Source organism: Paracidovorax oryzae ATCC 19882, from assembly GCF_000687165.1.
In the GTDB taxonomy this organism is placed as follows: Bacteria; Pseudomonadota; Gammaproteobacteria; order Burkholderiales; family Burkholderiaceae_C; genus Paracidovorax; species Paracidovorax oryzae.
In genome coordinates this window covers 227,240-284,910 of the sequence record NZ_JMKU01000001.1, presented here as the reverse complement: position 1 = coordinate 284,910, position 57,671 = coordinate 227,240, and the positions used below count along the sequence as shown (strand labels likewise).

Below are 57,671 nucleotides of genomic sequence, written 5' to 3'. Positions count from 1 at the left end.
CTCAAGGGCCTCGGCCGCTGGGGCTGGATCGCGGCCTTCGTCTATTGCGCATGCGCGGCGCTGCGGCTCGCCCGCTTCAACGTCAACACCGGCGTGGTGGACAAGCGGTACTTCCAGGGGCTGCCGTCCCCGGCGGCTGCGGCCCTGGTGGCGGGTTTCATCTGGCTGATGACGGAGCTGGGCGTGCAGCGCGGGGCGGATACCTGGGTGGCCTGGAACCACATTTGCTGGCTGATGTTCGGCGTCACCCTGTACGCCGGCCTCACCATGGTGACCAACGTGCCTTTCTACAGCTTCAAGGACATCCAGATGAAGCGCAGCGTGCCATTCGCCACCATCGTGCTGATCGCGCTGGGCATCGCGGTGGTGAACATCCATCCGCCCACGGTGCTTTTCGGCGTCTTCGTGCTCTACGGACTGAGCGGCTACGGCGTCTATGCCTGGCGCAAGGCCAAGGGACAGCACAGCAGCGTCATCAGCATCTCCACGGACGAGCCCGACGAACGCGGCCTGCACAAGTGACGCGGCCCGGCGGCCTGCCGGGCTTGTGCTACATTGCCCGTGGAGTGCCCCCTTCCCGCGTCAAGGCACCGCAAGGCATACCGACGAAGGCCCGCATGCACATGGCAGCGGGCCTTTTTCTTGCGGGCCTCACGCTTGGCGGGCGGGGTGCCGGCCCACCAACGACAAGGAGCACACGATGTCCGACAAACTCATCATCTTCGATACCACCCTGCGCGACGGCGAGCAGTCTCCCGGCGCCTCGATGACCCGCGACGAGAAACTGCGCATCGCCCGCCAGCTCGAGCGCCTCAAGGTGGACGTGATCGAGGCCGGCTTCGCCGCCAGCTCGAACGGGGATTTCGAGGCGGTGCAGGCCATCGCACAGGCCATCAAGGATTCGACGGTGTGCTCGCTGTCCCGCGCGAACGACCGCGACATCGCCCGCGCGGCGGAGGCACTGAAGGATGCTCAGCGCGCGCGCATCCACACCTTCATCGCCACCAGCCCGCTGCACATGGAAAAGAAGCTCCGCATGACGCCGGAGCAGGTGCTGGAGCAGGCGAAGCAGTCCGTGCGCTTCGCGCGCAATCTCGTGGCCGACATCGAATTCAGCCCGGAAGACGGCTACCGCAGCGAGCCCGACTTCCTCTGCCGCGTGCTGGAGGCCGTGATCGCCGAAGGCGCCACGACGATCAACGTCCCCGACACGGTGGGCTATGCCATTCCCGAGCTCTACGGCAACTTCATCAAGAACCTGCGCGAACGCATCCCCAACAGCGACAAGGCCGTGTGGTCGGTGCATTGCCACAACGACCTCGGCATGGCGGTGGCCAACTCCCTGGCCGGCGTGAAGATCGGCGGTGCGCGCCAGGTCGAATGCACCATCAACGGCCTGGGCGAGCGTGCGGGCAACTGCTCGCTGGAGGAGATCGTCATGGCCGTGAAGACGCGGCGCGACTACTTCGGCCTGGAGCTGGGCATCGATACGCAGCACATCGTGGCTGCCAGCCGCATGGTGAGCCAGACCACGGGCTTCGTCGTGCAGCCGAACAAGGCCGTGGTGGGCGCCAACGCCTTCGCCCATGCCAGCGGCATCCACCAGGACGGCGTGCTCAAGGCCCGCGATACCTACGAGATCATGCGGGCCGAGGACGTGGGCTGGACCGCCAACAAGATCGTGCTGGGCAAGCTGAGCGGGCGCAATGCGTTCAAGCAGCGGCTGCAGGACCTGGGCGTGCAGCTGGAGAGCGAGGCGGACGTGAACGCCGCCTTCCTGCGCTTCAAGGAACTCGCGGACCGCAAGAGCGAGATCTTCGATGAGGACATCCTCGCACTCGTCAGCGGTGACGCCACGGCCGGCGCCGGCGAACGCTACGGCTTCGTATCGCTGTCGCAGCGCAGCGAGACCGGCGAGCGGCCCCATGCCGCGGTGGTCTTTACCGTGGACGGCAAGGAAGTGCATGGCGCGTCGGAGGGCAACGGCCCGGTCGATGCATCGCTCAAGGCCATCGAGTCGCACGTGAACAGCGGCGCCGAGATGGTGCTGTACTCGGTGAACGCGATCAGCGGCTCCACGGAGAGCCAGGGCGAGGTGACGGTGCGCCTGCAGGACAGCGGGCGGGTCGTCAACGGGGTGGGCGCCGACCCCGACATCGTCGTCGCGTCAGCCAAAGCGTACCTGAGCGCGTTGAACAAATTACAAAGCAAAGCCGAGCGCGTGGCTGCGCAAGGCTGAAACTGGAATTTATAATTCAGCCACTTCATTGAGAAGGTCGCGCAAGATATTGATCTTGCGCGACTTTTTTTGCTCACATACACTGTCATACAATTTTTTGCCGCTTGGAGCATCTGATGCAAGAACGCTGCCGCATCGTCCCCCGGCTCATCCATGCGCTGGCCTTTTGCGCATTGAGCCTTGCACTGGCCGTTCCCGGAGCGCACGCGGCCGAGCGCAAGAAAGCGGGAGCGAAGAAGCCGGCCGCCACGGCCACCGCCAAGCAACAGCGCACGGCATCGCGGTCCACCAAGGCCGTTCCCCGCAAGGCCGTGACGCGGGTCAAGGCCACGCGCTCCGTTGCCAGCAGCGCCCGGCTCGCCCCCCGCTTGGCTGCCGTGGTGCCGGAACGCCAGTCCTTCGGCCAGGTCGCCGGCCTGCATTCGGTGGCCGATCCCCTCGACCTGAAGTCCAGCGTGGCGCTGGTGATCGACCAGGACACGCAGGAGGTGCTGCTCAGCAAGAACGACCACGCGGTGCTGCCGATCGCGTCGCTCACCAAGCTCATGACGGGCCTGCTGATCTCCGAGGCCAAGCTGCCCATGGATGAGCCGATCACGATCACCCAGGACGACGTCGATACCGAGAAGTTCAGCAGCTCCCGCCTGGCCGTGGGCACCACGCTCACCCGCGGGGAAATGCTGCACCTGGCCCTGATGTCCAGCGAGAACCGCGCCGCCCATGCGCTGGGCCGCACGTTCCCCGGCGGACTGGAGGCTTTCGTGGCCCGCATGAATGCCAAGGCCCGCCTGATCGGCATGACCGAGACCCGTTACGTGGAGCCCACGGGCCTGTCCAGCCACAACCAGTCGAGCGCTCGCGATCTCGCCACGCTGGTGAACGTCGCCCATTCCGATCCGCTGCTGCGCGAACTCACCACGTCGCCGGGCTACGAGGTGGCGGTGGGCCGCCGCACGCTGCACTTCAACAACACCAATCGCCTGGTGAAGAGCCCCTCGTGGGAGATCGGCCTGCAGAAGACGGGGTACATCTCCGAGGCGGGCCGCTGCCTCGTGATGCAGGCCCACATCGCGGGCCGCAAGCTCATCATGGTGTTCCTGGATTCCGCCGGCAAGTTCAGCCGCCTGGGCGATGCCGAGCGCGTGCGCCACTGGGTGGAGAAGCTGCCGTCGCTGGGTTCCGCCAGCACGCTGCATGCCTCGGGCGGCACGACGAGCGCGAAGCTGGACTGATCGAACCCACGGGATTCCGCGTCGCACGGCGGGAATCCTTGCATCCCGGGCCATGCGCTGAACGGCGCATGGCCTTTTTTCATGGGCCTCTACCGGTGGGGCGAGCCCGCGTCCTTCTGGGCCCGGCCGCGGTCATAGCCCAGTGCGGCGGAGATCTCGTCCGCGGTGGCCTGCAGCTTGGGCAGCCAGTTCTCGTCCAGGCGGTCGGCCGGGGCCGAAATCGACAGGCCTGCGACGAGCTGGCCCTGGTCGTCGAATACACCGGCCGCCATGCAGCGCACGCCCAACTCCAGCTCCTCGTTGTCGCGGGCGATGCCGTACTGCCGGGCCTGGCCCAGTTCACGTTCCAGCGCCGGCAGCTGGGTGATGCTGTTGCGCGTATGGCCTGCCAGCCCGGTGCGCACGGCATAAGCTCGCACGCGTTGCGGATCGTCCACCGCCAGGAACAGCTTGCCGGTGGATGTCAGGTGCAGGGGCGCGCGGCCGCCGATGGCGCGGACCACCTGCATGCCGGAGCGCTCGCTGTAGGCCCGCTCGACATACACGATTTCGTCGCCCTGGCGCATGCTCAGGTTGACGGGTTGCTGGGTCAGCTTGTGCAGGCTGCGCATGGGCAGGAGGGCGGCGTCCCGTACGCTCAGCCGGGCCTTGACGAGGTTGCCCAGTTCCAGCAGCCGCATGCCGAGCCGGTAGCTGCCGGATTCGGGCCGGTCCACGAAGCGGCCCAGGGTGAGGTCGTTGAGAATGCGGTGCGCGGTGGAGGGATGCAGCCCCGTCTTCTCGCTGATTTCCTTCAGGGGAATGGCTTCCTCCCGGGAGGCGAGCACGTCGATGAGGGTGAACATGCGCTCCAGCACCTGTACGCTGGGTTTGGAGGAGGCGCCTGCGTCGTCTTTTTTCATGGTTCTCGGCCAAGGCAATGTCCGGGAATTTTATCTTATGAAAAACCCGGCCGTGAGCCGGAGGCTCAGCCGCCGCGCCGCCACTCGCCGTGCACCCGCAGTTCGTGCGGGTGGAAGCGCGACTTGTAGTTCATCTTGGCGCTCTCGGCGATCCAGTACCCCAGATAGACGTGCGCCAGGCCGAGGGTGCGGGCCTGCTCGATCTGCCAGAGCACGTTGAAAGTGCCGTAGCTGCAGTCCGGATCGGGGTCGTAGAAGGTATAGACAGCTGAAAGGCCGTCGTCCAGCACGTCGAGGATGGACACCATGCGCAGCGTGCCGGTTTCTCCCTCGGGCGCCGGATCCCGGAACTCCACCAGACGCGAATTCACGCGGCTCTGCAGCAGGAATTGCGTGTACTGGTCGATGCTGTCCTGGTCCATGCCGCCGCCGGAATGGCGGGCGCTCTGGTAGTGGAGATAGAGCTGGTAGTGTTCCGGCTCGTAACACAGCCGCAGCACGCGGGTCTGCAGGCCGCTGTGCTGCTTCCAGGCGCGGCGCTGGCTGCGGTCAGGCCGGAATTCGCCCGCCAGCACGCGCAGCGGCGTGCAGGCCTGGCAGCCGTCGCAATAGGGGCGGTAGGTGAACATGCCGCTGCGGCGGAATCCGCGCGCCACCAGGTCGGAATACACATCGCTCTGGATCAGGTGGCTGGGCGTGGCGACCTGGGACCGGGCCTGCCGGTCCGGCAGGTAGCTGCACGGGTAGGGCGCCGTCGCGTAGAACTGCAGGGTCTGCAGCGGGAGGTCGTTGAGTTGCGTCATTGCGGGCCGGGCGAAGAGGGCAGCAATGCGTCCCAGTATAAGGAATCGAACCGCCAGGTGATCGGTGCCAGGGCGGTGGCGGCCTCTACGTTGCGCAGGAAACGCTCGCGCGGGATTTCCCGCGCGCCGAGCGATGCGAGGTGGGCGGTGTTCTGCTGGCAGTCGATCCATTCCGCCCCGTGGTGGCGGCACAGGCAGACGAGTGCCGCCAGGGCGATCTTCGAGGCATCGGTGGCATGGGCGAACATGGACTCGCCGAAGACTGCCCGGCCGATGCCGATGCAGTAGAGGCCTCCCACCAGCCGGCCATCCTGCCAGGTCTCGATGCTGTGGGCGTGGCCTGCGCGGTGGAACTCCTCGTAAGCGGCGATCATGTCCGGCACGATCCAGGTGCCGTGCTGCCCGCCGCGCGGCGTCTGCGCGCAGGCGCGGATCACGTCGGGGAAGCTGTGATCCACGCGGATCTCGCAGCCGGGTGTCGTGCGGAAGTGCTGCAGGGTGCGCCGCAGCGACCGGTGCAGGCGGAACGACTCCACCGCGAGGACCATGCGCGGGTCCGGGCTCCACCAGAGGATGGGCTGCCCCGCGCTGAACCAGGGGAAGATGCCCTGGGCATAGGCCTGGAGGAGGTGCGCGGTGTCGAGCGCCCCCCCGGCCGCGAGCAGGCCGGGGGCCGGATCCCCTGGACCCCAGGCGTGCGCCGCGGGCGGGAAGGGGGCATCGGGTTCGAGCCAGGCGAGCGGAGTGGACGGTGGCATGCGTGCAGATGGGCGGGCAGGGTGGCTGGGTGCCATTGTGCGCCCCTGAAAGGCCATGCGCGCCGCGTGCTGCGGGGGGCGAGGCGGCAACCGGCGCGCAAACCGGAAGCGGAAAATAAAAAGGCCACCCCTGGGGGTGGCCTTTGATGTGGCTCCTCGACCTGGGCTCGAACCAGGGACCTACGGATTAACAGTCCGGCGCTCTACCGACTGAGCTATCGAGGAATGACTTTTCGAATGTAAGCGGGCCTTGTCCGGTTGCAGTGCCCGCTGCAAAAACTTCTTGGCTCCTCGACCTGGGCTCGAACCAGGGACCTACGGATTAACAGTCCGGCGCTCTACCGACTGAGCTATCGAGGAACAAGACTTAGATTATATACACAAAAAACAGCCCGATCGGAAAACTCGCATGCCCGCGGCAAAAGTTCACTCGGGGCGACACCAGAGCCACACCAGCACGCAGGCCATGCAGGCCGATGCACCGATGGCCACCCACCGCGGCGCGGTGCTGACCACGAGCACGACGCCGCACAGTGCCATCATGGCCGTGGCGCTCCATTTCGCGCGGCGGCTCACGCGGCCGCCATCGGCCCAGTTGCGCAGCATGGAGCCGAAAAGCGGATGCCGCCACAGCCAGGCATGCAGCCGCGGCGAACTGCGTGCGGCCGCCCAGCCGGCCATGAGGACGAACACCGTGGTCGGCAGGCCGGGCACGAAGATGCCGATGATGCCCAGGCCCAGGCTGAGTGCGGCGAACGCCAGCAGCAGCCAGCGCACGGGCGCCGGCAGCGGCGCATGGGCGGGAGGCGGGGGCAGTGGATCCGTGGGCGGTGCGGGCATGGGGCGATTGTGCCTTCCGGTGCGCAGGGGCGATATGCTGCGTGCCCCTGGACCGGCGGCGATCCGCGCCGCCGGCCGTCTCACGTGCTTTTTCTTTCTACATGGCCATCCACGACATCCTCAAGATGGGCGACGAGCGTCTTCTGCGCGTCGCCCGGCCCGTCGCCGAATTCGGCACGCCTTCGTTGCTGCAGCTGGTGCAGGACATGCGCGAAACCATGCGCGCCGTGAACGGCGCAGGACTGGCCGCTCCGCAGATCGGTGTGGATCTGCAGCTGGTGATCTTCGGCTCGAACGAGCGCAACCCGCGCTACCCCGACCGGCCGCTGGTGCCGCCCACGGTGCTGGTGAACCCGCGGATCACGCCGCTGGGCGACGAGGAGGAAGAGGACTGGGAAGGGTGCCTGTCCGTGCCGGGGCTGCGGGGCGTGGTGCCGCGCTGGTCGCGCATCCGCTATGAAGGATTCGACGAGCACGGCGCGCTGATCGACCGCACGGTGGAGGGCTTCCATGCCCGGGTGGTGCAGCACGAGTGCGACCACCTGGTGGGCAAGCTCTACCCGATGCGCATCCGCGATTTCTCGCGCTTCGGCTATGCGGACGTGTTGTTCCCGGACATCGCGGAGCACGAGGACGACTGACGCGCTGCGTCGCCTTCCCGGCTGCCGGGCCGGGCCTCAGCCCGACAGCGCTTCCAGCAGTTCGGTCTCGATCTGGATCTGCCGCGCGTTGTGCTGCAGTTCCGGGCCCTGGATGAGGAAGGTGTCTTCCACGCGCTCGCCCAGCGTGCTGACCTTGGCGAGCTGCACGTTGAGGTGGTGGCGCGAGAGGACGCGCGCGACCAGGTAGAGCAGGCCGGCACGGTCGCTGGCGGAGATGTGCAGGATCCAGCGCTGGGCCTTTTCGTCCGGCCGCAGGGCGACGCGCGGCGTGATGGGAAAACTCTTGACCCGGCGCGAGACGCGCTTGCGGCCGGGTTCGGGCAGTGCTCCACCTTCCTCGATGGTGCGCGCGAGTTCGCTCTCGACCATGTGGGTGAGTTCGCGGTAGTGGCCGGCCTGCTCCGGCGCGACGATCTGGAAGGTGTCGAGCGCATGGCCGTTGTTGGCGGTGTGCACGCGCGCGTCCAGGATGCTGAATCCTGCGCGGTCGAAGTAGCCGCAGATGCGCGCGAAGAGATCCGGCTGGTCGGGGGCGTAAACGGCCACCTGCAGGCCTTCGCCGGCCAGGGACTGCCGGGCGCGGACGACCGAGCGTTCCGCGCCCACGTGGCGGGCCATGTGGCGTGCATGCCAGGCGATGTCGGCGGCCTCGTGCCGCATGAAGTAGCCGACGTCCAGCGTGTCCCAGAGCTTCTTGTGGCCCTCGAAGGGCTGGGCGTTGAGCGCGAGCAGGACCAGGGCTTCGCGCTTGCGGGCCTCGACCTCGGCGGCGGCGTCGGGCGCCCGCCCGCCCAGCGTGCGCAGCGTGGCGCGGTAGAGGTCTTCCAGCAGCTTGCCTTTCCAGGCGTTCCAGACCTTCGGGCTGGTGCCGCGGATGTCCGCGACGGTGAGCAGGTACAGGGCGGTGAGGCGCCGCTCGCTGCCCACGCGCCGGGCGAATGCGGCGATGACGTCGGGGTCGGTGAGGTCCTGCTTCTGCGCCACCTGGCTCATGGCGAGGTGCTCGGCCACCAGGAATTCGACCAGCGCGGCGTCTTCCGCGCTCACGCCGTGCTGGCGGCAGAAGTGGCGCACTTCCTCGGCGCCGATGCGTGAGTGATCGCCACCGCGGCCCTTGCCGATATCGTGGAAGAGGGCCGCGAGGTACAGCAGCCAGGGCTTGTCCCATCCGCCGGCGAGCTGCGAGCAGAAGGGGTATTCGTGCGCATGCTCGGGCATGAAGAAGCGGCGCACGTTGCGCAGCACCATGAGGATGTGCTGGTCCACGGTATAGACGTGGAACAGGTCGTGCTGCATCTGCCCGACGATGCGCCGGAAGGGCCAGAGGTAGCGGCCCAGCACCGAGGTCTGGTTCATGAGCCGCATGGCATGGGTGATGCCCACGGGCTGCTGGAGGATGCGCAGGAACTGCTGCCGGTTGACGGGGTCGCGGCGGAAGGCTGCGTCCATGACGCCGCGGGCGTTGTAGAGCGCGCGCAGCGTGCGCACCGACAGGTCCTTCAGGCCTTCCTCGGTCTCGTAGAGCAGGAAGGTTTCCAGGATGGCGTGCGGGTCGCGGTGGTAGAGGTCGTCGCTGGCGACCTCGATGAGACCTGACTTGTCGTAGAAGCGCTCGTTGATGGGCCGCAGTTCGTGGGAGGGCGGAGACAGCCGCTCCTCGATGTTGAGCAGCAGGATCTGGCTGAGCTGCGAGACCGCCTTGGCCGCCCAGTAATAGCGGCGCATGAGGCTTTCGCTCGCCCGCAGGCGCTGGCGCTGCCCTTCGGCGGCGGCCTGGTTGCGGTAGCCGAAGGATTCGGCCACGGCGGTCTGCAGGTCGAAGACGAGCCGGTCTTCGTGCCGGCCGGCGATGGCATGCAGGTGTGCGCGGATGAGGAACAGCAGGGCTTCGTTGCGCTCGATCTGACGCACCTCGAAGGCGGTGGCGAGGCCGTGGGCGGCCAGTTCCTTCCAGTTGCGGCCCAGGCCGCTGGCGCGGGCCACCCAGAGCACGGTCTGCAGGTCGCGCAGGCCGCCGGGCGACTCCTTGCAGTTGGGCTCCAGCGCGTAGGGCGTGTTCTCGTACTTGTTGTGCCGCTGCCGCATTTCCAGGGTCTTGGCGACCAGGAAGGCCTCCGGGTCCATCTGCGCGTCGTAGCGCTCCTGGAAATCCGCCACCAGGGCGGCGCTGCCGATGATGCGGCGGGCCTCCAGCAGCGAGGTCTGCACGGTCACGTCGGCGGCGGCCTCGGTCAGGCACTCGGCCACGGTGCGCACGCTGGAGCCGATTTCCAGGCCAGCGTCCCAGCAGCTGCCGATGAAGGCCTCGATGGCGGGGCGCAACGGGCCTTCGCAGTCGGCTTCGCTGCCGTCGGGCAGCAGCACGAGCACGTCCACGTCGGAATAGGGGAACAGCTGGGCGCGGCCGTAGCCGCCCACGGCGAGCAGCGCCAGGCTGTCCGGCAGGCCGGCCCGCTGCCACAGGGTGCGCAGCAGCCGGTCGGCAAGGGCGGAGAGCTTGCCGAGCAGGGCGCGCACGCTGCGGGTGGACGCCCCCCTGGACTGCAGGCTGGCCAGCAGGGTGGCCTTGTCCTGCCGGTAGGCGTCGCGCAGGGGCTGGAGTTCCGAAAGCGTGGGCGGCATGGCGTGCGGGGAAGAAGGCGATGGGGGCGTCGGGACGCGGTCGGCAGGCATGGCCGCACCGCAAGCAAGAACCATGCTGCGCCTGTGCGCGCCGGCGCAGCCGTCAGGTTTTCACGGCCGTGACGAACGGCGGCAGCGGAGGCGAGCCGGCCGACAGCGTGAGGACCTCGTAGCCCGTCTCGGTCACGAGCACCGTGTGCTCCCACTGGGCGGAGAGGCTGTGGTCCTTGGTGACGATGGTCCAGCCGTCGTTGCCGTGCTCCTTGACCTCGCGGCGGCCGGCGTTGAGCATGGGCTCGATGGTGAAGGTCATGCCCGGCACCAGTTCCTCGAGTGTGCCGGGGCGGCCGTAGTGCAGCACCTGGGGCTCTTCGTGGAATTTCTTGCCGATGCCGTGGCCGCAGAATTCGCGCACTACCGACAGGCCGTGGCCTTCGGCGAACTTCTGGATGGCGTGGCCGATGTCGCCCAGGTGCGCCCCCGGCTTCACCTGCAGGATGCCCAGCCACATCGCCTCGAAGGTGAGCTGGCACAGGCGCTTCGCGGCGATGGAGACGTCGCCGATCAGGTACATGCGGCTGTTGTCGCCGTACCAGCCGTCCTTGGTGATGACGGTGACATCCACATTCATGATGTCGCCCTTCTTGAGGGGCTTGTCGTTCGGTATCCCGTGGCAGACCACGTGGTTGAGCGAGGTGCAGAGCGACTTGGGGTAGGGCGGGTAGCCCGGCGGCTGGTAGCCGATGGTGGCCGAGATGGTGCCCTGCGCGGCCATGCATTCGGCGGCGAGCCGGTCCACGTCGTTCGTGGTCATGCCGGGACGGATGTGGGGCGTGATGTAGTCCAGCACTTCCGAAGCCAGGCGGCAGGCTTCGCGCATGCCGGCGATTTCCTCGGCGGACTTGATGGTGATGCTCATGCCGGGATTATCCCATCGGGGGCCGTCCGGTGCCTCCGCGGGTGCGATGGCAGTGGCCGCCGGCCGAAGCTGCGGGCCCGGTAAAATGGCGGGCTCCGCCGAACGCGCCGCGACGCCCCGGAGGCAGGCCCCATTCAGCGGCCCGCCCGCCGGCCGCGGCCTCCTGCTCCGAGCCCCATCCTTTCCCGCAACAGGCCGCCAAAGTGACCCTGCACCTTACCTCGTTCGAAGGCAGCAACGCCCTCAGCCCCTTCCGCGTCCAGCAGCTCCTGCCCCGCCTGCAGGCCATCCACGACCGCATCGAGGCAGTCGCAGCCCGTTTCGTGCACCTGGTGGCCACCGATGCCGAGCCGACGCCGGCCGACCGCGAGCGCCTGGCGGCCCTGCTCACCTATGGCGACCCCTATGCCGGCCCGGACGCCGGCCCCGCCATCGTGGTCGCGCCGCGCATCGGCACCGTGTCGCCGTGGGCCTCGAAGGCCACCGACATCGTGCGCAACTGCGGCCTGCACGTGCGCCGCGTGGAGCGGGTGACCGAATACCGGCTGTCGCTGCGCACGGGCCTGCTGGGCGGCGTGCCCACGCTGACCGACGCGCAGAAGCAGGCCGTGGCCGCGCTGCTGCACGACCGCATGACGGAATCGGTGCTGTGGGACCGGGCCGGGGCGGCCGACCTGTTCACCGAACTGCCTGCGGTGCCCATGGAATTCGTGGACGTGCTGGGCGGCGGGCGCGCCGCGCTGGAGGGGGCGAATACCCGCTGGGGCCTGGCCCTGGCGGACGACGAGATCGACTACCTCGTCAATGCCTTCACGTCGCTGCGCCGCAATCCCACCGATGTCGAACTGATGATGTTCGCGCAGGCCAACAGCGAGCACTGCCGCCACAAGATCTTCAACGCGCGCTTCACCATCGACGGCCAGGAACAGGACAAGAGCCTGTTCGCGATGATCCGCAACACCCACCAGCTGGCGCCGCAGCACACCATCGTCGCGTACTCGGACAACGCCTCCATCATGGAAGGCAGCGCCGTCGAGCGCTTCATCGCGCCGGCCGCCACCGGGCGCGCGGCGCAGGACGTGCTCGCCTACCGCAAGAGCGACGCCACGCACCACGTGCTCATGAAGGTGGAGACCCACAACCACCCGACGGCGATCTCTCCGTTCCCCGGCGCCTCCACGGGCGCGGGCGGCGAGATCCGCGACGAGGGTGCCACGGGCCGCGGCTCCAGGCCCAAGGCCGGCCTCACCGGCTTCACGGTCTCGAAACTCTGGGGCGGCTGGAGCGACGAGGCCGGCGGCAAGCCCGAGCACATCGCGAGCCCGCTGCAGATCATGGTCGAGGGCCCGCTGGGCGGAGCGGCCTTCAACAACGAGTTCGGCCGGCCGAACCTGCTGGGCTACTTCCGTGAGTACGAGCAGGATGTGGCCGGCGTGCGCCGCGGCTACCACAAGCCCATCATGATCGCGGGCGGCCTGGGCGTGATCGACGCGGGCCTCACCACGAAGATCGAGTTCCCGGCCGGCACGCTGCTGATCCAGCTGGGCGGCCCGGGCATGCGCATCGGCATGGGCGGCGGCGCGGCCAGTTCCATGGCCACGGGCACCAACGCGGCCGAACTCGACTTTGATTCGGTGCAGCGCGGCAATCCCGAGATCGAGCGGCGCGCACAGGAGGTCATCAACCATTGCTGGGCGCAGGGCGCGCAGAACCCGATCCTGGCGATCCATGACGTGGGCGCGGGCGGGCTGTCGAACGCGTTCCCCGAACTGACCAACGACGCCGGCCGCGGCGCGCGCTTCGACCTGCGGGCGGTGCAGCTGGAGGAATCCGGCCTGGCGCCCAAGGAGATCTGGTCCAACGAGAGCCAGGAGCGCTACGTGCTGGCGATCGCACCCGAATCGCTGGAGACCTTCCGTGCGTTCTGCGAACGCGAGCGCTGCCCGTTCGCCGTGATCGGCACGGCCACGGGCGAGCGCCAGCTGGTGCTGGAAGACACGTCGGTGGAGGCGGGCGACCAGAAATTCCCCGTGGACATGCCCATGGACGTGCTGCTCGGCAAGCCGCCGAAGATGCACCGCGACGTGAAGACGGTGCGCCGCGAGGCCGCGCCGATCGAGCTCACCGGCGTGCCGCTGCAGCAGGCCGTGATCGACGTGCTGGCGCACCCCACGGTGGCTTCCAAGCGCTTCCTGATCACCATCGGCGACCGCACGGTGGGCGGGCTGTCGCACCGCGACCAGATGGTGGGCCCCTGGCAGGTGCCGGTGGCCGACTGCGCCGTGACGCTGGCCGACTACCGCGGCTTCGCGGGCGAGGCGATGTCGATGGGCGAGCGCACGCCGCTGGCCGGGATCGACGCACCGGCCTCGGGCCGCATGGCCGTGGCCGAGGCGATCACCAACCTGCTGGCCGCACCGATCGAGCTGCCGCGCGTGAAGCTGTCGGCCAACTGGATGGCAGCCTGCGGCGAGCCTGGCGAGGACGCCGACCTGTACGCCACCGTGAAGGCCGTGGGCATGGAGCTGTGCCCGCAGCTGGGCATCAGCATTCCGGTGGGCAAGGATTCGCTGTCCATGCGAACGCAGTGGAAGGATGAGAGCGGCGCCGCCCGGAAGGTCACCTCGCCGGTGAGCCTGATCGTGAGCGCATTCGCCACGCTGCCTGACGTGCGGGGCACGCTGACGCCGCAGCTCGACGCACGGGAAGAAGACACCACGCTGGTGCTGGTGGACCTGGGCCGTGGCCGTTGCCGCATGGGCGGCAGCATCCTGGCGCAGGTGCTGGGCCAGGAGGGCGGCGAGGTGCCCGACCTGGACGACGCGCAGGACCTTGTGAAGCTGGTGGATGCCGTGAACGCGCTGCGCGCGCAGGGCCGCATCCTGGCCTACCACGACCGCAGCGACGGCGGCCTGCTGGCCGCGGTGGCCGAGATGGCCTTCGCAGGGCACGTGGGCGTGGCGCTGAACGTCGACCTGCTGGTGACGGAAGGCGACGGGATCGCCGACAGCCGCATGGAAACGGGCGATGCCAAGAACTGGGCGCAGCAGGTGAGCGCGCGGCGCGAGGAACTGACGCTCAAGGCGCTGTTCAACGAAGAGCTGGGCGTGGTGCTGCAGGTGCGCACCGCCGAGCGCAACGAGGTGATGCAGACCCTGCGCGAGCACGGCCTCTCGAAGTTCAGCCACTTCGTCGGGAAGACGCGTCCCGCGGCGTCCGCCATGGACGTGGGCAAGGGCGAGCTGCAGGTCTGGCGCGACGTGAAGGCGGTGTTCAGCGCATCGCTGTCCGACCTGCACCAGGTGTGGGATGCCGTGAGCTGGAAGATCTGCCAGCAGCGCGACAACCCGGCCTGCGCGGATGCGGAGCATGCGGCGGCGGGCGCTCCGCAGGATCCGGGCCTGCACGTGGCGCTGACGTTCGATCCCGCCGACGACGTGGCGGCGCCGTTCCTGAACCTCGCCAGGCCCAAGGTCGCGATCCTGCGCGAGCAGGGGGTGAACTCGCACATCGAGATGGCCTATGCCTTCAACGAGGCGGGCTTCGATGCCTACGATGTGCACATGACCGACCTGCAGTCGGGCCGCGCGAAGCTGGCCGAGTTCAAGGGCGTGGTGGCCTGCGGTGGCTTCAGCTACGGCGACACCCTGGGCGCCGGGATCGGCTGGGCGCGCTCGATCACGTTCAACCCGGTGCTGGCGGAACAGTTCCAGGGCTTCTTCGGCCGCGCCGATACGTTTGGCCTGGGGGTGTGCAACGGCTGCCAGATGTTCGCCGAACTGGCCGACATCATTCCGGGCGCCGGGGCCTGGCCGCGCTTCACCACCAACCAGAGCGAGCGCTTCGAGGCCCGCCTGTCGCTGGTGGAAGTGCTGGAGTCGCCCAGCCTCTTCTTCGCGGGCATGGCCGGCAGCCGGCTGCCGATCGCCGTGGCGCACGGCGAGGGCTATGCGAACTTCGCGCGCCGCGGCAATGCCGCCCAGGCGATCGCGGCGATGCGCTTCGTGGACCACCAGGGTGCCGCGACCGAGCAGTATCCGTTCAACCCCAACGGCAGCGCGGGCGGCCTCACGGCGGTGACCACGGCGGACGGCCGCTTCACGGCCATGATGCCCCACCCCGAGCGCGTGTTCCGCAACATTCAGATGAGCTGGACCAGCGGCGACCGCAGCGCGCTGAGCCCGTGGATGCGCATCTGGCGCAACGCGCGCAAGTGGGTGGGGTGAGGCTGCAGGCTCTGGTGGCCTGGCGGAGGCCACTGGCGTTTTGTCTTGCATGCACTGCGCCAGTTGGCTTCGCGGCGGAGGCGCAGGATGCGATGCTGTCCCGCTCCTTCGCCCACGCGAAAATCCAGAAAATCGCCATCGAACGCCCTGCGGCCCAGGCGCGATTCGCTCCGGAAGTGGATTGCCGCGGCCTGGTGCTGGATGCCAGGCGGGTGAAATTTTTCCTGCAGCATGCCGCCCTCACGGACAGCGGCTCGTACCGGCGCAATGCCATCCTGGACGATTGCTCGGCGGATGCCACAGTGGTCTTTTCGGATGGCCGGACCGTGACGGTATCCATCGACAGCGGAACGGGATGGGGCGCGGTGAGCCGTGGGCAGCGGTCGCGGTTCCTGGCCTGCGAGGCGTGCGTGGATATCCTGCAGCCGGACTTTCCCTTCGATCCGGAGCGCAGGCCTTCTGACGCGGAGCGTTAGCTGCCGCTACGGCGCGGCCGGAGACGGGGGCGTTGTTCCTGCCCGCTCAGTCCTGCTCGGGAGTGACGAGCAGGTTCCAGCGGTGCACGAAGGCGAAGGCCTCGGCGGGTGGCAGCGGGCGGCTCAGGTAATAGCCCTGCACCTGATCGCAGCCCAGTTCCATGAGCTGGTCGAACACTTCGGCGGTTTCCACGCCCTCGGCCAGGAGGCGGTAGCCCAGGGTGTGGCCGAGCTGGACCATGCCGCGCACGACATCGAGGGCGCGGGCATCGGTGCCGATGGGCCGGATGAGGGCCTGGTCGAGCTTGAGCACCTCGGCAGAGAGGTCGTACAGGCAGCCGAAATTGCAGTAGCCGGTGCCGAAATCGTCGAGCGCCACGCGCACGCCCATGGCACGGGCGGCCTTGATGCCTTCCAGGGTGGGGCCTTCCGTCAGCACGGCATTTTCGGTGCATTCGATCTCGAGCCGCGACGGGGCGAGCCGGTGGCGGGCGAAGGCATCCTGGAGCATGGCGGCGAATCCGGGCTGTTCGAGGTTGCGCGGCGACACGTTGATTGCCACATCCACCTCCAGGCCGGCGTCTTCCCACGCGCGTATCTGGGCCAGCGCCGTGTTCAGCACCCATTCGGTGACGGCCTGGATGTAGGTGGTCTTCTCCAGCAGGGGAATGAAGTCGCCGGGCGACACCGGGCCCAGCTGGGGATGGTCCCAGCGAAGCAGGGCCTCCAGGCAGGTGTAGCGCGTGGATGCGCGCTCGAACTGGGGCTGGTAGACCAGCCGGAATTCTCCTGCCATCAGCGCGCGGGGAATGCTGGCCATGAGCTCGTAGGAGCGGCGATAGCTGAGGTCCACCGCGGCGTCGTAGCTGCAGACAGCCGTGCCGGACATCGGTTGGTGGTAGAGCGCGGCATTGGCGCGCCGCAGCGAATCGACGGCGTCGGCCGGCTCCAGGGTGAAGGGGGCCAGGCCGATGCGTCGCCGCTGGTTGATGACGATGCCCGAGCCCGTCGGCAGCGGCGCGACCAGGGTGTCCAGCAGCTGCCGGGTGAATTGCGCCACGGACTGTGGGTCGGAGTCCCGCAGCACGAGCGCCAGCCGGGCGACGCCGGTGTGGTACACGCGGGACTGGTTGCCGACGAAGAAGGCCAGCCGCCTGCCCGCCTCGTAGGTCAGCTGTTCGATGGGCTGCATGCCGATGGCCCGGGCAGCGTCCATGATGCCGTCGTGCGGCAGGAGTTCGAGCAGGACCAGGACGCGGCGCTCGCCGGGCGCGGCCAGGCACAGTCCATGGAGGTCCTGCAGCAGTTGCGTCCGGTTGGGCAGCAGGGTGGACTCGTCCACGCGCGCGGCGGCGCACTGCAGGTCGATCTGGGCCATCACCAGGGCGGCCAGGTCTTCCAGTTGCCGCCGTTGTGCGCCATCGAACGCGCGGGGGACGGTGTCGATGAGGCACAGGCTGCCCAGGTGGTGGTGGCCCCGCAGGATCAGGGGGGCTCCGGCATAGAAGCGGATGTATGGCGGCCCCTGGACGAGCGGGTTGGTGGCGAAACGCGGGTCTTGCAGCGCGTCTTCCACCACCATGACCTCGGAGGACCGGATGGTGTGGTCGCAGAAGGCATCCTCGCGGCAGGTTTCGCGCACGGCCAGGCCGATCTGCGACTTGAACCACTGCCGGTCCGCGTCCACCAGGCTGACGAGCGCGATGGGAACGCCGAAAAGGTGGCTGGCCAGCCGCGTGATGCGGTCGAACTCCTCGGTCGGCGGAGTGTCCAGCAGACCGGTGGCCCGCAGGGCCGTCAGCCGTTGCTGTTCTGCGCTGATCGGAGGGGTCATGGAGGCGGGCGTAATTGCGTGGTGCTGCAGAGGATATGGAATTATCTCAGCCTTGGTTTTTGCAAGGATGTTCCCCGCGCCCGTGCCGGCACCGCATCGCCGGCTCCTGCCCACTGCGGGCAGGGAGCAGCGCTCCATAATCGGCGCCTTTCAACCACGGAGCTTCGCATGGCCGGTGCCAGCCTTTTGACCCTGCTCGACGATATCGCCGCGGTGCTCGACGATGTCGCCCTCATGACCAAGGTGGCCGCGAAGAAGAGCGCCGCGATGGCCGACGACGTGTCGATGATGACGAAGACGGCCGCGCAGAAGACCGCCGGGGTGCTCGGCGATGACCTCGCGCTGAACGCCCAGCAGGTGACCGGGGTGCGCGCCGAGCGCGAGCTGCCGGTGGTCTGGGCGGTGGCCAAGGGGTCGCTGGTGAACAAGGCCATCCTGGTGCCGGCGGCGCTGTTGATCAGCGCGTTCATTCCCTGGGCTGTCACGCCCCTGCTGATGCTGGGAGGGGCGTTCCTGTGCTTCGAGGGAGCGGAGAAACTGGCGCACCGTTTCCTGCACCAGGACGCCGCAGGCAAGGACGCGGACCGGGAGGCCCATGCCCAGGCTGCGGCGAATGCCGCCGTGGACATGGCCGCCTTCGAGAAGGACAAGGTGCGCGGAGCGATCCGTACCGATTTCATCCTGTCCGCGGAGATCATCGCCATCACGCTGGGCACGGTGGCTGGCGCGCCTTTCGGCCAGCAGGTGGCGGTGCTTTCGGGGATCGCGCTGGTCATGACCGCCGGGGTGTACGGGTTGGTCGCCGGCATCGTGAAGCTCGACGATGCCGGCCTCTGGCTCAGCCGCCGTTCGCTCGGCGCGCTGCGCGTGCTGGGCCGCGGCATCGTGGCGGCTGCGCCCTGGCTGATGAAGGTGCTTTCCGTCGCGGGGACGGCCGCCATGTTCCTGGTGGGCGGCGGCATCCTCGTGCACGGCCTGCCACCGCTGCACCACGCGGTGGAAGGGTGGGCGTCCGCTGCTGCGCAAGGGGGCGGCGGGTTCCTGCAGGTGGTGGTGCTCAACCTGCTCAATGCCGCGAGCGGCATCGTGGCGGGTGCGCTGGTGCTGGCCGGCGTGACCCTGGTGCGACGCTGGCGCGGGCGCAAGGCCGGCGCGCACTGAGGCGCGCATGGCCCTTTGATCTGTGGCAAGGCGGGCGGCGCGTTTTGCAAGCCCAATGCGTTCACGGGGGCCGTCCCCGTTCAACCGCATCGAGTCCTCCTATGAAAAAGAATCTGCTCGCCCTGGCTGCCCTGTGCGTCCTGACCTCCGGCGCTGCCTATGCGCAGGCTACCGACGGCCAGGGCCCCTGGATGGTCCGCGCCCGCGCGGTGCATCTGGACAGCGACAACAAGGACAGCACCGGACTGGGCCTGTCGATCAACAACAAGACCATTCCGGAAGTCGATATCTCGTACTTCTTCGACAAGAACATCGCCGCTGAGCTGGTGCTCACGGTGCCGCAGAAGCAGAAGGTGTATTCCAGCGCGCTGGGCGCCCAGATCGGCACGCTGAAGCACCTGCCTCCGTCGCTGATGTTGCAGTACCACTTCGACGCCCCCGGCTTCCGGCCCTATGTCGGCGCCGGCATCAACTACACCCGCTTCTCCAGCGTGCGCCTGCCCGCCGGCGTGAGCATCGACAAGAGCAGCTGGGGCGGCGCCCTGCAGGTCGGCGTGGACATTCCGCTCACCAAGAACCTGTCGCTGAACTTCGACATCAAGAAGGTGTACATCCGCACGGACGTGGCTGCCAACGGCGCCAAGCTGGGCACGCTGAAGATCGATCCGGTGCTGGCGGGCGTGGGCCTGGGCTGGCGCTTCTGAACGCACATGCCAGGATGGGGCCGGTGCGCATGCGCCGGCCCTTTTGCTTTCCGGGAGAGCTGGACGAGGGCCGTACGCCACCGCGCGGGCGGCGTGCATGGTCTCAGGCTGCGGCCTGGGGTGCCGGCGTCTGCATCGGCAGTTCCAGCGTGAAGCAGGCGCCATGGCCGGTTTCGGAGGCCACGGTGAGCCGGCCGCCCATGAGCTCGGCGAGCCCGCGCGACAGCGCCAGGCCCAGGCCCGTGCCGCCGTGCTGGGTGCTCACCTCGGCACCGCCCTGGCTGAATTTCTCGAAGATGACGTCGTGCAGGTCGGCGGGGATGCCGGGGCCGGTATCGATGACCCGGAAGCGCAGGGTGTGTCCCTCGGTGGTGTCCACCTCCAGCCGCACGCCGCCCTCCCGGGTGAACTTGAGCGCGTTGCTCAGCAGGTTGTTGAGGATCTGCTTGAGCCGCAGGCCGTCGCACCGCAGCATGTGGGGTACGTCCGGGGCGATGCGCTTTTCCAGCGTGAGCCCTTTCTGCGCGGCAGAGATGGCGAAGAGGTCCACGGTGGTGCCGACGAGTTCGCGCACGGCATGGTCCCCGGGCACGATGGGCATGGCGCCGGCCTGCACCTTCGCAAGGTCCAGGATTTCGGACAGCAGGGTGTTGAGGTGCTCCGCCGCGCTGCGGATCAGGCCTGCGGCTTCTCGGTAAGACGGCTGCTCCAGCCGCTGTTCCATGAGCTCTGCAAAGCCGTGGATGCTGGTGAGAGGAGTGCGCAGTTCGTGCGAAATGGCCGTCAGGAATTCGCTCTTGGCGCGGTTGGCGGAGCGGGCCTGGGCTTCGCTGGCCGCGAGAGCCACGTTCTTCTGCTCGAGTTGGCGCAGCCCGCGCAGGAAGCCCGCGCACAGGGCGACCAGTGCCGCGGAAAAAAGCCCGGCGAACACCATGGTGAAGTTGCGCATGGTCTTCCATTCCGCCAGCGCTTCATCATCGGCCGTGGATACGAGGACCGTCAGCGGGTAGCCGGACAGGCGATGGAAGGCCGTGATGCGGCCCAGCCCGTCAATGTGGCTGACGCGCTGGTAGGTGCCCTGCATGCGGGTGGTGTCCGTGAGCGGATGGTCGGGCGGGAGTTCGATGACCTGGTCGATGCTGCCTGCCTGGGTTCCGATCACCCGGGTCAGCATGCCGAGGTCGGCCCCCATCAGCACGACCGCGCCCTGGGCGCCGATGTCCACGCCACCGTACACCTTCTCGAAATAGCTCGGATTGAGCGAGGCGACCACCACGCCGTGCAGGTAGCCGTTGCGGCCGATGATGGGCCGGCTCAGCTGCATGGTCCGGCGGCCCGAGATCCGGCCCGTGACGGGTTTGCCGATGAAGAGCCCGGATGCGGACATCTGCGTCCGTGCGTGGGGTACCTTGGAGGGCTCCAGGTGCACCCGGATGTGCTCGCGTTCGCTCAGGTCGGTATCCTGGTTGCGGCTCCCGGTGGGGTCGAGGTTGCTGCCCACGAACCGGCCGTCGGGGCCCACGATGGACAGCTGGGTGAGGATGTCCGGCGCCAGGCCGGTCTCGTTGGCGAACAGGGCGTAGTCCTCCCTGGTGAACTCTCCGCTGCGCACTTCCGCCGCCACTCGCAGCGTGGCCTGGTCGGCCGCCGCCAGGACCCGCAGCGTCTGCTCTTCCAGCACGCGGGCCAGGTTGGCATTCTGGCGTCGCTGGGATTGCACGGCATCCTGCCATTTGGTCTGCAGCGAGATCGCGACGAGTGCCCATGTGGCCGTGAGCGCCAGGAGCAGGGTGCCGATCACCAGGGCGCGCAGCCGGCGCCCGCCCTGGGCGGTGTGCGCAGGCACTGCCGGCGGGTGTTCGGGGACCCGGTGGGAGGAGGGGGCGGACATGGAGGCTAGCTTGCCACGTTCTGGTGCGGTACGGAGTGCGTCAGGGCCGGGTGCCGGTGCCGAAAATGCCGCCCCCGCCACTCTGCCCGAGGATCCGGCGCCCCAGGGCCGGCAGGGCCGTGGCCGCATCGGGGCGCTGCCATGTCTGGGTCACGGTGGCGTGGCCGGCCGCGAGATCCGCCGGCGTGCCCAGATCGAAGTGGAAGCTGTAATCGGGCTCCTGGCCCATGCGCAGGTCCGTGACCTGGATGTGCCCGCCATGCTCGCGCATGCGGTAGAAGCCGTGGCTGAAGGCCGCCACGCGCTGCACGGACGGCTGGGCGGCGAACTGCGCGATCAGTGCCTCACCCCGGTCGTGCACGGTGAAGTGGATGGGCCGCCCGCGGTCGGCGAGCGCGTAGAAGCCTTCCGCATACTGCCCGGGCGCCATCGCCACCACCCGCCAGGCGAGGGTGTTGAACGGCGTGGGCGTCACGAGCACCTGGCCCGCCGGCCAGCCGATGGCTGCGAGCGACTCCCGTGCAATTCCCGCGACGTGCTGCTGTACCCCGAAACCCCAGGCCAGGTAGGCGGTGCTCAGCCACAGCCCGGCCGTGTTCCAGCGCAGGCCGCGCGGGCCTGCAAGCGCCAGCGCCGCGACCACTCCGACGATCAGCGGCACGGTGTAGAGCGGATCGATGATGAAGATGTTGCCGACCCCGTAGGGGTAACTGCTGAACGGGCGCAGCAGTTGGGTGCCGTACACCGTCATCCAGTCGAGCAGTGGATGCGTGGCGAGCGCGAGCCAGAGCGCCAGCCACCAGCGCTTCCACTGGAAGCCCTCGCCATGGAGGCGCGCCGCCAGCGCGCCCAGCAGCGGCGCGAGCAGCGAAAGGTAGAGCAGGGCGTGGGTATCGGCGCGGTGCAGGACCATGTTGGCGATCGGGTCGCCATGGTCGATGAGCGCGTCCAGATCGGGCAGCGTGCCCGCCGCGGCGCCCCACAGCGCGGCCTTCCAGGCGGCGGTGCGCCGGCCCATGGCAGCCAGGGAGACGGCGGAGCCGAGGGCGATCTGGGTCAGGGAATCCATGCAGGGGCGACGGGTGTCGGCGAAAAAGGGTGCCGTGCGGGCGGCGGGGGGAGCCGGGCAGGGCGCCGCAGCGGCCGCATTCTAGGGCGAACGATGCGCGGGCGTCCTACATGCCCGGCGGAAGCTCTCTGCAATGCTGGGCACCGGCCATCGCGCCCCGGCGCCGCAGCTGCCCTCCGGCCTGGCCTGCGAACTCCGCCGGCCCCCTGCCGCCCCGGCGGCCCTTTCCCCTTCAGGAAAAGAGATCCCGATGAATGCCCATGCCCTCCAGCGGTCCGAACCCGCCCATTCCGACATCATTCCCGGACTGCTGCGGCACCCGGCCTGCATTTCCCCGAAGTATTTCTACGACGAGCGGGGATCGGAACTCTTCGAGGAGATCACCCGGCTGCCGGAGTACTACCCCACGCGCACCGAACAGGCCGTGATGGCGCGCCACGGCGAAGACATCGCACAGGCGGTCGGTGCGGTCGAGACGGTGATCGAGCTGGGCGCCGGCAGCTGCGAGAAGGTACAGCCGCTGTGCCGCCTGCTGCGGCCGCAGCGTTTCGTGGGGGTGGATATTTCCGCGGATTTCCTGCGCGGCGCGGTGGCGCGGCTGCAGGAGGCCCTTCCCTGGCTGCGGGCCGAGGCCGTGGCGGGCGATCTCACGCGCCCCGTGGTGCTGCCCCAGGATATTCCCCGCTCCCGGCGGCTGGTGTTCTACCCGGGCTCCTCCATCGGCAACTTCGATCCGCCCCAGGCACTGGCGCTGCTGTCGCGCATGCGCGGCCTGGTGGACCGCGACGGCGGCGTGCTCATCGGATTCGACCTGCCCAAGGACGTGGCCGTGCTCGAGGCCGCCTACGACGATGCGGCCGGCGTGACGGCCGCGTTCAACCGCAATGCGCTGGAGCACGTGAACCGGCTCATCGGCAGCGACTTCGTACCGCAGGACTGGGAGCACCGCGCCTTCTTCGACCGCCGGCTGTCGCGCATCGAGATGCACCTGGAGACGCCCGGCGGCGCCCACGTGCGGTGGCCTGGCGGCGGACGCGTCTTCGCGCCCGGCGAGCGCATCCATACCGAGAACAGCTACAAGTACACGCTGCCGGCCTTCCAGGCCCTGCTGGCACGGGCGGGCTTTTCCCGCGCGCGGGTCTGGACCGACGAGCGCGGATGGTTCGCCGTGGCCTACGCGCGGCCCTGACCCCCGGAGACCCCTGCCATGACCCCTCCCCTGAGCCTGGTGCGCCGGATGGCGCCGGGCAGCACGCCCGCCGTGGCGGCAGCACTGCAGGAGCGCTATGCCGAAGTGCGCCGGGCCTCGCTGGCGCTGGCCCTGCCGCTGTCCGACGAAGACTGCTGCGCACAGTCCATGCCCGACGCGAGCCCCGTCAAGTGGCACCTGGCGCACACCACGTGGTTTTTCGAGACCTTCGTGCTCGAGCCGCGCGAGCCCGGCTTCGCCCCGTTCCATCCGGCGTTCCGCGTGCTGTTCAACTCGTACTACAACGGCGTCGGGGACAAGCATCCCCGTCCGCAGCGCGGACTGCTCACGCGCCCGGCGATGGCGCAGGTGCTGGAATACCGGCAGGACGTCGATGTCCGCATGGGACGGATCCTGGCCGGGCTGCAGGCGCAACCGGATCCGGGCCTGCAGGCCCTGGTGGAGCTCGGCCTGCAGCACGAGCAGCAGCACCAGGAATTGATCCTCACCGATGTGAAGCACCTGCTGTCGTGCAGCCCGCTCTGGCCGGCCTACCGGCTGCAGAGCCCGGGCGGGGCGCCGACGGGGCCGCAGGAGCGGCAGCCGGAACCCGCCGCGGCGCCATCCGTGCGCTGGCGGAGATTTCCGGGCGGCGTCACGGAGATCGGCCACGACGCGCGGGCCGAGGGCGCCGGTTTCGCCTTCGACAACGAATCGCCGCGGCACCGCGTGTATCTGCAGCCCTATGCGCTGGCCTGCAGGCCGGTCAGCACGGGCGAGTACCTGGCCTTCGTCGAGGCCGGTGGCTACCGTGATGCGTCGCTCTGGCTGGCCGAGGGCTGGGACTGGATCCAGGCCATGAAGCTCCAGCACCCCCTCTACTGGCGCCGCGGGGCGACGGAAAGCGGCGAGGGCGCGGACTGGCTCGAGTTCACGCTCGCCGGACCGCGGCCGCTCCGGCCACCGGCGCCCGTGGTGCACCTGTCTTACTACGAAGCGGACGCGTACGCGCGCTGGGCCGGAGCGCGCCTGCCCACCGAGGCGGAGTGGGAGGCCGCCGCGGCGGCGTCGCCAGGCGTGCAGGCCGCGCAGGGGCATTTTGCCGACAGCGGCGTGCTGCACCCCCGTGCGGCTCCGGTCGCGGCCCGGCTGGAGCCGGACGGGCAGCCGCCGCTCGAGCAATTGTTCGGCGACGTCTGGGAATGGACGCAGTCCAGCTACGCGGCCTACCCGGGCTTTCGCGTGGCCGACGGCGCCGTGGGTGAATACAACGGCAAGTTCATGGTGAACCAGTACGTGCTGCGGGGCGGATCCTGCGCTACGCCTCCGGGCCATGTCCGCGCCAGTTACCGGAATTTCTTTCCGGCCACCGCGCGGTGGCAGTTCTCCGGCCTGCGCCTCGCGCGCGACCTGGAGAGCGCCTGACCCGCGCGGCATCGCATCACACGGCGTCCAGCGCCTGAGCCAGGTCGGCCGTGAGGTCGTCGATGTGCTCGATGCCCACCGACAGGCGCACCATGCCCTCTGCGACGCCGGCCTGCTGCAGTTCTTCCGGCCCGAGCTGGCGGTGGGTGGTGGAGGCCGGGTGCGTGGCCAGCGAGCGCGCGTCGCCGATGTTCACGAGCCGCGTGAAAAGCTGCAAGGCATCGAGGAAGCGCGCGCCGGCCGTGCGGGGATCGGCGCCGGGTATGGAGCGCAGCTCGAACGAGAGAATCCCTGAGGCCCTGCCGCCGAGCAGGCGCTGCGTGATCGCATGGTCGGGGTGGCCGGGCAGGGCGGCGTATCGCACCTGCGCCACCTTGGGATGCTGCTGCAGGTAGTGCGCGACGGCCAGGGTGTTGTCGCAGATGCGGTCCATGCGCAGTGCCAGGGTTTCGATGCCCTGCAGGATCAGGAAGGCGTTGTGCGGCGAAAGGGTGGCGCCGGTGTTGCGCAGCGGGACGACGCGCGCGCGGCCGATGAAGGCTGCCTCGCCCAGGGCTTCGGTATAGACCACGCCGTGGTAGCTGGGGTCGGGGGTGTTGAGGCAGGCGAAGCGCTCCTTGTGCTTCGCCCAGGGGAACTTGCCACTGTCCACGATGGCTCCGCCGATGCTGTTGCCGTGGCCGCCCAGGTACTTGGTGAGCGAGTGGACGACGATGTCCGCGCCGTGCTCGATGGGGCGCAGCAGGTAGGGGCTGGGCACGGTGTTGTCCACGATCAGCGGCACTCCGTGATCATGGGCCACCTTCGCCAGCGCGGCGATGTCGGTCACGTTGCCCAGCGGGTTGCCGATGGATTCGACGAACACGGCCTTGGTGCGCCCATCGATGTGCCGCGCGAAGCTGGCCGGGTCGCGCGGGTCCGCGAAACGGGTGGTGATGCCCTGGCGCGGCAGCGTGTGCGCGAACAGGTTGTAGGTGCCGCCATAGAGCGTGCTGGCCGAGACGATGTTGTCGCCGGCCTCGGCGATGGTCTGGATCGCGTAGGTGATGGCCGCCATGCCCGAGGCCAGCGCCAGCGCGGCGATGCCGCCTTCGAGCGCCGCGACGCGCTTCTCGAGCACGTCGTTGGTGGGATTCATGATGCGGGTGTAGATGTTGCCCGGCACCTTCAGGTCGAACAGGTCCGCGCCGTGCTGGGCGCTGTCGAAGGCGTAGGCCGCCGTCTGGTAGATGGGCACCGCCACGGCGCGGGTGGTGGGGTCGGGTGCCTGTCCTGCGTGGACGGCGAGGGTCTCGATCTTCATGCTGTGCTGTCTCCTCGGAAGCGGTGGGCGGGCCGGCATCGCCCGGCGCGTGCGGGCCATTGTGTCGGGTCGTACCGTCGCGCGGAACGAACCTATCGCTATGTGCTTATGCCCTCCGGGTTTCCACTGTCCAGCCGCCGCGGCGGACCGGTCGGGGCGGGCACGCCGGTTGCCCCGTCGCCAGCATGGAGGCACTCCGCCACCGTTGCCTGAAGGAACAGATATGGCCATCCTTTTCCCCCCGCCACCCTCGCCACCCCTGTCGGCTGCCGGCAGCCCCGGCAAGACCGATCTCGCCCAGGCGCCTGAGGCGCTTCCCGATGGGCCGAACGTGGCGCCCGGCGCGCACGAGCACGAGGCCGCGCAGGGATGCCTGCCCGATCACGCCGGGCCGGCGGGGGCCCCGGAAGGCTCTTCACCTGATCCCGCCAGGCCCGGCCGCCGCGATGGTGGCACTGGCTCGCCGTGAGCCTCCCGGCCACGCGGTGGCCAGGTACCGAAGCTGGCCCTCGCCAGTCACCCGGCGATGGTGGTGTCCAGGCGCCTGACGAAGCCCTCCAGCGCAGTTGCAGCCTGGCCGAACTGCAACTGCGCGACCAGCCCGTGCACCGGTCGGTAGGCCGCCTCCAGCGAGGTGTCCCGCAGCAGATCCTCCAGCCGCTCGGAGACATCCAGCGCCTGCATGCGCTGCTGTCGCAGCAGTTCCAGGAGTTGGTCCAGCAGAGGTGGCACCGATGCGCGGTCCCATGGCCGGGGGGCGCTGTCCGCTCCGGGCGACAACCCTGCAGGGGCGGCCGGCAGGGCCTGCATGATGCCGCGGGACGCCGCCTGTACCGCGGCAGCCAGTTCCGCCACTTCGCCGGACGGCCACGCCCCGGGCCGCAGCTTCAGTGCCGCCTCGATCGCCGCGCAGCGCCGGGCCACGGTGTCCAGGCCGAGGTTGGCGGACTCTCCCTTGAGCGCGTGGATCCAGTGGGGCAGGTCCGCGGGGGCCAGCGCGCCGGATCGGGAGGCCAGGTGGTCCGCACGCAGCGAGAAGTCGCGCAGCAGGCGCACATACAGGTCGCGATCGCCGCCCATGCGCCGCAGGGCGCTGCTGGTATCCAGGCCGTCGATGGTGGCGAGAGCGTCCCGTCCGCCGGGCGCCGCCGCGTGCCCTTCCTGCCGTTCCGGGGCCGGTCCCTGCGCGCTGCCGCCGATCCACTGGCGCAGGGCCGAGATCAGTTCCTCCGGATCGATGGGCTTGCCGACGAACCCGCTCATGCCCGCGCGCTGGCAGGCCTGCTGGTCCTCGGGCATGACGGCGGCCGTCATCGCGATGATGGGGATCGACGCGCATCCGGGCGTGGCGCGGATGCGGCGGGTGGCCTCCAGGCCGTCCATTTCGGGCATGTGGATGTCCATCAGGATGGCATCGAACTGCCCGGCCCGGGCCAGGTCCACGGCTTCCACGCCGTTGCCCGCCAGGCTCACCCGCAGGCCGGCGGAACGCAGGAATGCCGTGGCCACCTGCTGGTTCACCTCGTTGTCTTCCGCGAGCAGCACATGCCTGTCGCGCAGCGCCTCTGCCGAAGCGATGTAGTCCGGAACATCCTGCCCGCCCTCGACGGGTTGCCGGGCGCCGAGCAGCGCGTTGTAGAGGGCCGAAGGCAGCACGGGCTTGGGCACCAGGGCGGCGATGTCGTGCCGCTGCATGCCCTGCAGCAGTTCGTCAGGACTGTGCGAACTGAATATCAGGATCGTGGGCCGGCGCGCGATGGCCTGCCGCGCCTCGAGCGCTTCGACCTGCCGGACCAGTTCCAGGCCGTCCGTCCCGGGCATTTGCCAGTCCGCCAGCAGCAAGTCGCATGGCTGGCCTTCGGCTTCGGCGGCCTGCAGCCGTGCGACCGCGTCCGGGGCGTTGTCCAGGCATTCGGCCGGGATGCCCCAGCTGTGCAGCATCAGCTGCAGCACCTGGGCGGCGGCGGGCTGGTCATCGACGATGAGCGCGCGCCTGAAGCGCATCTGCCGGGCCGCCGCCGGAGCGGGCCCCTCATCCCCGGCCACCGCCATGTCGATGTCGAAAGAGAAAACGCTGCCGGCCCCGGGTGCGCTGCGGACTTCCATCGTCCCGCCCATCAATTCGACCAGGCGCTTGCAGATGCTCAATCCCAGCCCCGTCCCGCCGTACTTGCGCGTGATCGATGTGTCGGCCTGTATGAAGGGCTTGAACAGTTGCTCGATCTGCCCGGGATTCATGCCGATGCCGGAATCCTTCACGCTGAAGCGCAGCCGGCATTCCCGGGCCGTTTTCCGGAGCACCTCCACGCCGAGGATGACCGAGCCGCTGGCAGTGAACTTCAAGGCGTTGCTCAGCAGGTTGGAGAGTACCTGGGCCAGACGCAGCGGGTCGCCGATGACCTGCGCGGGAAGGTCCCGCGACACGTCGATGACGAACTCCAGTCCTTTCTGCCCTGCCTGGTGCGTGAACATCGAGGCGCTGTTGGCCAGCAGGGTTTCCAGGGAGAGCTCGCGCTCTTCCAGGCGCATGTGGCCGGCTTCCACCTTGGAGTAGTCCAGCACGTCGTTGAGGATGTGCAGCAGCGCCCTCGAGGCAGCGAAGGCCTTTTCGAGCATGTCGCGCTGCCGGGCCTCGAGCGGGTCCTGGAGCACCAGCTGGGTCATGCCCATGATTGCATTCATCGGGGTGCGGATCTCATGGCTCATGTTGGCCAGGAAGCTGCTCTTGGCCGCATTCGCGCGTTCTGCGGCCTCGCGGGCGTTCTCCAGTTCCGATTGGTACCTTTTCTGCTCGCTCAGGTCGGCTGCCACCCCGAGTGTTCCCAGGGGGCGCTGCTGCTCGTCGAAGATGCCGGTGACGGACAGCAGCACGGGGATGCGCCTGCCGTCCCGCGCGATGTAGGTCCACTCGTTCGTATCCACCTGGCCGTTCAGGGCCTTGGCGCCCAGCACCGCCAGGCCCGGCTTCATCGGCGTGCCGAGTTCCGCGGACAGCGCACGGGCGCGCTCGGCGACCTCCTCGCGGTCGTGGAAGGCTGCAGGCGTGGCTTTACCGATGATCTCGTCCGCGGCATAGCCCAGCAGGCGCTCCGCGCTGGAGTTGAACATCGTGATGGTGCCATCCATGCCGGTGGCGATGATCGCCACGCCGGCGTTGTCCAGGATGGCCTTCTGCAATCCGAAAAGGCGGTTGCGCTCGAGCTCCTGCTCGCGCCGCTCATTGAGATCGCGCGCGATCTTCGAATAGCCGGTAAGGCGGTGCTCGTCGTCGTAGATCGGCGTGAGGGTGACGCTGGCCCAGAACAGCGATCCATCCTTGCGCACTCGCCAGCCCTCGTCGTGGCTGAACCCTTCCTGCCGCGCTGTCTCCAGCTTCAGGGCGAGGTCGTCCGGGTCCGACTGGTCGGGCGGATAGAACACGGACATGTGGCGGCCCACGATTTCGCTGGCCGTGTAGCCCTTGATGCGTTCGGCCCCGCTGTTCCAGCCCACGACGATGCCCTGGGGATCGAGCTGGACGATGGCGTAGTCCTTCACGCCGTCGATGAGCTGGCGGTAGCGCGAATTGGTTTCATTGAGCCGGGCCTCCGCGGCCAGCCGCTGCACGCGCGCATTCGTCGTCTGCAGCGCGAAGGTGGCGACCGTGGCCAGCAGGCTCAGCACAACCACCAGAGCCGACGTCCGCCAGGGCGAGGTCAGGTTGAGATATCCCGCCAGCGCCGGAAGCGCCTGCACCGTGATGCGCCATTCCTTGCCATAGATCACGATATGCGAGGTGGTCTCCGGCAGGGCGGGGTGGGGCCAGGACATGTCTGCACTCGAGTAGAAGTGCCGGATGTTCCCGTCCTCCTCGACCGCGCTCAGGCCCAGGGCGATGCGCCCGTCGTAGAAGTCGAAGTCGCGCAGGACTTCCTCGATCGTCAGGGGGGTGTACACCCAGCCGTAGCCGGCGGCATCCCTTTCCGCCTCGGAGGCTACCGGTGCGCCTTCCCGGTATACCGGCAGCAGGATGAGGAAACCCTGGTTCTTCTTGCCGTCCGCCTGGACCAGCGTGATCGGGTCGGTGATCGATGCGACGCCCGTACGCAGCGCCCGCAGGGCCGCGTGGCGGCGATTGTCTTCCGACGCGATGTCCAGCCCCACCGCCGGGCGGTTGTTGTCCACGGGTTCGATGTACTGGATGACATACCGCTCGCCCGGATGCGGAGCCAACTGCCGGACGGAGAAGCCGGGCCACCCGTCCTGGCGGGCTGCCTGCACGAAGCGCGCCTCGTCGCCCGAAGCGACGCGCCGCACGAAACCGAAGCCCCTGGCCCCCGCGAATTCGCGGGAATAGTCCCGCGAAGCGGAGTAGCGCTGGAAGACCTTCCGGGTGATCCGCTCCTGCCCGCCCGCGATCAAGGCGCCCCGGGTGCCCCGCAACCCATACTCGTACAGCTCCATGCGCCGCTGCAGCTGCACGGTGGCGCGCTGGGCCACCAACTGGAAGTTCTCTTCCAGCTTGGCCCGGTTGTCCCGGTCCACGTACAGGCCGATCCAGACGGCCAGCACCCCGCCCACGAGCAACCCGAGCAAGGGGGCCCAGCGCAGGAAGACGAGTTTCTTCACGGTCGGCGCCTCCGGGCCAGCTCGCGTCTCAGCCTGAAACGCGGTTGCGTCCCGCCGATTTTGCGTGGTAGAGGTGCTGGTCCGCCAACCGCGCGAGCATGGAGGGGGACGCATCCTCTGCCGGGACCGCACTGCCGACTCCCACGCTGACCGTCACGACCGCCGGTGGTGCGATGCCCGCGTGCTCCATTGCCAGCACCTCTACGGCCTGCCGCAGGATTTCGGCCTTGGCCATCGCGCCGGGCAGGTCGCAATCCGGCAGCAGGCAGACGAATTCCTCGCCACCGTAGCGTGCGACCAGGTCGTGCGATCGCTGCAGCGGCGGCGCCAGCTGCCGCGCCACCCGCTGCAGGCAGGAGTCCCCTGCGGCATGGCCGTAATGGTCGTTGTAGCGCTTGAAATGGTCCACGTCGATCATCACCACCGACAGCGGCGTGCCGTTGCGCAGGCAGCGCCGCCATTCCGCATCCAGCGCCGCGTCGAACTTCCGGCGGTTCGCCACTCCCGTCAATCCGTCAACGAATGCGAGATCGCGCAGCAGGTCGGATTGCCGCTTGAGACGCGCGTGCGTGCGGACGCGTGCTTTCGCCACCTCCGGGTTGATGGGCTTGCCGATGAAGTCCACGGCACCCACCCGGAAACACAGGGACTCGTCTTCGGGCGTGTTGTGCGCGGTGATGAAAATGACCGGGATATGCAGGGTGTCTTCCGCTGCCTTCAGTTGCCTGCATACGTCGTATCCCGACATGCCGGGCATTTCGATGTCCAGCAGGATGAGATCGGGGGGCGAATCATGGATCAGGCGCAGGGCGTCCTCGCCGCTCGTCGCCATGCGGATGTCGAACTCTTCTCCGAGCAGGGCGTGGAGGATCCGGATGTTGGCGGGCTGGTCGTCCACCACCAGCACGGACAGGCCGTGCTGGTGCGGTTGCAGGCTGGACGCAAGCGCCGCGGATTGATGTGAATCCACCGTGGATCCTTGTCTCTGGTGATGGGCAGGGCCTCGCGTGCCCCATGCTCCGGCATTCGCGCCGCATCACCCTCCCGGACGCATGGCACGACAGCCTGGCTAATAGTATCCAATTGTTTCGGCTTGTACGGTGGAAACTCGCCGATGGATCAGCCCACCTTGCGGATATTCGGAATTTCCCCGCAGGATGGAATGCAACAGGGACTGGCCCGTGCCGATGTCAGTGCGGCGCGCCGGGCACCGGCCGCGTGCGGTAGAACTGCATCGGCACCGCCTGCGCCTCGCGCGCCTGCTGGTTCTGCACCGATTTCTTGATCCGGCCCACCACGTGCATCTCGCAGGGCTTGCAGTCGAAGCGCAGGGTGAGTTTTTCCTTGCCGTTGATCAGGTGCAGGGGCTCGGCCTTGATGGTGCCCTTGACCCCGATCACGCCCTTGGCCTGCTTGGGGCACAGGCTCATGGAAAAGCGCACGCAGTGCTTGGTGATCATCAGGCTCACCTCGCCGTCCTCTTCCTGGCTTTCGTAGGCCGCGTCGATCACCTTCACGCCGTGCTTCATGTAGAAGTCGTGCGCCTTCTGGTTGAACACGTTGGCCAGGTAGGTGAGGGTGTCTTCGGGGAAGGGTGCCGGCGGCTCCACGGGGCGCGCGCGGGGCAGGCGCTGCAGGCCCCCGGAGCGCGCCGCCTCCAGGGCGGCCACGGCATCGCGGCGCAGCGGATTCAGCACGGAGGCGGGCACGAACCACGGCTGCCGCATCGCGATGGCGATGTCGTGCGCGTGGAAGATCGTGGCGCCGAAGCGGGCGATCTGCTCGCGCAGGGCGCCTTCCGCGCGCGCCGCATCGGTGGCCGGCTCGTGCGCATGCGCCACCCCGGCGGTGCCGGTGAAGCCGTCCTCGTCGGTCAGCGTGAGGGCGAAGCCGGCGTCGGTGTCCGTGAAATGCGCCCACAGGCCGATGCGCCGCTCGCTGGATTTCTTCTCGAGCGTGCGCACCCAGTCCATGTCCCGGTTGCGGTTGATCTCGGTGCCGCGGCGCAGGTCCTTGAAACCCTCCATCGGGTCCTTCGGGAACACGCGCCAGTGGTTGCGTGACTTGCCGGGTGCCGCCTCGGCGCGGTTGATCGCCACGCCCACGAGCTCCTTCTGCAGGTCCCAGTAGCACAGGCCGTCGCCGTTGTGCAGCACCGTGTCGGGCGCGTGGGTTTCCAGTTCGATCCAGTTCGGGCCCACCTGCGTGACCCAGCCGATCGCCTGGCCGGGGTTCTTGGGCGTGTCGAAGGCGCCGATGTCTTCCTTGCGGCCGTTCACGAAATAGTCGGTGAACTCGCGGTTGAAGTTCTGGTTCGGGTCGGGCGTGAAGGTGAAGCGCGTCTGGCCGCTGGACGAGCGCGCAAGGGGCGCGGCGGAGGTCTCGCGCTCCTCGATGATCTCGTCGAGCAGCCGGCGGTAGTGGGCCGTGACGTTCTTCACGTAGGCCATGTCCTTGTAGCGCCCTTCGATCTTGAAGCTGCGCACTCCTGCGTCGATGAGGGGGCGCAGGTTGGCCGACTGGTTGTTGTCCTTCATCGAGAGCACGTGCTTGTCGTGCGCGATGAAGCGGCCGGCGTCGTCCGTCACCTGGTAGGGCAGGCGGCAGGCCTGGCTGCAGTCGCCGCGGTTGGCGCTGCGGCCGGTGTGCGCATGGCTGATGTAGCACTGGCCGCTGTAGGCCACGCAGAGCGCGCCGTGGATGAAGAACTCGATCGTGCAGCGCTCCGGATCGGTCGCCGCGCGGATGGCCGCGATCTCCTGCACCGTGAGCTCGCGCGCCAGCACGATCTGCGACAGCCCGGCGTCCTGCAGGAATCGCGCCTTTTCGGGCGTGCGGATGTCCGTCTGGGTGCTCGCGTGCAGCTGGATGGGGGGCAGGTCGATTTCCAGCAGGCCCATGTCTTGGATGATGAGCGCGTCGGCGCCGGCCTCGTACACCTGCCAGGCCATGCGGCGGGCGCCTTCCAGTTCATCGTCGCGCAGGATGGTATTGAGCGTGACGAAGATGCGGCTGTGGAAGCGGTGCGCATGGCGGATCAGCCGCTCCAGGTCGCGCATTTCGTTGCCCGCGCTGGCCCGCGCGCCGAAGGCCGGTCCGCCGATATAGACGGCATCCGCGCCATGGTTGACCGCCTCGATGCCGATGTCGGCGTCGCGGGCGGGGGAGAGCAGTTCGAGCTGGTGGGGCAGGAGGGACATGGAGCGCGATTATCCCAGGAGGCTGGCGCCCAAGGGCTCCGGCCGTCGCAGCACTTCGGCCCGTGGCAGCCCGGCTTCGCCCGGAGCCTGCCCGAATTGCCTGGCAAGCCATAGCCTCGATGCGCTCCAGAACCTTTGCACGATCCAATCCATGCCCCTTTCACCTCTCCGGTCCAGTTCTCTTCCACCTGCTGCATCGCTGCACGGTGCCCCTGCAGACCGCGGCCTCGCGGCGCCAGGCCACCCCGAGCCCGCCGCCACGCCCTTGCGGCGCTCGCTCTCGTCGCCGCACCTGACTCCGCTGTCGGAGCGTGATCGAAAGGCCGGGATACGCCGCGAGGCCGCTCTGGCGGCCCGGTTCGGCAGCTGCCAGCCCGCGCGGGGGAAGGCAAAAACCGGGGCGGATGGCCAGGTGAGCTACCGCAGCCCGATCCAGGAGCAGGAACTCGAACCGGCTCGGCACGGCTATCGCCGGGTGCGCATCAATCCGACGCGGGTGCTCATCGCCGAGCACCAGGGCCCGGAAACCAGCACATTCTTTATCCGCCGGCAGGCCGACCTGGAGGCGGTGCGGCGGGTCGATAGGCCGGCCGATGCCTCACGCACCGGCGTGGGCCCGCTGCAGGATCTACTGCGCCTGGACGACCTGCGCACCCATCGCGTCCAGTACAAGTGGGATATCTCCGCCAACGGCTCTCTGGTCATCGGCGAAGTGCTGGTTGGCGCCCCCGAAGAGGTGCGCGAACAGGTCGCGGCCGGTCTCCGGAAGAAGGCGGAGGATGCCTCGCGAGCGCCGGCGGCCATGAAGGAGAAAAAACAGAAGGAGGAAAAGAAGGAGAAGAAGGACGCCGCCGGGGATGCGGCCCCCGATCCACGCCAATTCATGCTGGGCCACGTGACGCTGGTGGGTGGCTCGCTCGTCGCCGAACCGTGGCAGGCCACGCGCGGCCTGCCGCAGGCGCATATCAGCGGGATGCTGTATGCCCGCCCGGACGGCACTCTGTGCATCGACAACGATTCCGGCCGTTTCAGCGAATACGAAGACCGCGTGCCCGCGCACCTGCAATCGGTGGCGGACATGTTCTCGCGGCTCGGCCTGCCCGTGGCCGTGGACTGGAAGCCCAAGGCACCCATCCCCCTGGCGCGTACGGCGCCGCGCGCTCCAGGTTGAGCGGCTGGCGGCCGCGTCACCGCTTGCACCGATTTGGCGCCGCTTCGCTCCGAAATGGTGCGACTGCCGGTACGATAGCCCCGGCGCCGCCCCGTGCGGTGCATTTTTCCGCCATTCCCGAGACTGTCAGGAGACCTCCGAAGTGCCTTCCGTTTTCCGCTTCCTCCCCTCGCTGCCCCGTGCCGCGGCCGCTGCCGCCGTGCTGTCCGCCTTCGCCGCCGCGCCTGCTGGCGCGCAGGACGTGCAGACCGTCAAGATCGGCCATGCCGGCCCCGTCTCCGGCGGCATCGCGCACATCGGCAAGGACACCGAAAACGGCGTGCGCATGGCGGTGGACGACCTCAACGCGCAGAACCTCGTCATCGGCGGCAAGAAAATCCGCTTCGAAATCGCCGCGGAAGACGATGCAGGCGATCCGCGCCAGGCCACGGCCATCGCACAGAAGTTCTGCGACCTGAAGGTGGCGGGCGTGGTCGGCCACCTGCAGTCGGGCACCTCCATCCCGGCGTCCTCGCTCTACGACAAGTGCGGCCTGCCGAACATCACGGCCGCCGCCACCAATCCCGACCTGACCAAGCCGGGCTACAAGACCACGTTCCGCCTGATCGCCAACGACAGCGCCCTGGGCGCCGCCCTGGCCATCTACGCGGCCGACCACCTCAAGCTCAAGACCGTCGCCGTCATCGACGACCGCACGGCCTACGGTCAGGGCGTGGCCCAGGTGTTCAAGGCCACGGCGCTGCAGAAGGGCCTGAAGGTGGTGGCCGAGGAGTTCACCAATGACAAGGCCACCGACTTCATGGCCATCCTGACCTCCATCAAGCCGAAGAAGCCCGACGCGATCTTCTATGGCGGCCTCGATGCCCAGGCCGGCCCGATGCTGCGCCAGATGGAGCAGCTGGGCATGGGCGACGTGAAGTTCTTCGGCGGCGACGCGCTTTGCACCGAGAAGCTGCCCGACCTGTCCGCCAAGTCGGCGGCGCTCAAGAACGTGACCTGTGCCACGGGCGGCGCGTCCGTTGCGAAGATGCAGGGCGGCGCGGAGTGGAAGAAGCGCTACGACGCCAAGTTCCCCGGCCAGTTCCAGATCTACAGCCCCTACGCCTACGACGCCGCCATGGTGCTGGTGGACGCCATGAAGCGCGCCGACTCGGTGGATCCGAAGGTCTACACCCCCTTCATCGCCAAGACCCAGTACAAGGGAGTGACCGCCAACGTGTCCTTCACGCCCAAGGGCGAGCTGACGGCGCCTGCCGTGACGCTCTACCACTATCCGGCCAACGCGCGCGTCGCGCTGAACTGAGCCGAGGCTGCCTGTGCCCGGTGCGCCGCGGCATCGCCGCCGGCGGCGCCGCTTCCGATACAGTGGCGTGCCGCGCCCGGGTCTCCGGGCGCGGCACGCCTGTTTTTGGCGAGGGCGGGCATGCCGCCCGAGCAGCGGTGATGAACGAGGAGCGACGGTATGCGCATGGCATTGGGACTGGTGGGCCTGCTGGTGGCACTGGCCGTGGTGGCCCTGCTGGTGAAGCAGCAGGTGGGCGGCACGCGCGTGGCGGTGCCGGTGGTGCCGGGCGCGCAGGTGCCGGCCTCCGGCGCGTCGGCCCCCACGGTGCAGATGCAGGGCCGGCAGGTGCAGGAGCAGGTGCGCCAGCAGGTGGAGTCGCTCATGCAGCAGCCGCGTCCCATGCCGGACGACGAGGCGAAGTGAAGACATTCCTGCGCACCGGGCGCGGCCCTTCGCTGGCCTGCGCCGTATCCCCATGGGCCCGCTAGCAAACCCGGGCCCCGCTCCCGGCGGGGTGGATCGGCAGACCGACGAGGCCTGGATGCGGATCGCGCTGCAGGAGGCCGCTGAGGCCGGTGCGCGGGGCGAGATCCCGGTGGGCGCGGTGGTGGTGCGCGGCGGCGAACTGGTCGCACGTGGGAGCAATGCGCCCATCGCCGGCCACGATCCCACGGCGCACGCGGAGATCGTGGCGCTGCGGGCAGCGGCAGGGCGCCTGGGCAACTACCGGCTCGACGGCTGCACACTGTACGTGACGCTGGAACCCTGCGCCATGTGCAGCGGCGCCATGCTGCACGCCCGGCTGGACCGGGTGGTGTACGGCGCCCCCGACGCCAAGACCGGGGCGGCGGGCTCGGTGGTGGACCTGTTCGCGCAGCCGGCACTGAACCACCACACGCGCATCGAGGGCGGCGTGCTGGCGCAGGAGTGCGGCGCGCTGCTGAGCGGCTTCTTCCAGTCGCGGCGCCAGGACCGGCGCGCCCAGGCGCGCGCCGCCCATCCCCTGCGGGACGACGCGCTGCGCACGCCGGATGCGCGCTTCGCCGGCCTGCCGGACTGGCCCTGGGCCCCGCACTACCTCAGCGACCTGCCGGCCCTCGCAGGATTGCGCATGCACTACCTGGACGAGGGGCCGCGCGATGCGCCCCGCACCTGGCTGTGCCTGCACGGCACCGGCCGCTGGAGCTACCTGTTCCGCTACATGCTGCCGGTCTGGCTGGCTGCCGGCGACCGCGTGGTGGCGCCCGACCTGATCGGTTTCGGCCGCAGCGACAAGCCCAAGAAGGAAGTCGCCCACGCGCTGCCGTGGCACCACCGCGCGCTGGCCGAACTGGTGGCGCGGCTCGACCTGCGCCGCACGGTGCTGGTTGCACACGGGGAGGGCGGCCTGCCCGGCATGGCTTTGCCGGCAGCATCGCCCGACGCGCTCCCGGATGCCGCCGGACGGTTCACCGGGCTGCTGGCCATCAACGCCTGGCTCCCCCCTGGCGAGGGCGTGCCGCTGCCGCCGGGCCTGGCCGCCTGGCGCAAGGCACTGGCCGCACGGCAGGCGGCAGTGCTGCGCCCCGGCGCCGCACCGGGCCTGGATGCCGCTGCCGCCGCGGCCTGCGAGGCACCTTTTCCCGATGCGGGCTATCGCGCCGCCCTGCGCTCGGGTCTTCACTGGCTGCCCGCCGAGCCGGATGCCGGGTCGGCCGCCATCGTGCGCGCCGGCCGCGCCTTCTGGTCCGGGCCGGGGCGCCGCAGCGCGGTCGCGGTGGGGGCGCGCGACGCGGCCTGGGGCGCCGCAGCCCTGGCGGATGCGCGCTCGGCCGTGCCCTGGCCGGCGGGAGGAGGGGAACCCTGGGTCTGGCCCGATGCCGGCCACCTGCTGCCGGAGCACCACGGCCCGGAACTGGCGCGCCGCGCTGTGGAATACTTCCATCCATGAGCGGCGCACTGCAGACGCTGCCGACACGACTCCCTTCGCCCCCTTCTTCCTGCCTTTGCCGGAGCGGGCCTGACGGCCCGACGAGCCTTGCCTGAACACGATCACGACCATTCGCATTGCGGCCACGACCATGGCCCGCGCCACATCTACATCTACTCGCCGGCCGGTGCCGTGCGCGACAAGGCCGCGTTCAAGCGCGGCGTCGCCCGCCTGCAGGCCATGGGGCACGAGGTGGAGGTGGATGCGGATGCGCTGGCCGTCCATACCCGTTTCGCGGGCGACGACGCCACCCGCCTCGCTGCCATCCACCGTGCCGCCGCGAGCGGCGCCGACGTGGCGCTCATCTCGCGCGGGGGCTACGGGCTCACCCGCATCCTGGACGGCATCCGCTACAAGGCCGTGGCCAAGGCGGTGGAGCGGGGCATGCAGTTCGTGGGCCTGAGCGATTTCACCGCCTTCCAGGCCGCGCTGCTCGCGAAGACCGGCGCCATGACCTGGGCCGGTCCGGCACTGGTCGGCGACCTGGGCTGCGAAGGCGAGCCCGACGACATCATGCTGGCCTGCCTGGACGACCTGCTCACCGGCCACGGCGAGGGCGCCGGATGGCGCATGCACAGCGAGAAGCCCGCGGCCGACGGAAAGCCCGCGGTGAAGGACTGCTACATCCGCAACGCCACGCTCTGGGGCGGCAACCTCGCCATGCTCTGCTCCCTGGTGGGCACGCCCTACCTGCCCCAGGTCAAGGGCGGGATCCTGTTCGTGGAAGACGTGAGCGAGCATCCCTACCGCGTCGAGCGCATGCTCACGCAATTGCTGCACGCCGGCATCCTCGCGCAGCAGAAGGCCGTCGTGCTCGGCCAGTTCACCGGCTACCAGCTCGCGCCGCACGACAAGGGCTTCAAGCTGCAGACCGTGGTGGACTGGCTGCGCACCCGCATCAAGGCGCCCGTGCTCACCAACCTGCCCTTCGGCCACGTGCCCACCAAGGTGCTGCTGCCGGTGGGCGCGCAGGTCTCCCTCTCCGTGGAGGGGCGCGACGCCCTGGTCTACTGGGGCCACGCCAGCCACTGAGCACCGCCCATGAGAACCGTCCGGCACACCGTCGTGTTTTCCGACATCGTCGGCACCACGGCGTTGTTCGAGGCGCAGGGCAACACCCTGGCCACCACGGCGGTGACGGGGCTCACCGAATGGATGGCGGCCGCGCTCGGCCGCCATGGCGGCCGGGTCGTGAAAACGCTGGGCGACGGCGTGCTCGCCGTGTTCGGCGAGCCGGCCTCCGCCGTCACCGCGGTGGCGGACATGGCCCGGCGCCACCACGAGCGGCCCGGCAAGCCGGACGGCGCGATGGACCTGCGCGTCGGCATGGCCTACGGCGAACTGGTGGAAGTGGACGGGGACACCTATGGCGATGCAGTGAACATTGCCTCCCGCCTGTGCGAGCGCGCCGGCGCCCGCGAGATCCTCGCCGATGCCGCCACCGTGGAACTGGCGGGCAGCGTGGATGGCGCGGGCTACGTGCGCATGGGCGCGCTGGAACTGCGCGGCCGGGCCGAGCCGCTGCTGGTGTACCAGGTGGACTGGCGGGTGGGCGAGGAGCACGGCCCGCTGACCTTGCGCGCCGGCCTGGCCAGTGAACTGGCGCCGATCCAGCAGCCCAACACCTGGATCGAACTGGCCTGGTCCGGCTCCATCCGCACCTTCGGCGCGGCGGACAGCCCGCTGCACGTGGGCCGGGGCTCGCAGGCGCCGGTGCGTGTCGCCGATCCGCGCGTGTCGCGCGTGCATGCACGCATCGAATGGCGCGGCGGCACCGTGGTGTTCACCGACCTCAGCAGTTACGGCAGCTGGGTGCGGTTCGACGGCAGCGAGACCGTGGTGGCGCTGCGCCGCTCCGCCTGCCTGCTGCACGGCAGCGGCCAGATTGCGCTGGGCGTGCCCTTTGGCCGCACGGACACGCCCACCCTCGGGTTCGGCGTCACCGACACCGAGTTGCCGGAAACCTGGGACACGCTCCCGCCGTACTGATTGATTTCCCGCGCACGGGCCGCCCACGGCCGCGTTGCTGCATGACAATCGTGCTCCATCTCGAGAGGGGCGAAACCATGCGGTTGCGACAGCGGAAAGCAGGATCCTGGATGCGTTGGAGCGCCGTGGCGGCGGTGGCGCTCGCGTTGCTCGGCGGCGCGGTGGTCGCGTGCTATGTGCAGAGCCGCTTCCCGGCGCTGGACGGCCGGCTTTCCGCGCCCGGGCTCGTGGCGCCCGTGCAGGTGCGGCGCGACCCCTCCGACGTCACCCACATCCATGCAGCCTCCGCGCAGGACGCCTGGTTCGCCTTGGGCTATGTGCATGCGCAAGAGCGCGCCTGGCAGCTGGAGTTCAACCGGCGCCTCATGCACGGGCAACTGTCCGAACTGTTTGGCCCCGCCGCGCTGGATACCGACAAGCTCATGCGTGCCCTGGACATCATGGGCACCGCACGGCGGCAGTACGCCGGCCTGCCGGCCCCGGCGAAGGAGGCGCTGCAGACCTATGCCCGCGGCATCGGCAGCTACCACCGCAGCGGCCAGCCGCTGCCGCCGGAATTCCTGCTGCTGGGCGTGCCACCCCTGGACGGCAAGGACGGCCGCGACGCCTGGACCCCCGAGGACAGCGTGGGCTGGGCGCTGATGATGGCGCTGGACATGGGCGGCAACTGGGGCCAGGAATTCACGCGCCTCTCCCTCGCCCAGTCGCTGGACACCGAACGCCTGTGGCAGCTGCTGCCCCCGTATCCCGGCGAGCCGCCGGCCACCCGCGTGGACCTGGCGGCGCTCTACCGGGGCATGGGCATCTACCGCGGCGCGGGGCAGGGCGCTGCCGCGGCGGCCATGCCCCCGGGCACGTCCACGGCGACCTCCATCGCGACCTCCACCGCCATGCCCGCCATGGTGGTGGCCCTGGCGGCCGACGGTACACGCCAATGGCTGGACTGGTCGCGCACCTTGGTGAGCGAAGCGGGCACCAACGAAGGCAAGGGCAGCAACAACTGGGTGGTGGCCGGCTCGCGCACCGCGAGCGGCAAGCCGCTGCTGGCCAACGATCCCCACCTGGGCCTCTCGGCGCCCGCCATCTGGTACTACGCCGCCCTGCATGCGCCGGAAGGCCGCGCCGCCGACGGCTCGCGCATTCCTCCCCTGGAGGTGGTGGGCGCGACCCTGCCGGGCCTGCCCTTCGTGGTGCTGGGCCGTACCGCGGGCGTGGCCTGGGGCTTCACCAACACCAGCCCCGACGTGCAGGACCTCTACATCGAGCGGATCGATCCTGGCAACCCGCGCCGCTACCGCACGCCCGACGGCTGGGCGGAGTTCACGGAGCGCCAGGAGACCATCCGCGTCAAGGGCCAGCCCGACGTGGCGGTGACGTTGCGCGCCACCCGGCACGGCCCGGTGCTGAGCGACGTGGTCGAATCCCACGGCCGCGTGCTGGACCTGCAGCGCGCCGTGCTCGCGCTGCGCTGGAGCGCCCTGGATGCCGACAACCGCACCGTGCTGGCCGGCCTGCGCCTGAACCATGCGCGCAACGTGGAAGAGCTGTTCGATGCGCTGTCGGACTACCACTCGCCCATGCAGAACGTGGTCGCGGCCGACACCGGGGGCCGCATCGCCTTCAAGGCCGTCGGGCGCGTGCCCGTGCGCGCCCCGGGCAACGACCTGAACGGCGTTGCGCCGGCCCCCGGCTGGGAGGCACGCTACGACTGGCAGGGCTGGCTGCCCTATGCCGAGACGCCGCAGGACGACGGCGCGGCCCGGGGCTGGATCGCCACCGCCAACCAGCGCATCACGCCCGAGGGCTATCCGCATTTCCTGACCCAGGACTGGGCACTGCCCTACCGGCACGACCGCATCGCGCAGCAGCTCGAAGCCGCCGGGAAGATCGACATGGCCGGCATGCAGCGCCTGCAGGGCGATGTCGTCTCCCTCGCCACCCGCCGCCTGCTGCCCTACCTGCAGCGGGCGCTGGCAGGGCACCCGCATCCGCTGGCCGGCGCTGCTGCCGCGCAATTGCAGGGATTCGACGGCGCCATGCGCGCCGACCGGGCCGCCCCGCTGGTCTTCGCCGCCTGGGCGGACGAACTGGCCCGCGGCACCATCGCCGCGCGCATCGGCGCCGAGCGCTTCGCCGCCACCTACGGCCGGCGCGACTACCGTGCGGGCCTGGAAGGCATCCTCGAGCGCAACGACGCGTGGTGGTGCCAGCCTTCCGGTTGCGAGCGGCAGTCCGCCGACGCTCTGGGCCGCGCGCTGGACCGCCTGGCCGCGCAGCAGGGGCCCGACCCCGCCCGCTGGCAGTGGGGCCGTGCCCACCCGGCCCTGAGCGTGCACCGGCCTTTCGGCAACGTGCCGGCGCTGGCGCGGTTCTTCGACGTGCAGGTGCCGTCCCCGGGCGATGCCTATACGGTCAATGTGGGGCAGTACGACCTCGGCAAGAAGGAGGGGCCGTTCGTGAACCGGCATGCCGCCTCGCTGCGGGCAGTCTATGACCTGTCGGACCTGGAGGCCTCGCGCTTTATTTACCAGACGGGGCAGAGCGGGCTGGTGTTTTCGCCGCGGTATCGGGATATGCGGGGGGAGTGGGTGGAGGGGGGATATCGGGCGTTGCAGTTGCGGCCGGGGCGGTGGAGGCATGTATCGCTTTTTATCCCTTAGACTAACCATACATAAAGGCGAGGCGCTTGTTATGGTCGCGCTGTTTCGTAAAGATTTTAATAACAGGGGGATGGTATGCTTATTTTATCAAGAAAATTTATCCTTTTCTTGATTTTGTATTTAATGGCCGGAAGAATATTTGCGCAAGAAGTTTGTTTGGAGTATTCGGTCGAAGGGCGCGATGCTTACTTTTACAAGTCTAGGCTTGAGGCTTGCACCGCTGCTGTTGATAGCCATAATGCATCATCTAGGGTTGACGCTTGTATTCATTATGAAGGAAGTGGTGAGTATGTAACGTATGCCCGTTCAACATACGCTGTAGAGGATGCGGATTTTTATGGTGGTTCGTCTTGTCGAATTAGATATACCGATTACTGCGGCAATACAGGATATTCAAACAACAGATATTACGCCAGAAGAATAATTCCATGTCCTGTAACGGTGGAAATTAACGGTGAAAGCTATACGAAATCACTAGTCGCCGGCCCCAGCTTGCTCCAAACAGTGACGGTAATGCAAGGCGGCCAGCCAGTAAAAAATAAACCTGTATATATCGTGCTTTCGGAGTCTGGAAAGGAGTATGCTTCATTTCAAGGGGACACTGACGCTGCCGGTACTGTCCGATTCACGTATGTGCCGCCCTACATGAGGGCCGCCGTTGTCACATTGCAAGCCTCCTGCTCCGGTTGCAGTAACTCAGCCACCAAACAGATCACTGTGGACGCTTGCGATGTTTGCGAGCCCACACGCGGCAATCCCATCCAGCCTGCAACTGCCGAGAAGATCCAACGGGAAGTGGATTGGAAGGATGAAGGTGCGCATCCTCTTTCCATTACCCGGACGTATCGCAGTTATGGGTTGGGCGGCGGTTCGGGAGGAAGATGGTTTCACGACTACCATGCAAGCATCATGGGGGACGAAAATTCCAAGATCGTGGTCCTCGGAGATGGGCGAAAGGCCTATTTTTCGCTTCAGGGAGATCAATGGGTTCCCAGGCAGCCTGGCGACCAGCTTCAGAAAAACGGGGATGGCGTGTGGATCTACACGCGTTTATCGGATGGTCGGCATTGGTATATTAACGCCACAGGGAAACTGCTCCGCATTCTGGATAGGAATGGCTGGACGTATGAAATGGTTTACGATCAGGGCGGTCGTCTCCTGAGTGTGACCAATAATTTCGGTCGAAAAATACAGTGGAATTATTCTGCAAGCACCGCCGCAGGCAGCATTGAATTGCCTGATGGCCAGGTGCTGGAATATTCGTACTGGCCCGGCGGGCAGTTGAAGGGGGCTTTCCTCGGTGGTATTGGAAGGATCTATCAATACGAGATGGACGGCCGACCCGATTTGCTCACTGGCATTGTCGACGAGACTGGGCGCGAGATGGCGAAGTTCTCATATGGCACTGACGGCCGGGCGATGGGTACGGCCCATGGAGATGCGGGAAATTATGTCGTCAGCTATGGTGTTGACTGGGACCCTTTCATCAGGGATGCGGGAGCTTTGACTACAGAGGGTGCAACCAACTCCCGTTGGTTTAGTGTGGAAGTGGCAGTCAAAAACCCATTGGGAGGCAACGAAAGCTGGCGTTATCAGGGAGGCGATGGAAATATCCGCGTGAGTGGCATCGGGAATGCTTATGATGGATTTCTGTTTGCAAAGAGGGTATTCATTCCCGGCACCAGCCTGCCGTCAGAAGAAGCCAACTTCCTGGGTGTTTCGAATCAATTTTCCTGGAACACTGAACGTCGCCTGCCACTTCAAACGACCTATGCCGCCGGAACTCCCGATGAGAAAACCGTCGTCATGGAATGGCATCCTCAGTGGGCCCTTCCCACCAAAATGGCGGAGCCCGGACGGACCACCGAATACAGCTATGACGACAAGGGCAACCGCCTCACGCAGACCGTCACGGATCGCACGGTCACGCCCGCCGTAGCCAAAACCTGGTCCTGGACTTATCACCCCTCGGGATTGGTGGCCACCGCCACCGAGCCGAACGGCGCGGCAACCCGGTTCGATTACGACGCTTCGGGCAACCTCACCCAGTCCACCAATGCCATGGGCCAGGTCGATGCTTACACCCATGATGCGGCAGGCCGGGTGCTGACCCATGCCGCACCGACCGGGCTCGCCAGCCAATACCAGTACGACGCCCGAGGCCGCGTGACGCGCCTGCAGCGAGGCGACCTGGTCGCGCTCTACACCTACCATCCCACCGGACAACTCGCCACAGCCACCACGCCGGATGGATACCAGGTCAGCTACGCCTACGATGCGGCGCAACGCCTCACGGGCTGGAGCGACAACCGCGGCGCGAGCGCGACCTACACCCTCGACGGCATGGGCAACCGCGTGACCGAGCGCATTGCCGATGCCCAGGGCCGTGCAGCATGGCAGCTGGCGCGCAGCATCAACAGCCTCAACCGGGTGGAGCGCGTCAGCGTCGGGGGCACGGACAGCGGACCGGCCGCGACCACGACCGGCTTCGGCTACGACGCCAACGGCGACCTGGTGCGCAGCACCGAAACGCTCGATGGAGTCGCCCGCAACACCACGCTGGCGCTCGACGCCCTGCGGCGGGTGAAATCCATCACCAATGCGCAGAACGCGACGGCCACGCTGGCGTACGACGGCCAGGACGCGGTGGTGCAGGCGACGGACTTCAAGGGCGTGGCGACCAGTTACACGCGCGACGCGCAGGGCAACGCGCTGCAGGAAGCCACGCCGGACGCCGGCACGCTGGCCACCACGTACGACGCACTGGGCCTGCCCAAGTCCATCACGGACGCGCTGGGCCGGGCCACGGCGATCACGCGCGACGCACTGGGCCGTCCCACGCAAATCGTCAGCAGCGCGGCGGGCGGCGGCGCCAGCCGCACTACGGTGCTGCGCTACGACCTGGCCGGAGCCGAGTACAACGCCGAAGGCGCGCCACAGGCGAGCGTGGGTTCCTTGAGCGAGATCCAGGAGGCGGAGGTCACCACGCGCTACCAGCGCGACCTGCAGGGCCGCATCACGCGCAAGACAGAGATCCTCGCCAATGGCGACACCCGCACGCTGGGCTACCGCTACGTGCCCGCGGGCAGCGCGGGGGCAGGGCAGGTCGCGGCCATCATCTACCCGAGCGGTCGGCAACTGCAGCACCAGTACGACACCACGGGCCAGCTCACCGGGCTGCAGTGGAACGGGCAGCCGCTGCTGTCGTCCATCACCTGGAACCCCCTGGGCCAGCCGACGGCCTGGCAGTGGAGCGGCGGCCTGGGCACGGCCCAAGCCGAGCAGCGCAGCTACACGACGGCCGGACAACTGGCCTCCAGCCGCCTGCTGCCGCAACTGGTGTGGGACGGCGCGGGCCGGGTGGCGCGCATGCAGCAGCGGCACGCCCTGCCGGGCACGGGCACGGGCACGGGCACGCTGGCGCAGGACATTGCCCTGACGAGCGTGTTCACCTACGACGCGGCAGGCCGGCTGACGGCGAGCGCCCACAGCGCGCCGGCGGACCTGGCGCTGCCGCAGGGCTGGGGCCTGGGCGACACGCTGGGCGCGACGGCCAGCGGCTACGCATGGGATGCGAACGGCAACCGCACGCAGGTGCACCACACCAGCGCGACGGGCGCAGGCGCGGCGACGCTGGAGCGGGTGTTCGCGCAGTCGGCAGGCAGCAACCGGCTGCAGGGCTACACAGAGCGCTTCACGCCCGCAGGCGGCGCGGTACAGACCACGCAGGTGGCCTACAGCCAGGATGCGGCGGGCTCGCTCACCAAAAAGGGCGACACCTACCTGCACTACGGCGTGGACGGCCGCATCGCGAAGGTCGGCGCCAGCGCCGATGCCTCCGATGCCCTGGCCGTGGGCTACGTGACCAACGCCCTGGGCCAGCGCGTGCTCAAGCGCGACGCGCGGCTGTCGGGGCAAGGCAACCCGGCCATCACGCAGCAGACGGTGTACGCGGAAGACGGCATCGGCAGCACGGTGCTGGGCCAGTACGGCAACCGCCGCAGCGCCGACAGCGCGGCGCCGGCCAGCGAGATGGACAGCACCGAAGTGATCTGGTTGCCCACGGCGACGGGCCCGATGCCGGTGGCGGCGCAGATCAACGGCCGGCTGTACGCGATCGACGCGGACCACCTGAACACGCCGCGGCGCCTGACCAATGCGCAGGGGCAGGTCGTGTGGCAGTGGCTGATCGCAGGCTTCGGGGAGGCGAACCCGACGACGGGAGCCACGGGCTATGCGCAGGGCGGTGCGGCCAGTGGCCGCAGCTACGGCGAGGCAGTGCGGTTCGACCTGCGGTATCCGGGGCAGGTGTGGGACGAGGAGTCGGGGCTGAGCTACAACCTGCACCGGTACTACGATGCGGGGACGGGGAGGTATGTGCAGGCGGACCCGATTGGGTTGGAGGGCGGGTGGAATCGGTTCAGATATGTGGGTGCCGATCCAGTTAATTCGATAGATCCACAAGGATTAAATGCTCAGGTTTTTATTGCTGGAGCGCCACTCTTGACTGTTGGATGTGTTGTTTCTCTGGGATGTCGACAAATGATCAGCAATGCTGCGCAATCGCTTGCTGACCGTCTATCTAACTTGATATTTAATCGACCATCAAAAACTCCTAATAGCGGGGATCCGGGTTCTTGTCACGTCAATCCTGGTAGTGGGCAGGAGCGTTGGTATGGTGAAGATGGGCTGCCTGAGGCTGATAGAGACTGGGATAAGCATCATGGTCCTAATACGGAAGTGCCTCACGGTCATAACTGGAGTAGGGATGAGAATGGGCGCCCTGTAAGGGGGGCTCCAATCCCTATTCATGGGCCTTGGGTTCCCAAGTAATTTGATAAATATGAGGGTTGAAAATGCATGACGCTGAAATAATCTCTCTAGGCATCTCTGATGATAAAAAAAATATAACTATTTTGACGGAATTTCAAGGCGTAAAGGAATTTATTCTGCTGAAAGGTGTGGTTGCCTTTCGTGTAGAAGATTTTTCTATTCAAAATGTTATTGAAAGAATTTTAATTATTCCTAATGAAGTATGTGATGACGAGTTTTTGAATTACTGGATAAATTGGGCGACAAGTCTTTCCGATGCCGGTTCTTGGCTTTCCCCTGAAGTTAAGGAGGATTGGAAAATGAAAATTAAAGCTGGGGATAGGAATATGGTTGTTTTTATTCCATCGGCAGGTGCCCAGATCGCTGCAGTTTCTGTTGGGGTAGAGGTTGGGGTAAAACCGGCTGGTATTAATAATTAAATCAAGTCTCTATAATTGAGTCAAATTTCGGTGAGGGTAAATTCCGTTTGTGATGTAAGTTTTCTGCCGTTTAGAGCGTGTTATGAACTTCCTGCCGCAGCCAGCACCCGTGCTGCGGCGGGCAACATGAGCACAGCAAACACCAGGAAATGCAGTCCCCCGAGCACTTCTGGCAACCGCTCATAGTCCCGGGAGAGCCTGCGGAATCTCGCCAGCCAGCCGAAGCTTCTCTCCACCACCCAGCGCCGGGGCAGCAGTACAAAGCCTTTCTTCGCCTCTGGCAGCTTCACGATCTGCAGGTCGATGCCGTTGTCCTGCGCGGCCTTGGATGCCGCTTCGCCCGTGTAGCCTTGGTTTGCCCAGGCCAGTTGCACCGTGTGCCCCGTGGCCTGCTGCACGTCCTCACACAGCTGGCGCACCTGCGCGCGCTCCTGCTCGTCGGCGGGCGTGGTCTGCTCCTGTCCAGCGCGGCACGTTTGCCCGGGCACGTGGCAATGTGCCAGTTCACCTTCAGGCCCCGGGCTGCGGGCCGCTTGCCCACGCCCTGATAGCCCGCGTCGCCAAAGGCATCCTGCTCCTGCCCGCGCAGCAGTTGTGCGGCCTGGGTGACGTCGCTGACGTTGGCCGCCGTGCCGATGACCGTATGCACCAGGCCCGACTCTGCATCCACGCCGATGTGTGCCTTCATCCCGAATTGCCACTGGTTGCTCTTCCTGGTCTGATGCATCTCCGGGTCGCGCTCGCCCTCGGCGTTCCTGGTCGAGCTGGGCGCGGCAATCAGCGTGGCATCCACCAGCGTGCCGGTCTTGAGCATGAGCCCTTGCGCGGCCAGATGGGCGTTGATCGTGGCGAGGATCTCCGGGGCCAACTGCTTCTTCTCCAGCAGGTGGCGAAACCGCAGGATCGTCGTCTCGTCCGGCAACCGCGCCCGCCCCGAGAGCCCTGCGAACTCCCGGTACAGCGGGCGTTCGTGCAGTTCTTCCTCCATGGCCGGGTCGCTCAGGTTCCACCACAGTTGCAGGCAGTGGATGCGCCGCATCGTTTCCACGGCGAATGGAGAGTGTCCACCCAGTGCCTGGTGCGCGCCGCGCGCATGCGGCTGGATCAGCGCCACCAGCGCCACCAGCGCCGCCCACGGCACCACCCGGTTCATCTCTTCAAGGAAGATCTCCTTGCGAGTCTTCTTGGGCAGTGGATCGAACCCCAGCATCTGCTGCTGCTCTTGCGTCATGCTCGCCATCTTGCCTGCCGCTCACTTCTCGCGCCAGTCAGCGATCGGGTTTTGCAGACCTTCCCTCAGTAAGGGGGGCTTTGTGCCTCCCAATTCACTGCCCAAGCTTTGTGCGTAATGTTTTATAAAAGTGCTTGGTCGCATCGCCTCTGAATACAGCAGATCTGGACGAAGCTGACTCCACGCCTGCTGTTACCACACTTTTTGATGCATCTTTAGAAGCCTCAGCATACTTATCCAAGTCAGAAGTACTTTTGAGATACGGCCATTTCTTTAAGTATTCTGGAAGCTCAGTATTTCCTCCAAATGTCGCAAGAGGAAAATCCTTCTCTGTTGCAACACCTATTTCCCAAGGCACCCACCAAGACGTCTTGGTTGCATCAGAAACGACGGCCAGAAGTTGCGTGCATTTACCGAGTTCCTTTCTGACATGTGCTGCAATGTCTTCGCCGTTTTTAAATCCAGGATCAATGACATCGAGATAGCAATCAATATTATGATTATTTTTTAGATAGCCTTGTATCCTCAATGCTAACGCCGAGTCAGTCTGTTGGTGGGATAGAAATATTTTCATTGCTAATCCTCTCAATAAACCCTATAAGCGTTGCTTTTCAGCAAGGAGTCGATAATGTTCGCCTAGCACTGTTAATTTGCAGGACTTGCTTTGCATGGCGGCGTGCCACATATGCGGGGCAGCCACAGGTACCACCAAGTTGAGGCGATTATATCGCTGTAGCAGCGCGAACTTTCGCGTATTTTCGGAATCTGGAGGGGGCATGCCAGGGTCTCGCCCCTTCAATTCAGGCTCGAATGTCGGATCGAGCTTATATTCATAACCCCGTCGAGGGAAAAACTCCGTTATGCGCCTGAGATCATCGAGGGAAATAGGCGGGTTAACCTTCCGAAGCGAAACAAATTGCCGGACGTTAGTTTTAAAAATCGGACGCTGCTCCCACGCTCCCAGGGATTGGTCAACATGCGCATAGATGCTGCCTGGGGTAATGTCACCAGTGAGATTGGCTGCTCCCCCGTGAAGAGCATCTACCAGTAGCGTTGTGAATACTCCTCTGCCATTTTCTTCCGTTGCATACTGGTCGGCCGTTGAGGCAGTAAGAATCGTCAAGCCCTCGGATAAAGTGGCAAGCTCACTAACGGCCGGGGGAGTTCCGGCGATTCCTGAGTGGCAACTGTCGAGGATGATTATTTTGTTACGTGCTGGTGATTTATTTGCCATTACCAAGACTTCGGAGAGCGATAGCCCTTCGTCGCCACGGCGAGAATCCGTTGCCAGCAAATATCCTCCGGTTGCCTCTATGTGTCCGTGGCCAGCGAAATAAAAAAGTGCAATATCGGAATGGGCTTTGAAAAGTTCTTCAACACGATCTTTTAATAAAGATCGTTCAACGCGATCCATGGGGCCTGTCCCCGTGAACATTTTGCAATCGAAGTTGACCGATCCATCTCCATGGCGAGCGAGGACAGCTTGCACTGCATGGGCATCATCGACACACCCATACAAAGAGCCGCCATGCTCGTAGTAATTTATGCCGACTACAAGAGCTATGCGCATAACTTCATTCCCCGTGCGTCAAAGTCCATCAATAAAGTTTTTGATGGCATCCCATGTCCATACGACGGTATTTACGCCATCAATCTTTGTTCGATCATCGGAATAGGCCCAAATACCTAGGACTTTCTTTCCCTCCTCCCGCGCGCAAGCAATTTCCCATTTCTGGCCGCTTGATGCTAAGGAGTTTTTGCTAATCAGGGCGATTACGCCGTCAGATCGGCGAATTCGGGTGCGGACTTTGTCTTTCCATTCCGATGCATAGGCTTCTTTTACTGACATATCTATGTATTCGAATGGAGAGTTTGTAAGGAGTGATTGACCCTTCAAAAAGTCTCGCTGCCTTTCGTCTTCAATTGCGAATGCAATAAAAATAGTTTTCTTGTCTGCCATGTGATCCTCTCTTGTCGAAATGTTGTTGGGAGTCAATTGCGTACTTCTAGGAACCTCTCAAAACCTTCGAATTCGCGGGCTGGAGCGCCGTAACTCGTTGGATTTTTAAGAGCACGATGTGCCCGGGATGGGGTTTTGAGAGGTTCCCTTCTGATTCAATGTAACAGAGATCTGGCGGTCTCAAACCTGAAGTGCAACGCCTGGACCTCAGGTAACTTGCACAGATGACTTCGCGATACTCGCACTTAGAGCCCGAAGAATGCCTCACGCTGGCCTCGCTTGTCCCGCAGGGATGGAGCAGGCGGGCTATCACCCAACTGCTCGGGTGCAGCCCCAGCACCGTATGCTGTGAGCTGGCACGCAACAGCACCCCTGGTGGTGGTTATGCCTCGCGGCCGGCCCAGGCTGTCTGCCAGGCCCGCCGCGACGCAGCGCGTCCTCGTCTTTCGACTGCCTCGCCACAGACCGGGCAACCAACTGGTCGGAACTCCCAATCCCCCGCGACCCAGCAGCCACCGACACCGGGTACCGGGACGCCGTGCGAAGCCTGTATGACATCGATACCCGTCTGTCCAACCTGGAGAATGGCTACTGGGGCGTGATGGCGCGGCCGGTGCTGGAGGCGTATTTGCAGTGGACGGTCCGGGTGACCCGCGAGAACACCGATTACGCGCGCAACCGCATAGTGCCCGACTGGCGGGCAGCGCGCGAGGCGGTAGCCGCGGCGGCGGGGTTCGATGTGGCCGAAGTGGCGCTCACGCGCGGCGCGACTGAGGCGCTGCAGCTGCTCATCGGCAACTACTTGCGGCTGTCACCTGACGACACAGCGCTCTATGCGGACCTGGAGTAAGACTCTGCGCGGTACGCCATGGATGCGCTGCTGCGGCGCTGCGTCTGCACCGCCAGATTGGCACGCCGGAAGGCCTCGCGGTTGCGCCACCTGCGCGACCTGGGGGTGGTGCAAGCGCGCAAGCTGCTTGGGGTGCAGGTCCTGAAGCCCGAAGAGCCGGGCGTGAGCGGCGGCATCACCGCCTTGTGGATGCCGGGCATGACCACAGCGGCCTAGGCGAATACCTTCGCGGCCATGTTGCGCGACAGGTACGAAGTGCTGACGGTGGCGCGCGCGGGCCTGGCGCAGGGTCCGTGCGTGCGGGTGGCGCCAGCCCTCTACACCCGCGAATCGGACATGGAGCGGCTGGCGGCAGCGCTGCGGGCCGAAGTCCGGCCCGCGTGACGCCGCCACTTCCCCCGCGGCAACTCAGCAGCCGCGCGTGACCGGCACCTCGGCTCCCCGGCCGTATTCCGAATACTTGCCCAGCTCCCACTTCGCGATGGCGTTGCGGTGCACTTCGTCCGGGCCGTCGGCGAAGCGCAGGGTACGCGCACCCGCATAGGCATAGGCCAGCGGGAAGTCGTCGCACATGCCGCCGCCGCCGTGCACCTGCATGGCCCAGTCGATCACCTGGCAGGCCATGCTCGGCGCCACCACCTTGATCATCGCGATCTCGGTCTTGGCGACCTTGTTGCCGGCCACGTCCATGAGCCACGCGGCCTTGAGCGTGAGCAGGCGGGCCATGTCGATCTTGCAGCGGGCCTCGGCGATGCGCTCCTGCGTCACGGTCTGCTGGGCCACGGTCTTGCCGAAGGCGACGCGCGAGGATGCGCGGCGGCACATCAGTTCCAGCGCGCGCTCGGCCAGGCCGATCAGGCGCATGCAGTGGTGGATGCGGCCGGGGCCCAGGCGGCCCTGGGCGATCTCGAAGCCGCGGCCTTCGCCGAGCAGGATGTTGCTGGCCGGCACGCGCACGTTCTCGAACACCATCTCGACGTGGCCGTGGGGTGCGTCGTCGTAGCCCAGCACGTTGAGCGGGCGCAGGATGCGGATGCCGGGCGTGTCCGCGGGCACCAGGACCATGCTCTGCTGCGAGTGCTTCGGCGCCTCGGGGTCGCTCTTGCCCATGGTGATGAAGACCTTGCAGCGCGGATCGGCCGCGCCGGAGATCCACCACTTGCGGCCGTTGATGACGTACTCATCTCCATCGCGCTCGATGCGGGTCGAGATATTGGTCGCGTCGCTGGAGGCCACGTCGGGCTCGGTCATGGCGAAGGCCGAGCGGATCTCGCCTTCCAGCAGCGGGCGCAGCCAGCGGGCCTTGTTCTCCTCGCTGCCGTAGCGGGCGATGGTTTCCATGTTGCCGGTGTCGGGCGCGGAGCAGTTGAACACCTCGCTGGCCCAGGGCACGCGGCCCATGATCTCGGCGAGCGGTGCGTATTCCTGGTTGGTGAGCCCGGCGCCTTCGTAGCCCGAGGCGGCGGCGGAATCGACGGGCAGGAACAGGTTCCAGAGGCCGGCCGCACGGGCTTTGGGTTTCAGCTTCTCGATGGTGTCGAGCGCTGTCCAGCGCCGGCCGGCGGCCGTGTTGGCGGCCAGTTCCGCGGTGTAGGCGGCTTCGGACGGGTAGATATGCTCGTCCATGAACTTCAGCAGGCGCGCCTGCAGGTCACGGGTCTTGGGGGAGTAGTCGAAATCCATCGCGGTGTCTCCGGTTGAAATCGGGCCGCGCGGGTGCGCGGAAAAGGTGGGCAGCGGAACGGGCCTGCCGGCGCCTACATGCGCTGCGCGAAGCCCCAGGCCATCTCGGCCAGCGGCCGGGCGCCTTCGCCCGAGGCGCGCGCCTGCGCGCTGGACGCGGTGCCGTCCTCCACGCGCTTGGCGATGCCCTGCAGGATGGAGGCGAGGCGGAACAGGTTGTAGGCGAGGTAGAAGTTCCAGTCCGCGCGCAGCGCCTCGGGCGTGCCGAAGCCGGTGCGCTCGCAGTAGCGGCGGATGTATTCGTCTTCGGTGGGGATGCCCAGCGCGGCGTGGTCCAGGCCGCCGATGCCGCGGAACATGCCGGGCGGGATGTGCCAGGCCATGCAGTGGTAGCTGAAATCCGCGAGCGGGTGACCGAGGGTGGAGAGCTCCCAGTCGAGCACGGCGATCACGCGCGGCTCGGTGGGGTGGAACATCAGGTTGTCGAGCCGGAAGTCGCCGTGCACGATGGAGACGCGGCTTTCGTCGCGCGCGCTGGCGGGCATGTGGGCCGGCAGCCACTCCATGAGCCGGTCCATGGCCTCGATGGGCTGCGTGATGGAGGCCACGTACTGTTTGCTCCAGCGGCCGATCTGCCGCTCGAAGTAGTTGCCCGGCTTGCCGTAGCCCGCGAGGCCGCGCTCGGCGAAGGGCACTGTGTGCAGGGCCGCGATCACGCGGTTCATCTCGTCGTAGATGGCCCCGCGCCCGGCAGGGTCCATGTCCGGCAGGGCCTGGTCCCACATCACGCGGCCCTGCAGGAACTCCATGATGTAGAAGGCGCGCCCGATCACGGATTCGTCCTCGCACAGCGCGAACATGCGCGGCACCGGCACGCCGGTGCCGGCCAGCCCGCCCATCACCTGGAACTCGCGCTCCACGGCATGGGCGGAGGGCAGCAGCTTCGCCACCGGGCCGGGCTTGGCGCGCATCACGTAGCTGCGCGCGGGCGTGTTCAGCTTGAAGGTGGGGTTGGACTGCCCGCCCTTGAACATCTCCACCGCCAGCGGGCCCTCGAAGCCTTCCACATGCTCCGCCATCCAGGCCGAGAGGGCATTCGTGTCGAATGCATGCTGCTCGGAAACGGGGCGGGTGCCGGTGAAGTGTTCGTAAGAGGGCATGGGCGGTGGTTCCGTGGCAGGTGGTGCTTGGGCGGCAGGGAGGTTGGCGTCAGTGGTCGGCTTCGGCGATGCGCATCAGGACGTCACGGTCGCGCACGACGAGGCCGCCCGGCTCGATGCGGATGGCGTCCTCGCGCTCCATGGCCTTCAGCTCCTGGTTCACGCGCTGGCGCGATGCACCCAGCAGCTGCGCCAGTTCTTCCTGCGCCAGCTGCAGGCCGATGCGGATCTCGTCGCCCTGCGACAGGCTGGGGATGCCGTAGCTGCGCACGAGGTGCAGCAGCTGCTTGGCCAGCCGCGCGCGCAGCGGCAGGGTGTTGAGGTCTTCCACCAGGCCGTAGAGCTGGCGGATGCGCCGCGCATGCAGGCGCAGCATCGCTTCGTAGAACTCCACATGCGTGGCCAGGATCTTGCGGAAATCCGCCTTGGCCACGCAGAGGATGGTGGTGTCCCCGTGCGCGTAGGCATCGTGCGTGCGCCGGTCCCCGTCGAAGATCGACACGTCGCCGAACCAGATGCCCGGCTCGACATACGTCAGCGTGATCTGCTTGCCGGAGATCGACGTGGAGCTCACGCGCACGGCGCCCTTCGCGCAGGCGATCCACTCCTCGGGCGGATCGCCGCGGGCGGCGATCAGGCCGCCATCCTTGAAGCGTTTGACGTAGGCGCATCGGAGTATGTCGTGCCGCAGCGAAGGGGAAAGGGAGGAAAACCAGCGACCGGTATTGATCGCCTCTCGTTCTTCGATGGTAAGAATGGGGTCGTCCATGGTCTGTCTTTTGCGTGACTGGAAGCGGGAGCATTGTCGCCCGCGGGACCGGGTCGCCCGGCGGCCGCGGGCCCGGGGATGTCGCGCGCGTGTCTGCGCGCGCCCGCGCCGTGCGGCGCGGGCAGCGTCGAGGGCAGGGCCAGGCCGGGCCGCGTTCAGCGATAGCGCGGCGTGCGCTTGTCCAGGAAGGCGGCGATGCCTTCGCCGGCGTTCGGATGCTGCAGGTTGCGCACCAACTGGTCGCGCTCTTTCTCCAGCTGCCGGGCCAGCGTGTGCAGGGGCGCTTCGGAGAGCAGTTCCTTGGTGCCGGCGATGGCGTTGGGCGCGCGGGCATTGAGCGTTTCGGCCAGGGCGAGCGCGCAGGCCAGTGCCTCCTGGGGGCGCGCCAGCCGGTTGACCACGCCCAGCGCATGCAGGCGTTCCGCGCCGATGCGCTCGCCGCACAGCAGCAGTTCGGCGGCAAGCTGGCGCGGCAGCGCCTGCGCGAGGCTCCAGCTTGCGCCGCCGTCCGGCGACAGGCCGATGCCCGCGTAGGCCATCACGAAGACGGCATCGCGCGCGGCCACCACCATGTCGCAGGCCAGCGCCAGCGAGAATCCGGCGCCCGCGGCGGCACCCTCCACCGCGGCGATGACCGGCTTGGGGTAGGTGCGGATGGCCTCGATCCAGTGGTGCAGCCCTTCCACGGCACGGCCCTGTGCCTCGGCGTCCTGTTGCCGGAGCGCCTGGAGGCCTTTCAGGTCGCCGCCTGCGCAGAAGTGTCCTCCGGCACCGGTGATGACGACCGAGCGCACTTCGGCCGTGCGCTCGGCGCCGTTGAGCGCTTCCACGCCGGCCGCATAGATGCCGAAATCGAGCGCGTTGCGCATCTCCGGGTTGTGGATGGTCAGCACGAGGGTCTGGCCGTGGCTGGTGCTCTCGAGTCTTGCGGGCATGGGGGTGGGTTCCGGGCGGCTGGCAGTGGAGGGCGGGGCGGTCGTCAGGCTTCTTCGTGGAGCAGGCTCAGCCCGATCGCGCCGCGGCGGCGCAGCCAGGGGCTGGGACGGTAGCGCGGGTCGCCATACACCGTCTGCAGGTTGAACAGCACTTCCAGCATGTTCGCCGGGCCCCAGCGGTTGCCCATGGCCAGCGGCCCCAGGGGATAGCCCAGGCCCAGCGTGACGGCCGATTCCAGGTCCGCGGGGCTGCAGATGCCCTGCTGGCAGATGTCGCTGGCGATGTTCACGATCGTCGCCACCACGCGCTGCGTCACGAAACCGCCGCTGTCGCGGATCACGCTCACGGCCTTGCCGTCGCGCGCGAAGAGGGCATGCGCGGCATCGCGGATGTCGATGCGCGTGGCGGGGTTGGTGGCCAGCACGCGGCGGTGGGTGGCGGCGTCCTCCACCAGCATGTCGATGCCGATGGTGCGCGCCGGGTCCAGCCGTTCGACCACGGCCACGGTGGTGATGTCGAAGCCCAGCGGCGCCACGAGGGAGATCGCCTGCGGCGACGGGGACGTGCCGGTCTCGATCCGGGCGCCCAGGTCCTTGAGCAGTTGGAACACCTCGGCCCGCCGCGCGGCGCGCGACGACACCCACACGGGCGGGATCTCCGCGACCGTGGGCGCGGGCGGCTCGGCCGGCACCT

44 protein-coding genes, 2 tRNA genes and 3 pseudogenes (2 of these 49 running past the window's edge) are annotated in these 57,671 nt (G+C 67.5%); 24 read left to right on the top strand and 25 right to left on the bottom strand.

The features are described from left to right. From pssA to T336_RS0101175, 3 genes are all read left to right on the top strand, one after another. Positions 1–522 carry the 3' portion of a CDP-diacylglycerol--serine O-phosphatidyltransferase gene (gene pssA / locus T336_RS0101185; protein ID WP_026431200.1) on the top strand. It extends 312 nt beyond the left edge of the window, so 522 of the gene's 834 nt are visible here — the last part of the coding sequence; its start codon lies beyond the left edge, outside the window; the stop codon is at positions 520–522. Between the two features lie 178 nt (positions 523–700). After that, positions 701–2,239 carry a 2-isopropylmalate synthase gene (locus tag T336_RS0101180; protein ID WP_019702998.1) on the top strand — a complete coding sequence of 513 codons (1,539 nt, stop codon included), beginning with the start codon at positions 701–703 and terminating at the stop codon, positions 2,237–2,239. A 116-nt stretch (positions 2,240–2,355) separates the two neighbouring features. Continuing rightward, positions 2,356–3,471 carry a serine hydrolase gene (locus T336_RS0101175; protein ID WP_019702999.1) on the top strand — a complete coding sequence of 372 codons (1,116 nt, stop codon included), beginning with the start codon at positions 2,356–2,358 and terminating at the stop codon, positions 3,469–3,471. An 89-nt stretch (positions 3,472–3,560) separates the two neighbouring features. Here the strand turns inward: T336_RS0101175 and T336_RS0101170 are convergent, their stop codons facing one another. The 6 genes from T336_RS0101170 to T336_RS0101145 form a co-directional block, all read right to left on the bottom strand. After that, positions 3,561–4,373, bottom strand: a complete 813-nt coding sequence (locus T336_RS0101170) for an IclR family transcriptional regulator (RefSeq protein ID WP_019703000.1) — start codon at positions 4,371–4,373, stop codon at positions 3,561–3,563. Between the two features lie 65 nt (positions 4,374–4,438). Then, positions 4,439–5,176: an arginyltransferase gene (locus T336_RS0101165; protein WP_026431199.1), complete on the bottom strand. Its 738-nt coding sequence runs from the start codon at positions 5,174–5,176 to the stop codon at positions 4,439–4,441. Next, complete coding sequence (gene aat / locus T336_RS0101160) at positions 5,173–5,934, bottom strand: leucyl/phenylalanyl-tRNA--protein transferase (protein WP_026431198.1); 762 nt, start codon at positions 5,932–5,934, stop codon at positions 5,173–5,175. The genes T336_RS0101165 and aat overlap by 4 nt, the downstream gene beginning before the upstream one ends. A 149-nt stretch (positions 5,935–6,083) precedes the next feature. Further along, a tRNA-Asn gene (locus tag T336_RS0101155) sits at positions 6,084–6,159 on the bottom strand. A 59-nt stretch (positions 6,160–6,218) separates the two neighbouring features. After that, positions 6,219–6,294 (bottom strand) — tRNA-Asn (locus T336_RS0101150). Between the two features lie 66 nt (positions 6,295–6,360). After that, positions 6,361–6,774, bottom strand: coding sequence for a YbaN family protein (locus T336_RS0101145; RefSeq protein WP_026431197.1), 414 nt, complete (start codon positions 6,772–6,774; stop codon positions 6,361–6,363). 101 nt (positions 6,775–6,875) lie between these two features. On the opposite strand from T336_RS0101145, the gene def reads away from it, so the two are divergent. Further along, positions 6,876–7,415: a peptide deformylase gene (gene def / locus T336_RS0101140; protein ID WP_026431196.1), complete on the top strand. Its 540-nt coding sequence runs from the start codon at positions 6,876–6,878 to the stop codon at positions 7,413–7,415. A 36-nt stretch (positions 7,416–7,451) separates the two neighbouring features. On the opposite strand, the gene T336_RS0101135 is transcribed toward def, so the two are convergent. Beyond that, on the bottom strand, positions 7,452–10,058 hold the full coding sequence (locus tag T336_RS0101135; protein ID WP_026431195.1) for a [protein-PII] uridylyltransferase: 2,607 nt from the start codon (positions 10,056–10,058) through the stop codon (positions 7,452–7,454). A gap of 103 nt (positions 10,059–10,161) precedes the next feature. Next, complete coding sequence (gene map / locus T336_RS0101130) at positions 10,162–10,977, bottom strand: type I methionyl aminopeptidase (protein ID WP_019701254.1); 816 nt, start codon at positions 10,975–10,977, stop codon at positions 10,162–10,164. A 203-nt stretch (positions 10,978–11,180) separates the two neighbouring features. Here map and purL point away from each other — a divergent pair, with 203 nt between their 5' ends. Both purL and T336_RS24595 read left to right on the top strand, forming a co-directional pair. Next, on the top strand, positions 11,181–15,203 hold the full coding sequence (purL, locus tag T336_RS0101125) for a phosphoribosylformylglycinamidine synthase (protein WP_026431194.1): 4,023 nt from the start codon (positions 11,181–11,183) through the stop codon (positions 15,201–15,203). Further along, entirely contained in the window at positions 15,161–15,679 is a 519-nt protein-coding gene (locus T336_RS24595; protein WP_244883848.1) for a hypothetical protein, read from the top strand. Before purL ends, T336_RS24595 begins: the two co-directional genes overlap by 43 nt. 46 nt (positions 15,680–15,725) lie before the next feature. Here the strand turns inward: T336_RS24595 and T336_RS0101115 are convergent, their stop codons facing one another. Beyond that, the gene (locus T336_RS0101115; protein WP_026431193.1) at positions 15,726–17,513 is read right to left on the bottom strand and encodes a sensor domain-containing phosphodiesterase; all 1,788 of its coding nucleotides are present in this window, start codon (positions 17,511–17,513) and stop codon (positions 15,726–15,728) included. 168 nt (positions 17,514–17,681) lie between these two features. Here T336_RS0101115 and T336_RS0101110 point away from each other — a divergent pair, with 168 nt between their 5' ends. Both T336_RS0101110 and T336_RS0101105 read left to right on the top strand, forming a co-directional pair. Continuing rightward, complete coding sequence (locus T336_RS0101110; RefSeq protein ID WP_026431192.1) at positions 17,682–18,674, top strand: DUF808 domain-containing protein; 993 nt, start codon at positions 17,682–17,684, stop codon at positions 18,672–18,674. A gap of 101 nt (positions 18,675–18,775) precedes the next feature. After that, on the top strand, positions 18,776–19,378 hold the full coding sequence (locus T336_RS0101105) for an OmpW/AlkL family protein (protein WP_019701259.1): 603 nt from the start codon (positions 18,776–18,778) through the stop codon (positions 19,376–19,378). Positions 19,379–19,481: 103 nt separating this feature from the next. On the opposite strand, the gene T336_RS0101100 is transcribed toward T336_RS0101105, so the two are convergent. Then, positions 19,482–21,269, bottom strand: coding sequence for a cache domain-containing sensor histidine kinase (locus T336_RS0101100; RefSeq protein WP_026431191.1), 1,788 nt, complete (start codon positions 21,267–21,269; stop codon positions 19,482–19,484). A 40-nt stretch (positions 21,270–21,309) separates the two neighbouring features. After that, positions 21,310–22,338: a metal-dependent hydrolase gene (locus T336_RS0101095; protein ID WP_026431190.1), complete on the bottom strand. Its 1,029-nt coding sequence runs from the start codon at positions 22,336–22,338 to the stop codon at positions 21,310–21,312. Positions 22,339–22,588: 250 nt separating this feature from the next. On the opposite strand from T336_RS0101095, the gene egtD reads away from it, so the two are divergent. Next, positions 22,589–23,527 (top strand): L-histidine N(alpha)-methyltransferase, encoded by a 939-nt coding sequence (egtD, locus tag T336_RS0101090; protein WP_026431189.1) that lies wholly within the window; start codon positions 22,589–22,591, stop codon positions 23,525–23,527. Positions 23,528–23,545: 18 nt separating this feature from the next. Next, positions 23,546–24,952 (top strand): ergothioneine biosynthesis protein EgtB, encoded by a 1,407-nt coding sequence (gene egtB / locus T336_RS0101085; protein WP_035225069.1) that lies wholly within the window; start codon positions 23,546–23,548, stop codon positions 24,950–24,952. A 16-nt stretch (positions 24,953–24,968) separates the two neighbouring features. On the opposite strand, the gene T336_RS0101080 is transcribed toward egtB, so the two are convergent. The 4 genes from T336_RS0101080 to T336_RS0101065 form a co-directional block, all read right to left on the bottom strand. Then, complete coding sequence (locus T336_RS0101080) at positions 24,969–26,255, bottom strand: O-acetylhomoserine aminocarboxypropyltransferase/cysteine synthase family protein (RefSeq protein ID WP_026431187.1); 1,287 nt, start codon at positions 26,253–26,255, stop codon at positions 24,969–24,971. A 516-nt stretch (positions 26,256–26,771) separates the two neighbouring features. Next, positions 26,772–30,863: a CHASE domain-containing hybrid sensor histidine kinase/response regulator family protein gene (locus tag T336_RS0101075; protein WP_167333628.1), complete on the bottom strand. Its 4,092-nt coding sequence runs from the start codon at positions 30,861–30,863 to the stop codon at positions 26,772–26,774. 28 nt (positions 30,864–30,891) lie between these two features. Next, complete coding sequence (locus tag T336_RS0101070) at positions 30,892–31,833, bottom strand: diguanylate cyclase (RefSeq protein WP_084151342.1); 942 nt, start codon at positions 31,831–31,833, stop codon at positions 30,892–30,894. Positions 31,834–32,053: 220 nt separating this feature from the next. Next, positions 32,054–34,063, bottom strand: coding sequence for a peptidase U32 family protein (locus tag T336_RS0101065; protein WP_026431184.1), 2,010 nt, complete (start codon positions 34,061–34,063; stop codon positions 32,054–32,056). Between T336_RS0101065 and xopV the strand changes: the two genes are divergently transcribed. From xopV to T336_RS26445, 10 genes and pseudogenes are all read left to right on the top strand, one after another. Beyond that, positions 34,002–35,234 carry a XopV/AopV family type III secretion system effector gene (gene xopV, locus T336_RS24590; protein ID WP_317135403.1) on the top strand — a complete coding sequence of 411 codons (1,233 nt, stop codon included), beginning with the start codon at positions 34,002–34,004 and terminating at the stop codon, positions 35,232–35,234. The two genes, T336_RS0101065 and xopV, sit on opposite strands and share 62 nt — an antisense overlap. Positions 35,235–35,376: 142 nt before the next feature. Continuing rightward, positions 35,377–36,537, top strand: a complete 1,161-nt coding sequence (locus tag T336_RS0101055) for a branched-chain amino acid ABC transporter substrate-binding protein (protein ID WP_013594623.1) — start codon at positions 35,377–35,379, stop codon at positions 36,535–36,537. Positions 36,538–36,696: 159 nt separating this feature from the next. Continuing rightward, positions 36,697–36,942: a hypothetical protein gene (locus tag T336_RS0101050; protein ID WP_019701269.1), complete on the top strand. Its 246-nt coding sequence runs from the start codon at positions 36,697–36,699 to the stop codon at positions 36,940–36,942. Positions 36,943–36,994: 52 nt separating this feature from the next. After that, positions 36,995–38,449 (top strand): tRNA adenosine(34) deaminase TadA, encoded by a 1,455-nt coding sequence (gene tadA / locus T336_RS0101045; RefSeq protein WP_026431181.1) that lies wholly within the window; start codon positions 36,995–36,997, stop codon positions 38,447–38,449. A gap of 87 nt (positions 38,450–38,536) precedes the next feature. Then, on the top strand, positions 38,537–39,520 hold the full coding sequence (locus T336_RS0101040; protein ID WP_026431180.1) for an LD-carboxypeptidase: 984 nt from the start codon (positions 38,537–38,539) through the stop codon (positions 39,518–39,520). A 9-nt stretch (positions 39,521–39,529) separates the two neighbouring features. Further along, positions 39,530–40,477 (top strand): adenylate/guanylate cyclase domain-containing protein, encoded by a 948-nt coding sequence (locus tag T336_RS0101035; RefSeq protein WP_013594626.1) that lies wholly within the window; start codon positions 39,530–39,532, stop codon positions 40,475–40,477. 110 nt (positions 40,478–40,587) lie between these two features. Further along, positions 40,588–43,137, top strand: coding sequence for a penicillin acylase family protein (locus tag T336_RS0101030; RefSeq protein WP_026431179.1), 2,550 nt, complete (start codon positions 40,588–40,590; stop codon positions 43,135–43,137). Positions 43,138–43,212: 75 nt separating this feature from the next. Continuing rightward, positions 43,213–44,091, top strand: a pseudogene (locus T336_RS27565) (DUF6531 domain-containing protein); the annotation flags it as partial. 852 nt (positions 44,092–44,943) lie between these two features. Beyond that, on the top strand, positions 44,944–47,970 hold the full coding sequence (locus T336_RS27280; protein ID WP_244883846.1) for an RHS repeat-associated core domain-containing protein: 3,027 nt from the start codon (positions 44,944–44,946) through the stop codon (positions 47,968–47,970). Between the two features lie 23 nt (positions 47,971–47,993). Beyond that, the gene (locus tag T336_RS26445) at positions 47,994–48,389 is read left to right on the top strand and encodes a hypothetical protein (RefSeq protein ID WP_156957772.1); all 396 of its coding nucleotides are present in this window, start codon (positions 47,994–47,996) and stop codon (positions 48,387–48,389) included. A gap of 80 nt (positions 48,390–48,469) precedes the next feature. Here the strand turns inward: T336_RS26445 and T336_RS25830 are convergent, their stop codons facing one another. From T336_RS25830 to T336_RS25815, 5 genes and pseudogenes are all read right to left on the bottom strand, one after another. Continuing rightward, positions 48,470–48,787 carry a transposase gene (locus tag T336_RS25830; RefSeq protein ID WP_404821570.1) on the bottom strand — a complete coding sequence of 106 codons (318 nt, stop codon included), beginning with the start codon at positions 48,785–48,787 and terminating at the stop codon, positions 48,470–48,472. Positions 48,788–48,837: 50 nt separating this feature from the next. After that, positions 48,838–49,620, bottom strand: a pseudogene (locus T336_RS27275) (IS5 family transposase); the annotation flags it as partial. 94 nt (positions 49,621–49,714) lie between these two features. After that, positions 49,715–50,194 carry a toll/interleukin-1 receptor domain-containing protein gene (locus T336_RS25825; RefSeq protein ID WP_084151340.1) on the bottom strand — a complete coding sequence of 160 codons (480 nt, stop codon included), beginning with the start codon at positions 50,192–50,194 and terminating at the stop codon, positions 49,715–49,717. Positions 50,195–50,215: 21 nt separating this feature from the next. Then, positions 50,216–51,190 (bottom strand): caspase family protein, encoded by a 975-nt coding sequence (locus tag T336_RS25820; protein WP_084151339.1) that lies wholly within the window; start codon positions 51,188–51,190, stop codon positions 50,216–50,218. Between the two features lie 18 nt (positions 51,191–51,208). Then, positions 51,209–51,580, bottom strand: coding sequence for a TIR domain-containing protein (locus T336_RS25815; RefSeq protein WP_084151338.1), 372 nt, complete (start codon positions 51,578–51,580; stop codon positions 51,209–51,211). A gap of 224 nt (positions 51,581–51,804) precedes the next feature. Between T336_RS25815 and T336_RS27630 the strand changes: the two are divergent. The 4 genes and pseudogenes from T336_RS27630 to T336_RS26435 all read left to right on the top strand — a co-directional run. Next, positions 51,805–52,020 (top strand): annotated as a pseudogene (locus T336_RS27630) (helix-turn-helix domain-containing protein); the annotation flags it as partial. Between the two features lie 98 nt (positions 52,021–52,118). Further along, a complete protein-coding gene (locus T336_RS0101015; protein WP_026431177.1) occupies positions 52,119–52,430 on the top strand; it encodes an aminotransferase class V-fold PLP-dependent enzyme in 312 nt (103 codons plus the stop codon). Positions 52,431–52,448: 18 nt separating this feature from the next. Then, on the top strand, positions 52,449–52,646 hold the full coding sequence (locus tag T336_RS0101010; protein WP_026431176.1) for a hypothetical protein: 198 nt from the start codon (positions 52,449–52,451) through the stop codon (positions 52,644–52,646). A gap of 18 nt (positions 52,647–52,664) precedes the next feature. Then, the gene (locus T336_RS26435) at positions 52,665–52,814 is read left to right on the top strand and encodes a hypothetical protein (protein WP_156957770.1); all 150 of its coding nucleotides are present in this window, start codon (positions 52,665–52,667) and stop codon (positions 52,812–52,814) included. A 24-nt stretch (positions 52,815–52,838) separates the two neighbouring features. Here the strand turns inward: T336_RS26435 and T336_RS0101000 are convergent, their stop codons facing one another. The 5 genes from T336_RS0101000 to T336_RS0100980 form a co-directional block, all read right to left on the bottom strand. Further along, positions 52,839–54,113 (bottom strand): acyl-CoA dehydrogenase family protein, encoded by a 1,275-nt coding sequence (locus tag T336_RS0101000; protein ID WP_026431175.1) that lies wholly within the window; start codon positions 54,111–54,113, stop codon positions 52,839–52,841. 74 nt (positions 54,114–54,187) lie between these two features. Next, a complete protein-coding gene (locus tag T336_RS0100995) occupies positions 54,188–55,273 on the bottom strand; it encodes a phosphotransferase (RefSeq protein WP_026431174.1) in 1,086 nt (361 codons plus the stop codon). A gap of 49 nt (positions 55,274–55,322) precedes the next feature. Further along, complete coding sequence (locus T336_RS0100990) at positions 55,323–56,042, bottom strand: Crp/Fnr family transcriptional regulator (protein ID WP_013594630.1); 720 nt, start codon at positions 56,040–56,042, stop codon at positions 55,323–55,325. A 155-nt stretch (positions 56,043–56,197) separates the two neighbouring features. Continuing rightward, positions 56,198–56,977 (bottom strand): oxepin-CoA hydrolase, alternative type, encoded by a 780-nt coding sequence (locus T336_RS0100985; RefSeq protein ID WP_026431173.1) that lies wholly within the window; start codon positions 56,975–56,977, stop codon positions 56,198–56,200. A gap of 44 nt (positions 56,978–57,021) precedes the next feature. Continuing rightward, positions 57,022–57,671 carry the final stretch of a 3-hydroxyacyl-CoA dehydrogenase gene (locus T336_RS0100980; RefSeq protein WP_026431172.1) on the bottom strand. The gene runs 871 nt beyond the window's last position, so only the last 650 of its 1,521 coding nucleotides appear in the window; the start codon falls outside the window, past its right edge; its stop codon occupies positions 57,022–57,024.

What these genes read in the sequence shown, in the direction of transcription:
- T336_RS0101180 (WP_019702998.1), top strand. Translation starts at nt 701, where the DNA reads ATGTCCGACAAACTCATCATCTTCGATACCACCCTGCGCGACGGCGAG.
- T336_RS0101175 (WP_019702999.1), top strand. Translation starts at nt 2,356, where the DNA reads ATGCAAGAACGCTGCCGCATCGTCCCCCGGCTCATCCATGCGCTGGCC.
- T336_RS0101170 (WP_019703000.1), bottom strand. Translation starts at nt 4,373, where the DNA reads ATGAAAAAAGACGACGCAGGCGCCTCCTCCAAACCCAGCGTACAGGTG.
- T336_RS0101165 (WP_026431199.1), bottom strand. Translation starts at nt 5,176, where the DNA reads ATGACGCAACTCAACGACCTCCCGCTGCAGACCCTGCAGTTCTACGCG.
- aat (WP_026431198.1), bottom strand. Translation starts at nt 5,934, where the DNA reads ATGCCACCGTCCACTCCGCTCGCCTGGCTCGAACCCGATGCCCCCTTC.
- T336_RS0101145 (WP_026431197.1), bottom strand. Translation starts at nt 6,774, where the DNA reads ATGCCCGCACCGCCCACGGATCCACTGCCCCCGCCTCCCGCCCATGCG.
- def (WP_026431196.1), top strand. Translation starts at nt 6,876, where the DNA reads ATGGCCATCCACGACATCCTCAAGATGGGCGACGAGCGTCTTCTGCGC.
- T336_RS0101135 (WP_026431195.1), bottom strand. Translation starts at nt 10,058, where the DNA reads ATGCCGCCCACGCTTTCGGAACTCCAGCCCCTGCGCGACGCCTACCGG.
- map (WP_019701254.1), bottom strand. Translation starts at nt 10,977, where the DNA reads ATGAGCATCACCATCAAGTCCGCCGAGGAAATCGCCGGCATGCGCGAA.
- T336_RS0101115 (WP_026431193.1), bottom strand. Translation starts at nt 17,513, where the DNA reads ATGACCCCTCCGATCAGCGCAGAACAGCAACGGCTGACGGCCCTGCGG.
- T336_RS0101110 (WP_026431192.1), top strand. Translation starts at nt 17,682, where the DNA reads ATGGCCGGTGCCAGCCTTTTGACCCTGCTCGACGATATCGCCGCGGTG.
- T336_RS0101105 (WP_019701259.1), top strand. Translation starts at nt 18,776, where the DNA reads ATGAAAAAGAATCTGCTCGCCCTGGCTGCCCTGTGCGTCCTGACCTCC.
- T336_RS0101100 (WP_026431191.1), bottom strand. Translation starts at nt 21,269, where the DNA reads ATGTCCGCCCCCTCCTCCCACCGGGTCCCCGAACACCCGCCGGCAGTG.
- T336_RS0101095 (WP_026431190.1), bottom strand. Translation starts at nt 22,338, where the DNA reads ATGGATTCCCTGACCCAGATCGCCCTCGGCTCCGCCGTCTCCCTGGCT.
- egtD (WP_026431189.1), top strand. Translation starts at nt 22,589, where the DNA reads ATGAATGCCCATGCCCTCCAGCGGTCCGAACCCGCCCATTCCGACATC.
- egtB (WP_035225069.1), top strand. Translation starts at nt 23,546, where the DNA reads ATGACCCCTCCCCTGAGCCTGGTGCGCCGGATGGCGCCGGGCAGCACG.
- T336_RS0101080 (WP_026431187.1), bottom strand. Translation starts at nt 26,255, where the DNA reads ATGAAGATCGAGACCCTCGCCGTCCACGCAGGACAGGCACCCGACCCC.
- xopV (WP_317135403.1), top strand. Translation starts at nt 34,002, where the DNA reads ATGCCGATGTCGGCGTCGCGGGCGGGGGAGAGCAGTTCGAGCTGGTGG.
- T336_RS0101065 (WP_026431184.1), bottom strand. Translation starts at nt 34,063, where the DNA reads ATGTCCCTCCTGCCCCACCAGCTCGAACTGCTCTCCCCCGCCCGCGAC.
- T336_RS0101050 (WP_019701269.1), top strand. Translation starts at nt 36,697, where the DNA reads ATGCGCATGGCATTGGGACTGGTGGGCCTGCTGGTGGCACTGGCCGTG.
- tadA (WP_026431181.1), top strand. Translation starts at nt 36,995, where the DNA reads ATGGGCCCGCTAGCAAACCCGGGCCCCGCTCCCGGCGGGGTGGATCGG.
- T336_RS0101035 (WP_013594626.1), top strand. Translation starts at nt 39,530, where the DNA reads ATGAGAACCGTCCGGCACACCGTCGTGTTTTCCGACATCGTCGGCACC.
- T336_RS0101030 (WP_026431179.1), top strand. Translation starts at nt 40,588, where the DNA reads ATGCGTTGGAGCGCCGTGGCGGCGGTGGCGCTCGCGTTGCTCGGCGGC.
- T336_RS27280 (WP_244883846.1), top strand. Translation starts at nt 44,944, where the DNA reads ATGGAATGGCATCCTCAGTGGGCCCTTCCCACCAAAATGGCGGAGCCC.
- T336_RS26445 (WP_156957772.1), top strand. Translation starts at nt 47,994, where the DNA reads ATGCATGACGCTGAAATAATCTCTCTAGGCATCTCTGATGATAAAAAA.
- T336_RS25825 (WP_084151340.1), bottom strand. Translation starts at nt 50,194, where the DNA reads ATGAAAATATTTCTATCCCACCAACAGACTGACTCGGCGTTAGCATTG.
- T336_RS25820 (WP_084151339.1), bottom strand. Translation starts at nt 51,190, where the DNA reads ATGCGCATAGCTCTTGTAGTCGGCATAAATTACTACGAGCATGGCGGC.
- T336_RS25815 (WP_084151338.1), bottom strand. Translation starts at nt 51,580, where the DNA reads ATGGCAGACAAGAAAACTATTTTTATTGCATTCGCAATTGAAGACGAA.
- T336_RS0101010 (WP_026431176.1), top strand. Translation starts at nt 52,449, where the DNA reads ATGGATGCGCTGCTGCGGCGCTGCGTCTGCACCGCCAGATTGGCACGC.
- T336_RS26435 (WP_156957770.1), top strand. Translation starts at nt 52,665, where the DNA reads ATGTTGCGCGACAGGTACGAAGTGCTGACGGTGGCGCGCGCGGGCCTG.
- T336_RS0101000 (WP_026431175.1), bottom strand. Translation starts at nt 54,113, where the DNA reads ATGGATTTCGACTACTCCCCCAAGACCCGTGACCTGCAGGCGCGCCTG.
- T336_RS0100995 (WP_026431174.1), bottom strand. Translation starts at nt 55,273, where the DNA reads ATGCCCTCTTACGAACACTTCACCGGCACCCGCCCCGTTTCCGAGCAG.
- T336_RS0100990 (WP_013594630.1), bottom strand. Translation starts at nt 56,042, where the DNA reads ATGGACGACCCCATTCTTACCATCGAAGAACGAGAGGCGATCAATACC.
- T336_RS0100985 (WP_026431173.1), bottom strand. Translation starts at nt 56,977, where the DNA reads ATGCCCGCAAGACTCGAGAGCACCAGCCACGGCCAGACCCTCGTGCTG.